Annotated in this window: 48 protein-coding genes and 1 pseudogene; 29 read left to right on the forward strand and 20 right to left on the reverse strand. The window is 75.1% G+C overall.

Translation table 11 applies throughout. From position 1 onward, the window contains the following. Positions 1 to 102 precede the first annotated feature (102 nt). Positions 103 to 690, reverse strand: coding sequence for a sigma-70 family RNA polymerase sigma factor (locus ACFWOG_RS08285; protein WP_380356002.1), 588 nt, complete (start codon positions 688 to 690; stop codon positions 103 to 105). A gap of 55 nt (positions 691 to 745) precedes the next feature. Here ACFWOG_RS08285 and ACFWOG_RS08290 point away from each other — a divergent pair, with 55 nt between their 5' ends. Continuing rightward, positions 746 to 1,051, forward strand: a complete 306-nt coding sequence (locus tag ACFWOG_RS08290; RefSeq protein ID WP_380356005.1) for a zf-HC2 domain-containing protein — start codon at positions 746 to 748, stop codon at positions 1,049 to 1,051. Between the two features lie 303 nt (positions 1,052 to 1,354). Here the strand turns inward: ACFWOG_RS08290 and ACFWOG_RS08295 are convergent, their stop codons facing one another. Next, on the reverse strand, positions 1,355 to 2,188 hold the full coding sequence (locus tag ACFWOG_RS08295) for a hypothetical protein (protein WP_380356008.1): 834 nt from the start codon (positions 2,186 to 2,188) through the stop codon (positions 1,355 to 1,357). A 335-nt stretch (positions 2,189 to 2,523) separates the two neighbouring features. Here ACFWOG_RS08295 and ACFWOG_RS08300 point away from each other — a divergent pair, with 335 nt between their 5' ends. Further along, entirely contained in the window at positions 2,524 to 3,840 is a 1,317-nt protein-coding gene (locus ACFWOG_RS08300; protein WP_380356011.1) for a cytochrome P450, read from the forward strand. A gap of 103 nt (positions 3,841 to 3,943) precedes the next feature. Here ACFWOG_RS08300 and ACFWOG_RS08305 read toward each other — a convergent pair whose 3' ends face one another. Beyond that, positions 3,944 to 4,402 (reverse strand): Lrp/AsnC family transcriptional regulator, encoded by a 459-nt coding sequence (locus ACFWOG_RS08305; RefSeq protein ID WP_380356014.1) that lies wholly within the window; start codon positions 4,400 to 4,402, stop codon positions 3,944 to 3,946. Positions 4,403 to 4,521: 119 nt separating this feature from the next. On the opposite strand from ACFWOG_RS08305, the gene ACFWOG_RS08310 reads away from it, so the two are divergent. Beyond that, positions 4,522 to 5,151 (forward strand): LysE family translocator, encoded by a 630-nt coding sequence (locus tag ACFWOG_RS08310; RefSeq protein WP_329950845.1) that lies wholly within the window; start codon positions 4,522 to 4,524, stop codon positions 5,149 to 5,151. A gap of 21 nt (positions 5,152 to 5,172) precedes the next feature. After that, positions 5,173 to 6,576 carry a CoA transferase gene (locus ACFWOG_RS08315; RefSeq protein ID WP_380356017.1) on the forward strand — a complete coding sequence of 468 codons (1,404 nt, stop codon included), beginning with the start codon at positions 5,173 to 5,175 and terminating at the stop codon, positions 6,574 to 6,576. A gap of 58 nt (positions 6,577 to 6,634) precedes the next feature. Here the strand turns inward: ACFWOG_RS08315 and ACFWOG_RS08320 are convergent, their stop codons facing one another. Beyond that, the gene (locus ACFWOG_RS08320) at positions 6,635 to 7,234 is read right to left on the reverse strand and encodes a DUF308 domain-containing protein (RefSeq protein WP_329950843.1); all 600 of its coding nucleotides are present in this window, start codon (positions 7,232 to 7,234) and stop codon (positions 6,635 to 6,637) included. Between the two features lie 211 nt (positions 7,235 to 7,445). Between ACFWOG_RS08320 and ACFWOG_RS08325 the strand changes: the two genes are divergently transcribed. Next, positions 7,446 to 9,554: an NAD-binding protein gene (locus ACFWOG_RS08325; protein WP_380356021.1), complete on the forward strand. Its 2,109-nt coding sequence runs from the start codon at positions 7,446 to 7,448 to the stop codon at positions 9,552 to 9,554. Positions 9,555 to 9,648: 94 nt separating this feature from the next. Here ACFWOG_RS08325 and ACFWOG_RS08330 read toward each other — a convergent pair whose 3' ends face one another. The 7 genes from ACFWOG_RS08330 to ACFWOG_RS08360 all read right to left on the reverse strand — a co-directional run bounded on the left by ACFWOG_RS08330 (position 9,649) and on the right by ACFWOG_RS08360 (position 18,440). Continuing rightward, positions 9,649 to 10,428 carry an enoyl-CoA hydratase gene (locus tag ACFWOG_RS08330; RefSeq protein WP_380356024.1) on the reverse strand — a complete coding sequence of 260 codons (780 nt, stop codon included), beginning with the start codon at positions 10,426 to 10,428 and terminating at the stop codon, positions 9,649 to 9,651. A 166-nt stretch (positions 10,429 to 10,594) separates the two neighbouring features. Then, the gene (locus ACFWOG_RS08335) at positions 10,595 to 11,650 is read right to left on the reverse strand and encodes an enoyl-CoA hydratase/isomerase family protein (protein ID WP_380356027.1); all 1,056 of its coding nucleotides are present in this window, start codon (positions 11,648 to 11,650) and stop codon (positions 10,595 to 10,597) included. A gap of 247 nt (positions 11,651 to 11,897) precedes the next feature. Further along, positions 11,898 to 13,118 carry a fumarylacetoacetase gene (gene fahA, locus ACFWOG_RS08340; protein ID WP_380356030.1) on the reverse strand — a complete coding sequence of 407 codons (1,221 nt, stop codon included), beginning with the start codon at positions 13,116 to 13,118 and terminating at the stop codon, positions 11,898 to 11,900. Then, positions 13,115 to 14,017 carry a hypothetical protein gene (locus tag ACFWOG_RS08345; protein WP_380356033.1) on the reverse strand — a complete coding sequence of 301 codons (903 nt, stop codon included), beginning with the start codon at positions 14,015 to 14,017 and terminating at the stop codon, positions 13,115 to 13,117. Before ACFWOG_RS08345 ends, fahA begins: the two co-directional genes overlap by 4 nt. Next, entirely contained in the window at positions 14,014 to 15,222 is a 1,209-nt protein-coding gene (locus ACFWOG_RS08350) for a homogentisate 1,2-dioxygenase (RefSeq protein WP_380356035.1), read from the reverse strand. Before ACFWOG_RS08350 ends, ACFWOG_RS08345 begins: the two co-directional genes overlap by 4 nt. A 154-nt stretch (positions 15,223 to 15,376) precedes the next feature. Continuing rightward, positions 15,377 to 16,591, reverse strand: coding sequence for a 4-hydroxyphenylpyruvate dioxygenase (hppD, locus tag ACFWOG_RS08355; RefSeq protein ID WP_329879449.1), 1,215 nt, complete (start codon positions 16,589 to 16,591; stop codon positions 15,377 to 15,379). Positions 16,592 to 16,988: 397 nt separating this feature from the next. Continuing rightward, complete coding sequence (locus ACFWOG_RS08360; protein WP_380356039.1) at positions 16,989 to 18,440, reverse strand: phosphoribosyltransferase family protein; 1,452 nt, start codon at positions 18,438 to 18,440, stop codon at positions 16,989 to 16,991. A 455-nt stretch (positions 18,441 to 18,895) separates the two neighbouring features. On the opposite strand from ACFWOG_RS08360, the gene ACFWOG_RS08365 reads away from it, so the two are divergent. The 12 genes from ACFWOG_RS08365 (at position 18,896) to ACFWOG_RS08420 (ending at position 29,236) form a co-directional block, all read left to right on the forward strand. Then, entirely contained in the window at positions 18,896 to 20,107 is a 1,212-nt protein-coding gene (locus ACFWOG_RS08365) for a sedoheptulose 7-phosphate cyclase (protein WP_380356098.1), read from the forward strand. Then, positions 20,100 to 20,825, forward strand: coding sequence for a cupin domain-containing protein (locus tag ACFWOG_RS08370; protein ID WP_329949139.1), 726 nt, complete (start codon positions 20,100 to 20,102; stop codon positions 20,823 to 20,825). The genes ACFWOG_RS08365 and ACFWOG_RS08370 overlap by 8 nt, the downstream gene beginning before the upstream one ends. Then, positions 20,822 to 21,253 carry a hypothetical protein gene (locus ACFWOG_RS08375; protein ID WP_380356042.1) on the forward strand — a complete coding sequence of 144 codons (432 nt, stop codon included), beginning with the start codon at positions 20,822 to 20,824 and terminating at the stop codon, positions 21,251 to 21,253. Before ACFWOG_RS08370 ends, ACFWOG_RS08375 begins: the two co-directional genes overlap by 4 nt. A 320-nt stretch (positions 21,254 to 21,573) precedes the next feature. Further along, positions 21,574 to 22,815: a hypothetical protein gene (locus ACFWOG_RS08380; protein ID WP_380356045.1), complete on the forward strand. Its 1,242-nt coding sequence runs from the start codon at positions 21,574 to 21,576 to the stop codon at positions 22,813 to 22,815. Positions 22,816 to 23,056: 241 nt separating this feature from the next. Beyond that, positions 23,057 to 23,602, forward strand: coding sequence for a hypothetical protein (locus tag ACFWOG_RS08385; RefSeq protein ID WP_329949142.1), 546 nt, complete (start codon positions 23,057 to 23,059; stop codon positions 23,600 to 23,602). Next, a complete protein-coding gene (locus tag ACFWOG_RS08390; RefSeq protein ID WP_329879456.1) occupies positions 23,599 to 24,009 on the forward strand; it encodes a hypothetical protein in 411 nt (136 codons plus the stop codon). Before ACFWOG_RS08385 ends, ACFWOG_RS08390 begins: the two co-directional genes overlap by 4 nt. 20 nt (positions 24,010 to 24,029) lie before the next feature. Continuing rightward, positions 24,030 to 25,337, forward strand: a complete 1,308-nt coding sequence (locus ACFWOG_RS08395) for a zinc-binding dehydrogenase (protein WP_380356050.1) — start codon at positions 24,030 to 24,032, stop codon at positions 25,335 to 25,337. Beyond that, on the forward strand, positions 25,334 to 26,203 hold the full coding sequence (locus ACFWOG_RS08400) for a cupin domain-containing protein (protein ID WP_380356053.1): 870 nt from the start codon (positions 25,334 to 25,336) through the stop codon (positions 26,201 to 26,203). The genes ACFWOG_RS08395 and ACFWOG_RS08400 overlap by 4 nt, the downstream gene beginning before the upstream one ends. Continuing rightward, positions 26,203 to 27,132, forward strand: a complete 930-nt coding sequence (locus tag ACFWOG_RS08405) for an SDR family oxidoreductase (protein WP_329949145.1) — start codon at positions 26,203 to 26,205, stop codon at positions 27,130 to 27,132. Before ACFWOG_RS08400 ends, ACFWOG_RS08405 begins: the two co-directional genes overlap by 1 nt. A 79-nt stretch (positions 27,133 to 27,211) precedes the next feature. Continuing rightward, positions 27,212 to 27,784, forward strand: coding sequence for a VOC family protein (locus ACFWOG_RS08410; RefSeq protein ID WP_329949146.1), 573 nt, complete (start codon positions 27,212 to 27,214; stop codon positions 27,782 to 27,784). Next, the gene (locus tag ACFWOG_RS08415; RefSeq protein WP_380356059.1) at positions 27,777 to 28,901 is read left to right on the forward strand and encodes an NAD(P)-dependent alcohol dehydrogenase; all 1,125 of its coding nucleotides are present in this window, start codon (positions 27,777 to 27,779) and stop codon (positions 28,899 to 28,901) included. Before ACFWOG_RS08410 ends, ACFWOG_RS08415 begins: the two co-directional genes overlap by 8 nt. A gap of 155 nt (positions 28,902 to 29,056) precedes the next feature. After that, positions 29,057 to 29,236: a hypothetical protein gene (locus ACFWOG_RS08420; protein ID WP_329879462.1), complete on the forward strand. Its 180-nt coding sequence runs from the start codon at positions 29,057 to 29,059 to the stop codon at positions 29,234 to 29,236. Between the two features lie 159 nt (positions 29,237 to 29,395). On the opposite strand, the gene ACFWOG_RS08425 is transcribed toward ACFWOG_RS08420, so the two are convergent. Beyond that, positions 29,396 to 29,605 (reverse strand): hypothetical protein, encoded by a 210-nt coding sequence (locus tag ACFWOG_RS08425; RefSeq protein WP_380356062.1) that lies wholly within the window; start codon positions 29,603 to 29,605, stop codon positions 29,396 to 29,398. A 201-nt stretch (positions 29,606 to 29,806) separates the two neighbouring features. Next, positions 29,807 to 32,047 carry an ATP-binding protein gene (locus ACFWOG_RS08430; RefSeq protein ID WP_380356065.1) on the reverse strand — a complete coding sequence of 747 codons (2,241 nt, stop codon included), beginning with the start codon at positions 32,045 to 32,047 and terminating at the stop codon, positions 29,807 to 29,809. Between the two features lie 396 nt (positions 32,048 to 32,443). On the opposite strand from ACFWOG_RS08430, the gene ACFWOG_RS08435 reads away from it, so the two are divergent. The 3 genes from ACFWOG_RS08435 to ACFWOG_RS08445 all read left to right on the forward strand — a co-directional run bounded on the left by ACFWOG_RS08435 (position 32,444) and on the right by ACFWOG_RS08445 (position 37,080). Continuing rightward, a complete protein-coding gene (locus ACFWOG_RS08435) occupies positions 32,444 to 33,076 on the forward strand; it encodes a response regulator transcription factor (RefSeq protein WP_329879481.1) in 633 nt (210 codons plus the stop codon). 154 nt (positions 33,077 to 33,230) lie between these two features. Continuing rightward, positions 33,231 to 35,411 carry a histidine kinase gene (locus ACFWOG_RS08440; RefSeq protein WP_380356068.1) on the forward strand — a complete coding sequence of 727 codons (2,181 nt, stop codon included), beginning with the start codon at positions 33,231 to 33,233 and terminating at the stop codon, positions 35,409 to 35,411. Between the two features lie 334 nt (positions 35,412 to 35,745). Next, a complete protein-coding gene (locus ACFWOG_RS08445) occupies positions 35,746 to 37,080 on the forward strand; it encodes a M28 family metallopeptidase (RefSeq protein WP_380356103.1) in 1,335 nt (444 codons plus the stop codon). A gap of 55 nt (positions 37,081 to 37,135) precedes the next feature. Here ACFWOG_RS08445 and ACFWOG_RS08450 read toward each other — a convergent pair whose 3' ends face one another. Both ACFWOG_RS08450 and ACFWOG_RS08455 read right to left on the reverse strand, forming a co-directional pair. Further along, positions 37,136 to 38,836, reverse strand: coding sequence for an acyl-CoA dehydrogenase family protein (locus ACFWOG_RS08450; RefSeq protein ID WP_329879466.1), 1,701 nt, complete (start codon positions 38,834 to 38,836; stop codon positions 37,136 to 37,138). A gap of 145 nt (positions 38,837 to 38,981) precedes the next feature. Continuing rightward, positions 38,982 to 39,515, reverse strand: a pseudogene (locus ACFWOG_RS08455) (PadR family transcriptional regulator); the annotation flags it as partial. Positions 39,516 to 39,719: 204 nt separating this feature from the next. On the opposite strand from ACFWOG_RS08455, the gene ACFWOG_RS08460 reads away from it, so the two are divergent. Further along, positions 39,720 to 40,190: an SPW repeat protein gene (locus ACFWOG_RS08460; RefSeq protein WP_329879467.1), complete on the forward strand. Its 471-nt coding sequence runs from the start codon at positions 39,720 to 39,722 to the stop codon at positions 40,188 to 40,190. 66 nt (positions 40,191 to 40,256) lie between these two features. On the opposite strand, the gene ACFWOG_RS08465 is transcribed toward ACFWOG_RS08460, so the two are convergent. Together ACFWOG_RS08465 and ACFWOG_RS08470 are read right to left on the reverse strand one after the other, a co-directional pair. Beyond that, positions 40,257 to 41,651: a class II fumarate hydratase gene (locus ACFWOG_RS08465; protein ID WP_329879468.1), complete on the reverse strand. Its 1,395-nt coding sequence runs from the start codon at positions 41,649 to 41,651 to the stop codon at positions 40,257 to 40,259. 227 nt (positions 41,652 to 41,878) lie between these two features. Continuing rightward, positions 41,879 to 42,664 (reverse strand): carbon-nitrogen hydrolase family protein, encoded by a 786-nt coding sequence (locus ACFWOG_RS08470; protein ID WP_380356074.1) that lies wholly within the window; start codon positions 42,662 to 42,664, stop codon positions 41,879 to 41,881. A gap of 229 nt (positions 42,665 to 42,893) precedes the next feature. Between ACFWOG_RS08470 and ACFWOG_RS08475 the strand changes: the two genes are divergently transcribed. Then, positions 42,894 to 44,816 (forward strand): cholesterol oxidase substrate-binding domain-containing protein, encoded by a 1,923-nt coding sequence (locus ACFWOG_RS08475; RefSeq protein ID WP_380356077.1) that lies wholly within the window; start codon positions 42,894 to 42,896, stop codon positions 44,814 to 44,816. Between the two features lie 92 nt (positions 44,817 to 44,908). Here ACFWOG_RS08475 and ACFWOG_RS08480 read toward each other — a convergent pair whose 3' ends face one another. Further along, a complete protein-coding gene (locus ACFWOG_RS08480) occupies positions 44,909 to 45,559 on the reverse strand; it encodes an XRE family transcriptional regulator (RefSeq protein WP_329949155.1) in 651 nt (216 codons plus the stop codon). Positions 45,560 to 45,628: 69 nt separating this feature from the next. Between ACFWOG_RS08480 and ACFWOG_RS08485 the strand changes: the two genes are divergently transcribed. Both ACFWOG_RS08485 and ACFWOG_RS08490 read left to right on the forward strand, forming a co-directional pair. Further along, positions 45,629 to 46,513 (forward strand): AzlC family ABC transporter permease, encoded by an 885-nt coding sequence (locus ACFWOG_RS08485; RefSeq protein WP_380356080.1) that lies wholly within the window; start codon positions 45,629 to 45,631, stop codon positions 46,511 to 46,513. Beyond that, positions 46,513 to 46,821, forward strand: coding sequence for an AzlD domain-containing protein (locus tag ACFWOG_RS08490; protein ID WP_380356083.1), 309 nt, complete (start codon positions 46,513 to 46,515; stop codon positions 46,819 to 46,821). The genes ACFWOG_RS08485 and ACFWOG_RS08490 overlap by 1 nt, the downstream gene beginning before the upstream one ends. A gap of 8 nt (positions 46,822 to 46,829) precedes the next feature. Here ACFWOG_RS08490 and ACFWOG_RS08495 read toward each other — a convergent pair whose 3' ends face one another. Continuing rightward, a complete protein-coding gene (locus tag ACFWOG_RS08495) occupies positions 46,830 to 47,147 on the reverse strand; it encodes a hypothetical protein (RefSeq protein ID WP_329879474.1) in 318 nt (105 codons plus the stop codon). A gap of 61 nt (positions 47,148 to 47,208) precedes the next feature. Then, positions 47,209 to 47,781: a GNAT family N-acetyltransferase gene (locus tag ACFWOG_RS08500; RefSeq protein WP_329949157.1), complete on the reverse strand. Its 573-nt coding sequence runs from the start codon at positions 47,779 to 47,781 to the stop codon at positions 47,209 to 47,211. A gap of 104 nt (positions 47,782 to 47,885) precedes the next feature. On the opposite strand from ACFWOG_RS08500, the gene ACFWOG_RS08505 reads away from it, so the two are divergent. The 5 genes from ACFWOG_RS08505 (at position 47,886) to ACFWOG_RS08525 (ending at position 53,070) form a co-directional block, all read left to right on the forward strand. Beyond that, the gene (locus ACFWOG_RS08505) at positions 47,886 to 49,076 is read left to right on the forward strand and encodes an acyl-CoA dehydrogenase family protein (RefSeq protein ID WP_355399718.1); all 1,191 of its coding nucleotides are present in this window, start codon (positions 47,886 to 47,888) and stop codon (positions 49,074 to 49,076) included. Positions 49,077 to 49,203: 127 nt separating this feature from the next. After that, positions 49,204 to 49,590 carry an ADP-ribosylation/crystallin J1 gene (locus ACFWOG_RS08510; protein ID WP_329949159.1) on the forward strand — a complete coding sequence of 129 codons (387 nt, stop codon included), beginning with the start codon at positions 49,204 to 49,206 and terminating at the stop codon, positions 49,588 to 49,590. A gap of 187 nt (positions 49,591 to 49,777) precedes the next feature. Further along, the gene (locus ACFWOG_RS08515; protein WP_380356088.1) at positions 49,778 to 50,662 is read left to right on the forward strand and encodes an alkaline phosphatase family protein; all 885 of its coding nucleotides are present in this window, start codon (positions 49,778 to 49,780) and stop codon (positions 50,660 to 50,662) included. Positions 50,663 to 51,129: 467 nt separating this feature from the next. After that, the gene (locus tag ACFWOG_RS08520; RefSeq protein WP_329949160.1) at positions 51,130 to 51,609 is read left to right on the forward strand and encodes a hypothetical protein; all 480 of its coding nucleotides are present in this window, start codon (positions 51,130 to 51,132) and stop codon (positions 51,607 to 51,609) included. Positions 51,610 to 51,774: 165 nt separating this feature from the next. Then, positions 51,775 to 53,070, forward strand: a complete 1,296-nt coding sequence (locus ACFWOG_RS08525; protein WP_380356091.1) for a multidrug effflux MFS transporter — start codon at positions 51,775 to 51,777, stop codon at positions 53,068 to 53,070. Positions 53,071 to 53,308: the final 238 nt, after the last annotated feature.

Consider the following 53,308-nt stretch of genomic DNA (forward strand, 5'->3'; position numbering starts at 1 on the left):
CAGGAGTCCCGCCGTGCGCCGCCCTCCGGAGGCGCGGTACTGGCGTCGGTGCGGTGCCGGCGGTCGGCCGACGTGGTCGGTGCCGGTGGCGTGCCGACCGCTTCAGCAGGCGGCGGCCAGCTCGGCGGGCGCTCCCGGAGGCGCGTCGCCGGTCTCGGCCGCCCGCAGACGGGCTATCAGCTCCTCCCGGGCCCGTGCCACCCGGGAGCGGACGGTGCCGACCGGGCAGCCGGCCACCTCGGCGGCCTCCGCGTAGCTCAGCCCGACCACCTGGGTGAGCACGAAGGCCTCGCGCCGCTGGGCGGGCACCCGGTCCAGGAGGTCGCCGAGCGCCACGCCGTCCTCGAAGCCGGCGGTGGGCGCGGTGCCCTGTCGCTCGGCTGCCTCCTGCCAGTCCGGCAGCGCGGCGCAGCGGGGCCGGGCGGCGGCGGTGCGGTAGCGGTCGATGACGGTCCGGCGGGCGATCGACAGCAGCCAGGTGCGGGCGGAGGACCGTCCGGCGAACCCCGGCAGGCTGCGCAGGGCCCGCAGGAACGTCTCCTGGGCCAGGTCGTCGGCGGACTGGACGTCGGTGAGGTGGGCGACGAACCGCCAGACGTCCCGCTGGGTGGCCCGGACGAAGGCCTCGACGTCGGCGGGCCGGCCCTCCCGGGCGGCCAGGGCGAGCGTGGTCAGCTGTTCGTCATCCACGGCGGCCTCCCACCCGGGCGGTCGCACGTCGGGGCGGGTGCGGGACGATGGTCACATGAGATGCGCGCAACTCCGTACCGCTCTGTCCGCACGCCTCGACGGCGAACCCGCCGGTGTGCCGGACCGTCGGCTGGACAAGCACGTCGCGCGCTGCGCGGCGTGCCGGGACTGGCTGGAGCAGGCGGAGCGACTGCGCGGCCCACTGCTCGCGGACCGGACCGGCGGACCCTCCGACGACTGGTCCGCGGGGCTCCTCGCCCGCCTCGCGGCGGAGCGCGGCGACGCGGACCGGGGAGACGCGGGCCGGGGCAGTGCTGGATCGGGCCGTCCCGGGCAGGGGGACGACGGGCGGACGCGGTAGGACGGTGGCGCCGGACGAGGCCGGTGCGCCGTCGTAGTCAGGCATGGAAGGTCCTGAGGGGAAGACAGGGGCGGTGCCGCTGCGGGCGGCACCCTCGGCGTCGGTGGGCCGGTCGTGCCACGTCGCCCCGCATGACTGCGGGGGCGGCGGCACGTGCCGGGCCCGGGCCCTGGCGGCGCGGCGGCGCCGGACGCACTCCGGAGTAGCGGTACTCGGGAGTGCGCGGTGTCCGGCGGAACGGCGCAGGGCGACCGGCCCGTCGCGCCCCGGACACCGGTGGTGTCGGGGGAGGCGACGGGCGCGTCAGCGGGCGAGCGCGAGGACCGGCGGACCGCGTCGGACCAGGGCGTGCGAGAGCAGCACCAACCGGGGCGGCCGGGTTCGGTGGCCGGCGGTTCTCGGTGCGGTCGGCGGCCGGAGGCCGACCGGACAGCCGAGCAGGGCCAGCAGCGGCACCAGCAGTGCGCCTGCCAGCACCGAGCCCAGCGAACCGAGCAGTTCGAACAACCGGGCCAGGGCCGCCTCACCGCGCCAGAGCAGCAGCGCACAGGCCAGCGCGGCGAGCACGTGGGCGGTGATCATGCCGGGCGTCATGCCGTGCGCGGCCATGTCGTGCGCCGCCGTCCCGTGGGCCGCCAGACCGTCCCCGGACGTCGCGGCGCCGGACAGCGCGGACGGGTCCGCGGTGGTCGCCGCGCCGTGCGCGTGGTGCTGGACGGCTGCCGTCGTGACGGCCGGTGGCACCGCCGGGTCGAGTCCGGCCATCCGGGCCAGGTCGTCCGGCGAGAGGCCGGTGGGAGAGGCTTCCGGATTGCAGAGCAGCAGCGAGGCCCAGTCGGTCCCGGCCAGCCGGCCGAGCCCGCCGCCCCCGGCGAGCGTTCCGGCCTGTTCGAACGTCAGGTGGAGCGCGGTCTGCGCGGCCACCATCCAGACGCTGATCAGGCCGAGCCCCCGCTGTCGCCCGGCCAGCAGCCAGGTGAGGCCGAGGGTCAGACCGAAGGCGCCCGCCAGTACCGGGGGGGAGATCCCGGCGCCGGCCATGGCGACGTGAGCCGCGGCGGCCAGCGCTACGCAGAGCGCAGCGAAGACCACGGCGCGCAGCGAGCGGATCCGGTCGGTCATCACGATGACACTCATCGTCGCACCCGCCTCCGTCGGCCAGTACCGCACCCTCGGGTATTGGCCGGTTCCGCCCCCGTCCCGCCACGTCCGACCACCACGGGCACCGCTGTCCCGGGCAAGCCGTTCGGGCACTACCGCCCTGTGCGGGCGGCGGGAACGGGTGGGGTGGCCGGGGGCCGTGCGGTGGCTGGTTCATGACGGTACGGACGTCCCGCTTGCGACGTCTGTGCCTGAATACCCGTTAGTCGTACCAGCAGCACGGTTTGACAGCTTCCTTTCCGGTACGTACTAGATGTGACCCCGCGATGTGACCCCGCGCACACGGGGTGTGAGGGGGCAGGAGGACAGGCATGAGCACCGCCGCCACACCCGACGCCGAGGCCGCACCCGAGGCCGTACCCGAGGCCGACGCCGGGGTGCCCGACGCCGGCGTTCCCGCCGTGGACCTCGCCGACCCCGCGTTCTGGCGGCTGCCCGCCGCCGTCCGCGCCGCCGCCTTCGCCGAACTGCGCCGCCTCCCCGCCCCGGCCCGGTTCGGCGGACCCGGCTCCGGGCACCCCGGCCACGGCTTCCACGCCCTCGTCCGGCACGCCGACGTCGTCGAGGCCGGCCGCACCCCCGCCGTCTTCCTCAGCGGACCGGGCGTCACCACCCCCGAACCGGCGCGCTGGGTCCGGCTGCTGTTCGGGGACTCCATGGTCAACCTGGACGACCCCCGCCACGCCCAGCTGCGCCGCATCGTCTCCCGGGCCTTCACCCCGCGGCTGATCTCCAAGGTCGAGGACGACATCCGGCGGGTCGCCGCCGACCTCGTCGACCGGGTGGAGCGCGAGCGCCCCGAGGACTTCGTCACCTCGGTCGCCGCCGAGCTCCCGTTCCAGGTGATCTGCAACATGATGGGCATCCCCGAGGAGCCCCGTCGCGTGATCCTCGACCAGGTCAACCACGCGTCCGAGCACACCGGCGTCGCCCGCCCGCTGCGCGCCCGGCTCCGGATGCCCGGCCGCGGCCTGCTGGCACTGGCCCGGATGCAGGGCATGGTCGCCGACCTCGGCCGCGAGCGCCGCCGCCGCCCCGCCGACGACCTCGTCACCGCCCTCGTCACCGCCGACGTCGACGGCCGCCGCCTGACCGGCCGTGAGCTCGGGGCCTTCTTCTCCCTGCTGCTCGTCGCCGGCGTCGAGACGACGCGCAACGCGCTCGCCCACGGCCTCCACCTGCTCACCGCCCACCCGGAACAACGGGCCCTGCTCGTCGGCGACCTCGACCGGCACCTCGGCGGGGCGGTCGACGAGATCGTCCGCCACGCCACCCCGATCATCCAGTTCCGCCGGACCCTGGCCGTCGACCACCGGCTCGGCGGCCCCGACGGCCCGTTGCTGAGGGCCGGGGACAAGGCGGTGCTCTACTTCGGCTCCGCCAACCGCGACGAGACGGTCTTCGCCGACCCGGACGCCTTCGACATCACCCGCAGCCCCAACCCCCACCTCGGGTTCGGCGGCGGCGGACCGCACTACTGCCTCGGCGCGCACCTCGCCCGGCAGGAGATGAAGGTGCTCTACCGGGAGCTGTTCACCCGCCTGCCCGGGATCCGCTCGGTCGGCGAGCCGGAGCTGGTCCCGTCCAGCTTCGACCACCGGGTCCGGTCGCTGCGGTTCACCTTCTGAGTGCCCTCCGGGCGCGCTCGGAGGGCGCTCCGGACGGCCCCCGAGCGCCGCCTGAGCGCAGGCCATGCAGGCTATGCAGGCCACGCCGGCCACGGCGCGCGGGTCAGCCGCCGGTCGGGATGCCCCGGTCGGTCTTGACCTGCTTCATCGTCAGGTGGGAGTTGACCTGGGCGATCCCCGGCAGCCCGGAGAGCACGCCGGTGATGAACCTCTCGTACGCCGCGATGTCCGCCACCGCGATCCGCAGCAGGTAGTCCGGCTCCCCGAACAGCCGGTGCGCCTCCACCACCTCCGGCAGCTCGGCCACCCGCCGTTCGAACTCCGCCACCGTGACCTGGTCCTCGTGCCGCATGGTGATCGTCACGAAGGGCTGGAAGCCGCGGCCGACCGCCGCGCCGTCCAGCAGGGCCCGGTAGCCGCGGATCACGCCGTCCTGTTCCAGCTGCCGGACCCGGCGCAGGCAGGGCGAGGGGGTGAGGTCGACCCGGGCGGCCAGTTCGGCGTTGCTGAGACGGCCGTCCTGCTGGAGCTCGTGGAGGATTCTGCGGTCAATTCGGTCCATGGCGCAATATTCTGCCAAAAGGTGGTGAAGGCGGGCACGAAGTAGCCATCGCATGCCAGGCCGATCCGGCTACCGTCAGTGACCGCAACCCGCCCGGCCGAGCACGACAGGTCACCGCCATGGACACCCACGCCCTCCTCCTCTTCCTGGGGGTCGACCTGCTACTGGTCTGTACGCCCGGCCCCGACTGGCTCTACATCGCCGCCCGCGGCCTCGGCCAGGGCCGGCGCGCCGCACTGACCGCCGTCGCCGGGGTCTGCGCCGGCTACACGGTCCACACCCTGCTCTCCAGCGCCGGACTCGCCGCGGCCCTGCGGGCCGTCCCCGCGGCCCTGCCCGTCCTCCGCGTCACCGGCGCCGTCTACCTGCTGGTCCTCGCCGTCACCATGCTGCTCGCGCTCCGCCGCGGACGGGGCGGCACCGCCCTCGCCGCACCCCGGCCGCAGCCCACGGCCACGGTGCTGCGCCAGTCCGCTCTCACCGCGCTGCTCAACCCCAAGGGCCTGCTGCTCTACCTCTCCCTGGTGCCGCAGTTCGTCGACCCCGCCGCAGGGCTGCCGGTCGGCGGCCAGGTGCTCGTGCTCGGCACGCTCAACGTGCTGGCCTGCGCCGTCGTCTACGGGCTGGTCGCGCACGCCAGCGGACGGCTCGGCGGCCGCTTCGGCGCCGACCCGGCCGCCGCCCGCCGGATGACCGTCGTCTCGGCGGTCCTGCTGATGCTTGTGGCGGGTGTCACGGCGACCGCCTGAGGACGGGAGCAGAATGCGCTCATGACAGACCGTTCGACGTCCTCACCGTCCGGCCCCGGTCCCGTGCCCGTCGGGGACCTGCCCACCGCCGATGCCTGGGCCGCCCTCGGGGGGCCGGCGGACCTGCTGGAGCGGGTCGCCTTCCACGGCCCCGACGCGGTGCTGCCCTCCCGGCTCCCCGTCCTGCGCCTCGCCCGGGCCACCGTCGCCGCCTGCTCGCTGGCCGCCGCCGAACTCGCCGCGCTGCGGTCCGGCGGACCGGTACCGGAGGTCGGGATCGACCACGGCGCCGTCGCCACCGCCTTCGTCAGCGAACGCCACCTGCGGATCGACGGCCGGACCCCGGTCTCCTTCGCGCCCCTCTCCGGCTTCTGGCAGACCGCCGACGGCTGGCTCCGGACCCACGCGAACTACCCCCACCACCGCGAGCGGCTGCTCACCGTCCTCGGCCTGCCCGCCGACACCGGGCCCGAGCGGCTCGCCGCGGAGCTGCGGCAGCGGCCGGCCGCGTCGGTCCAGGAGCGCGCGTACGCGGCGGGGGCGCTCGCTGTCGCCGTCGCGCCGGTCCGCGAGACCGCGCTGCCGCTGGTCGAGTCCCGGGTCGTCGACGAGGCCGCCCCCCGGCCCCTGGGCCCCGCCCCGCTCCCCGCCGCCGGGATCCGCGTCCTCGACCTCACCCGGGTCATCGCCGGACCGGTCGCCACCCGCACCCTCGCCCTGCTCGGCGCCGACGTGCTCCGGGTCGACTCACCCCGGCTCCCCGAGGCCGAGGACGCCCACGTCGACACGGGCCTCGGCAAGCGCTCCACCCGCCTCGACCTCGCCGACCCCGCCGACCGGGCCGTCCTGGAGACCCTGCTCGCCACCGCCGACGTCGTCGTCACCGGCTACCGCCCCGGCTCCCTCGACGCCCACGGCCTGGCCCCCGAGGCGCTGCTCGCACGCCGCCCCGGGCTGGTCGTCGCACAGCTCAACGCCTGGGGCTGGACCGGACCCTGGTCCGGCCGGCGCGGCTTCGACAGCCTGGTCCAGGCAGGCGTCGGCATCGCCGGGATCGAGGCCGGCGCCGACGGCCGCCCCGGTGTGCTGCCCGCCCAGGCCCTTGACCACGGCACCGGCTACCTGATCGCGGCCGGGGTCCTGCGGGCCCTCACCGACCAGCGCACGACCCGCCCGGGCGGCCGCCGGCTGCGCTACTCCCTGGCCGGCACCGCCTCCTGGCTGCTGGAGGGCATCGCGCCCACCGCCGACCCGCGCGTCCTTCCGAACGACGAGCCGTACGACCCGGCGCGCTGGATCACCGAGACCGACTCGCCGTACGGGCGGCTGCGCCACGCCCTGTCGCCCGTCGCGTACGCGGGCGCCCCGGCGGGGTGGTCGCGCCCGCCGGGGCGTTGGGGGACGGACGCCCCCGCCTGGCACTGACCCCCCGATCGGTGGATCGGCCCCGGCCCCGGCCCCGGGTGGGGTCGGGGCCGGGGCGTCAGACGCCGGAGGGGATCCGGCCGGCCGTGCTCCGGACCTGGAACGCCGTCACGATCTCGACCAACCCGAGGATCACCAGCCAGCACCCGGACAGGATGGTCAGCGCGGTGATCGAACCGACCGGCCAGACCATCAGCAGCACGCCCGCCAGGGTGTTCGCGACCCCGGCGACGGCCTGCCAGCCGCGGGCGGGCATGGACGCGTCCGAGATCACGGCCGCGAGCTGGGTGATGCCCCGGAACAGCCAGCCGATGCCGATCCAGATCGCCAGCAGGAGCAACGACCGGGCCGCGCTGCGGAAGCAGAGCAGGCCCAGCAGCACGCAGATCGCCCCGCTGATGAAGGCCAGCACCCGCAGCGCCGTCGTGGCGTGCGTGCCGAACGCCGCGACCAGCTGGACGATGCCGATGACCAGCAGGTAGAGGCCGAACAGGACGCCCACCACCAGCAGCGTCTGCTCCGGCCAGACGAACACGATGATCCCGAGGCCGAGCGAGACGAGCCCGGCGACCAGCAGGACCTGCCAGGCGGCCTTGGCGAGCAGTCCGAGCGGGCCCCGGACCGGGGAGCCGTCGGGAGTGATGATCGGGGAGACCACGGTGGCGTCCTCCTGGGGGAGCGGAGCGGGTCGGCGTTCCTCACGATCTCCGCGTGTGCCGCGCACCGCCCGCCGGATGCACCCGTTCGGGGGACCGGCCCGGCTCAGGGCGCGGCCGTTCCGCACCGCCGCCGTTTCCCCCCGCGGCTGTTTCCCCTAGGCCACCGGACGTCCATCTCCGCCTCGCCTCGCGTCGATATCGTCCGGCGATATGACTTCTGAAGGGTGGGGGACCCCTCCGGTCGAACCGATCAGCCAGCACTACATCGTCTGCGGCGGAAACGCGCTCGCCCACCGCCTCACGCTCGAACTCGTCGAACACTACGAAGTGCCCGTGGTGGTCCTCGTCCCGGACCGGACCCGCGACCACGCACCGCAGATCGAGCAACTGGACGGGGTCGCCGCCGTCGTCGAGTACGCCGGCGTCACCGAGGAGGCGCTGCGCGCCGTCCGGGTCGAGACCGCGCGGGGCATCGCCCTGGTCGAGGGCCGCGACCAGGAGAACATCCACGCCGCGCTCTCCGCCCAGGGCCACAACCCCGACATCCGCATCGTGCTGCGGATGTTCAACCAGCGGCTCGGCGAGAACATCGAACGGCTGCTCAGGAACGGCACCGCGCTCTCCGGCTCCGCGACCGCCGCGCCCGCCTTCGCCGCCGCCGCGCTCTCCCGCCCCAACTCCGTCCAGGTCGGCGACCGCTTCCTGCACATCGCCTACGACGACGACATCGACTCCCACCGGATCTGCGTCGTCGCCGACCGGATCGACCGCCAGGACCTCGGCCGCACCCGGCTGCTCCCCGAGCAGGAGGGCGACTCGGCGTCCTTCGTGCGGCTGGCCAGGGAGTTCGGCGACGACGGGCCGATCCGCTCCGGCGCCGCCGCCCGCCGGGCCGCCGGGGCGGAGGGGGCCGCCGGGACGCCCGGGAGCGGGGACGGGGCGGGAGATCGGGCCGGGGACGGGGACACCGGCCGCGAGGCCGCCCGGGAACCTGCCGCCGAGGCCGCCGAGGCCGCCGAGTCCTCCGAGGTCGCCGAGGTCGCCGAGTCTGCGGAATCTGCGGAGTCCGCAGAGGCCGCGGAGTCCGCCGAGGTCGCCGCCGACCGGGCCGCCGAAGCCGAAGCCGACACCGCCGCCCGCGAGGTCGCCGGGGCCGCCGGGGCCGCCGTCGAGGGGCGCGGCGGGGTCGCGGCGCTGCAGACCCTGCCGAGCGAGCCCCCGGTCCGGATCGCCTGGTGGCGCCGGCTGCGCTGGCGGCTGCTCGACACCCTCCGCTTCTTCACCAGCGCCCGGCTCCGGCTGGTGCTGATCACCGCCCTGGCCGCGGTGCTGCTCGCCTTCGGCCTGCTCTGGTACCTCAACCGCGACTTCGGCTGGTCGCTGTACGTCTCGCTGCTCGACCTGGCCGGCGCGGCTCAGCCGGACCAGCCCGCCGACGCCGCCGCCGGGACGGGCACCGGCGGCACCTGGCAGCGGATCGCCCAGGTGGTGATCACCTTCTGCGGGATCACCTTCGCACCGGTCGCCACGGCCATCATGGTCGAGGTCCTCGCCTCCGGACGGCGCGGCCAGCCCCGCAACCCCGGCGCCGGCACCCGCGACCACGTCATCGTGATCGGCCTCGGCAACGTCGGCACCCGGGTGGTCGCCCAACTGCACGGCCTCGGCGTCCCGGTGGTCGGGCTCGAACGCGACCCGCAGGCCCGCGGCATCTCCGCGGTCCGCGCGCTGGGGGTCCCGGTGGTGGTCGACGACGGTCCGCTCGCCGAGCAGCTGCGCCGGGCCCGGCTGAAGCGCAGCCGGGCCGTGGTCGCGGTCAGCGGCGACGACGCGACCAACCTGGAGGCGGCCCTGGAGGCGCGCGCCGTCCGGCCCGATGTCCGGGTCGTCGTGCGGCTCTTCGACGACAACTTCGCCCATCACGTGTACGCCACGCTGGACAACGCGGCGTCCCGCTCGACGTCCTACCTCTCGGCGCCCGCCTTCGCCGCGGCCCTGATGGGGCGTGAGGTGCTCGGCACCCTGTCGGTGTTCCGGCACGTCCTGCTGATCGCCGAACTGCGGGCCGAGGTCGGCAGCGGCCTGATCGGCCTGAACCGGCACGACCTGGAGGACCCGGGGGGTGTCCGGGTCCTCGCCGTCCGGCTGGCCCGCAGCCCGCAGGTGTACCACTGGAACTACGCGGACCGTACCCGGGGCCTGGAGCCGGGCGACCGGGTCGTGGTCGCCGCGACACGCAGCGGACTCGCCCGGCTCAACACGGTGCCGGGGAACGCGGGCGGCGGTCGGGCGACGGCCGAGCAGCAGTCGGACCGGTGACCGGCGACCGCTGACCGGTCGGCCGCCGGGCAGCGGCCGGCGGCGCCCGTGAACCGCCGGCCGCCGTACGCCGGTTGTCAGCGGTCGTCAGTTGTCAGCGGTGGGTGAACGACGCCGGCCGCTTCTCGGCGAACGCCGCCATGCCCTCCTTCTGGTCGGCGGTCGCGAAGACGGCGTGGAAGAGCCGCCGCTCGAAGCGGACGCCCTCGGCGAGGGTGGTCTCGAAGGCGCGGTTGACCGCCTCCTTCAGCATGATGCTCGCCGGCGCGGACATCTCCGCGACCTTCTCGGCCGTCGCCAGCGCCTCGGCCAGCAGCCGGTCGGCCGGGACGATCCGGGAGACCAGGCCGGCCCGCTCGGCCTCCTCGGCGCCCATCATCCGGCCGGTCAGGCACAGCTCCATCGCCTTCGCCTTGCCGACCGCCCGGGTGAGCCGCTGCGAACCGCCGATCCCGGGGATCACCCCCAGCTTGATCTCCGGCTGGCCGAACTTCGCGGTGTCCGCCGCGAGCAGGATGTCGCAGAGCATCGCCAGCTCACAGCCCCCGCCCAGGGCGAAGCCGGCCACCGCGGCCACCACCGGCTTGCGGAGCTCGCCGAGCCGGTCCCACGGGCCCAGCCAGTCGTCCAGGTAGACGTCGGGGAACCGGTTGCCCTGCATCTCCTTGATGTCGGCGCCGGCCGCGAACGCCTTCTCGGAGCCGGTGATCACCAGACAGCCGATCTCCGGGTCCCGGTCGAACGCGGTCGCGGCGGTCACGACCTCGTTCATGAGCTGCGTGTTGAGCGCGTTCAGGGCCTCCGGCCGGTTGAGCGTGATCAGCCCGACCCGGCCCTTGCGCTCGACCAGGATCGTCTCGTAGGTGTCGGTCATCGCCGTTGACTCCCTTTTCCACTGCTCGGCGCCGCCGGGGCGCGCTCTGACCACCCCACGATCTCCGAACCGGACCGCCTCGCGCCAGTCTCGCTCCGCGAGACGGTCGTCACGGGCCGCGCCCCGGGGGTTCGGGCCGGCGGCTCGGGCGGGTCGGTCCGGCTGTTCAGTCCAGGGCCGGCCCGTCACCCTCACGCGGGGCCAGGAAACGCGCCACGTCCTCCTCGGTGACGGCGGCCAGCGACGCCGGGGACCAGTGCGGGTCACGGTCCTTGTCCACGACCTGCGCGCGGATGCCCTCGACCAGGTCGTGGCCGTCCAGCGCCGCGCAGGAGATCCGGTACTCCTGCTCCAGCACCGCCTCCAGCGACGGCAGCGTGCGGGCCCGGCGCAGCGCCGCGAGCGTGACCTTGACGGCGGTCGGGGAGTTGGCGAGCACCTGCTGGGCCGCCTCCTTCGCCTCCGGGACCCCGCTGCCGAGCAGCCGATCGACGATCTCCTCGACGCTGTCGGCGGCGTAGCACTCGTCGATCCACGCCCGCTGCCGGGCGAGTGCGGCGGGCGGCGCCGGTTCGGCGTGCGCGGCCACGGCGGCGGTGACCGCGGCCACGGTGTCGAGGCCGTCGGCGGCGACGAGCCCGGCGAGCAGGGCCGGCACCTGCGCCGACGGGACGAAGTGGTCGGCGAACCCGCAGAGCAGCGCGTCGCCCGGCCCCATCGAGGCCGAGGTGAGCCCCAGGTGGGTGCCCAACTCGCCCGGGGCGTGGGCCAGCAGGCGGCTGCCGCCGACGTCCGGCACCAGGCCGATCCGGGTCTCCGGCATCGCCACCACCGAACGCTCGGTGACGATCCGCACCGCGCCGTGGGCGGACAGCCCGACACCGCCGCCCATGGTGATGCCGTCCATCACCGCGAGGTACGGCTTCGGGTAGCGGGCGATCAGCGCGTTGAGCCGGTACTCGTCGCGGAAGAAGGCGCGCGAACCGGCTCCGCCCGCCTTGGCGTCGTCGTGCATCGCCCGGATGTCCGCTCCCGCGCAGAGCCCGCGGTCGCCGGCGCCGGTCAGGACCACGGCACGGACGGCGTCGTCGGAGGCCCAGCCGTCCAGTGCGGCCCGGACGGTCGTGATCATGCCGTGGGTGAGGGAGTTGAGGGCTCTCGGGCGGTCGAGCACGATCCGCCCCACGCCGCCGTCCCGGTAGACCTGTACCTCGTCACTCATCGGGCTCGCTCCCGTCCGTCATCGGTCCCGCGCTGCAAGGTCGGATGGTTCCTCCGGACACGGTACTGGCAGCGGTGACCCCTGAGAACCGACGCGATCATGGACGTCCATCGGTGCCGGTGGACGTCGCCGTCCGGCCGAGCGGTACGTGGTGGGCGGGGAGTCGCCGACCGGCGCGAAGGGCGGCACCGGTTGCGTACGGTGCCGCCCTTCGCGGTGGGACGGCCGGTGCGGCCCGCGAGGCCCCCTACGGCGCCACGCGGCCGGTGACCTCGCCGAAGCTGATCCGCGTGCCGTCCGGGCCGGGGGCGGTGGCGGTGATGGTCACCTCGTCGCCGTCCTCCAGGAACGTCCGGGTGGACCCGTCGGGGAGCTTGAGCGGCTCCTCGCCGTTCCAGGTCAGCTCGATCAGCGCGCCTCGGGTGTCCCGCTCCGGTCCGCTGACCGTGCCCGACGCGAACAGGTCGCCGGTGCGCAGCGAGGCGCCGTTGGCCGTCATGTGGGTGAGCTGCTGGGCGGCCGTCCAGTACATCGCGGCGAACGGCGGCCGGGAGACGGTGTGTCCGTTGAGCCGCACCTCCAGCGCGAGGTCCAGCGCCCACGGCTCGCCGCCGCGGTCGTCCAGGTAGGGGAGCGGCTCGACGTCCCGGGCCGGCGGGGCGACCCGCGCGTGCTCCAGGGCGTCCAGCGGCACGATCCACGGCGAGAGGGAGGTGGCGAAGGACTTGCCGAGGAACGGGCCGAGCGGCACGTACTCCCAGGCCTGGATGTCGCGCGCGGACCAGTCGTTGACCAGGCAGACGCCGAAGACGTGCTCGCGGAACCGGTCCAGCGGGACCGGCGTGCCGAGCGCGGACGGGGCGCCGACCACGAAGCCGACCTCGGCCTCGATGTCCAGCCGCCGGGTCGGGCCGAAGGACGGGGCGGCGTCGGCGGGCGCCTTGCGCTGGCCGTGCGGGCGGACCACCGGCGTGCCGGAGACCACGACGGTGCCGGAGCGCCCGTGGTAGCCGATCGGCAGGTGCTTCCAGTTGGGTGTCAGCGGCTCCGTGCCGGGGCGGAACATCCGGCCCAGGTTGGTGGCGTGGTGCTCGGAGGCGTAGAAGTCGACGTAGTCGGCGACCTCGAACGGCAGGTGGAGCTCCACCTCCGCGAGCGGCAGCAGCGCCGGGGAGACGGCCTCCCGGAAGGACTCCTCGGTGAGCCAGCGGGTCAGGTCGGCCCGGACCTGCGTCCAGACCGGACGGCCCGCTCCCAGCAGCGGGTTGAGCGATTCCGCGTCGAGCAGCACGGACGGCGCCCCGACGGCGCGGGCGGCCGCTCCGGCGTCGAGGACGAAGTCCCCGATCCGGACGCCGACGCGCCGCCGGCCCGGCCGGTCGGCCGCGGTGAAGACGCCGTAGGGCAGGTTGTGCACGCCGAACGGGGAGTCCTGGGCGCTCACCGGCCGGCTGAGGGGGGTGGTCAACGGTCCTCCTGGGACGGGGAGTCGGGCGAGGTGGGTGGCGAGGTCGACCCGGCCGGCGCGGCGCCGGGCCCGGACAGCAGGCCGAGCGCGGCCAGGTCGTCCAGCGGCTCGACGATGCTGCACGTGCCGAACGCCGTGAACGAGTTGCGGATCGCGGTGATCTGACGATCCGTCAGGTCGCGTACCGACGCTGCCAGGACCTCGCCGGACCGCTCCGCCAGCACCTCGGCGGCGGCCTTCCGGTCGGTCTCCAGGGCCGCGAGCAGGACGTTCAGGAAGCCGTGGTGCTCGAAGCCGGTCGCTTGGTCGGTGTGCCGGGCGGCGTGGTGCAGCCCGGCGGTGCACTTGTACGGCAGGCCGCGCTGCGCGCAGCCGGTGAGGAAGCCGGCCAGCTCCTCCTCGTCCGGGAAGGCCCCGGCCACCACTCCGCCGGTGCGGAACTTGGCCCGGTACGGGCTGTCGACCAGGGCGTCCAGCACCTCGTCCAGGCCGTCGCCGCGCAGCAGTTCGCGCGGCAGTTCGACGGCAGCCGGGACGGAGGGCGGCAGCAGCAGGTCGAGCGCGGCGATCGCCTCCCGGGCGTCCCGGGTCGACAGCTCGACCCCGGCGACCTCGAACGGCGCGGCGGCGGTGAGTGCCGGGCCGAGCTCGGAGCTGCCCCCCGGCAGCACCAGGCCGACCCGGAGGGCGGGCCCGGAGCCGACCGTCCCGCCCAGTTCGGCCAGCCGGCCCGCTCCGCAGAGGAACGGGCCGACCGCGTCGGCGTACCAGGCGGTCCGGTGCGCGCGGTGGGCGGGCGCCGCCTCGGCGACCGGCAGGTTCCCCGGCGGGAACACCGCCGCGTCGTCGAAGAGCCCCCGGAACAGCTCGGGGACGACGGACTCCCGGGTGTCGTTCACCGCTGCGGCCCCCGGCCGGCCCAGGTCCAGGCGTAACCCGGGTCCTCGCTCGCCCGGCCGCCCTCGCCCAGCTCCAGCGGGCGGAACGTGTCCACCATGACCGCGAGCTCGTCGAAGAACTCCGCGCCGATGGACCGCTCGTACGCGCCCGGCTGCGGGCCGTGGGTGTGGCCGCCGGGGTGCAGCGAGATCGAGCCCTGGGCGATGCCAGAGCCCTTGCGGGCCGCGTAGTCGCCGCCGCAGTAGAACATGACCTCGTCGCTGTCCACGTTGGAGTGGTAGTAGGGCACGGGGATCGACAGCGGGTGGTAGTCGACCTTGCGGGGCACGAAGTTGCAGATCACGAACCCGTTGCCCTCGAACACCTGGTGGGCCGGCGGCGGTTGGTGGATCCGCCCGGTGATCGGCTCGTAGTCCCGGATGTTGAACGCGTACGGGTACAGGCAGCCGTCCCAGCCGACCACGTCGAACGGGTGGTGCGGCACGGTGTAGCGGGTGCCGGAGATCCCGTTCGGGCCGCGGTGCTTGACCAGCACGTCGACGTCGCCCTCGGGCGCGGCGTCGGCCGGCAGCAGGTCGGCCGGGCCGCGCAGGTCCCGCTCGCAGTACGGCGCGTGCTCCAGCAGCTGGCCGTACTTGGAGAGGAAGCGCTTGACCGGGGTGATGTGGCTGTTCGCCTCGATGCAGTAGGCGCGCAGCGGCTCGTCGCCGGTCGGCAGCCACCGGTGGGTGGTCGCCCGCGGGATGATCACATAGTCGCCCTGGCCGACCTCCAACGTGCCGAACACCGTCTCCAGGGTGCCGGTGCCGGACTCCACGTACACGCACTCGTCACCGAGCGCGTTGCGGTACAGCTCGCTGGGCGCCCCGGCGGCGACGTAGGAGATCCGCACGTCGCCGTTGCCGAGGACCAGCCGGCGACCGGCCACGACGTCCGCGGACTTCCAGTCCTGGCCCGCGAACAGCTCGTGCAGCTTGAGGTGGCGGGGGAGCAGCGGGTGGTTGGGCACCGTCGACTGGTCCGGCAACTCCCACGGCACCGCGTTCACGACGGCCGAGGGGATGCCCCGGTGGTAGAGCAGCGAGGAGTCCGAGGAGAACCCCTCCTCGCCCATCAGCTCCTCGTAGTACAGACCGCCTTCGGGTGTGCGGTGCTGCGTGTGCCGCTTGGGCGGGATGCTGCCCAGCTGCCGGTAGTGCGCCATCGTCCTGCTCCTCCCAGACCTTCCTACGGCTCAGCGGTGGCCGGTTCCAGCGGTGCCGGTCCCGCGGTGCCGGTTCCGCGATGGCCGGCCCGGCGGGGTGGCGCCGGGCCGGCGGTTTCCGGCCCGGCGCGTGACGCCGGGCCGGGGCGGCGCCTCAGAGGTTGCCGCGGCGGTCCTGCTCGCGCTCGATGGCCTCGAAGAGCGCCTTGAAGTTGCCCTTCCCGAAGCCCAGCGAACCATGCCGCTCGATGAACTCGTAGAAGACGGTCGGACGGTCGCCGATCGGCTTGGTGAAGATCTGGAGCAGGTAGCCGTCCTCGTCCCGGTCGACCAGGATGCCGCGCTTCTTGAGCTCCTCGATCGGCACCCGGACCTTGCCGATCCGCTCGCGCAGCTCGGCGTCGTCGTAGTACGAGTCGGGGGTGTTCAGGAACTCCACGCCGCGGGCACGCAGCACGTCCACCGTGGTGAGGATGTCGTTGGTGGCCAGCGCCATGTGCTGGCAGCCCGCGCCGGTGTAGAACTCCAGGTACTCGTCGATCTGGGACTTCTTCTTGGCGACGGCCGGCTCGTTGAGCGGGAACTTCACCCGGTGGTTGCCGCTGGCGACGACCTTGGACATCAGGGCGGAGTAGTCGGTGGCGATGTCGTCACCGACGAACTCGGCCATGTTCACGAAGCCCAGGACCTTGTTGTAGAAGGCGACCCACTGGTCCATCTTGCCGATCTCGACGTTGCCGACCGCGTGGTCGAGCGCCTGGAACAGCCGCCGCGGCGAGCCCTCGGGGTGCTTCACCCTGCTCTGCGCGGCGACGAACCCCGGCAGGTACGGGCCGTGGTAGCGGGAGCGGTCGATCAGGGTGTGCCGGGTCTCGCCGTACGTGGCGATCGCGGCGCGGCGCACGGTGCCGTTCTCGTCGGACTCGTCGTTCGGCTCCTCCAGGACCGTCGCGCCCTGGGCCCGGGCGTGCGCGATGCACTTGTCGACGTCCGGGACCTCCAGCGCCAGGTCCACGACGCCGTCGCCGTGCCGGCGGTGGTGGTCCAGCAGCGGGCTGTCCGGGGCGACGCCGCCCGTGATCACGAACCGGCAGGAGCCGGAGCGCAGGACGAAGGCCTTGCGGTCGCGGACGCCCGTCTCCGGACCGGAGTAGGCGACCAGCTCCATGCCGAAGACGACCTGGTAGAACTGGGCCGTCTGGGTGGCGTTGCCGACGACGAACACGACGGCGTCCTGCGCGGTGACCGGGAACGGGTCGGTCGCGGGGTCGTGCTCGACGAGGCCGACGAGGCGGCGGAGCTGCTCGGCGTCGAGACCGGCCTCGCGTTCCTCGGGGGTGAGCTCAAGGGCGTGGGACTGCGGGGTCATCGGTCGTTCCTCCACATTGAGGCCTCGGCATTGAGGCATCCGCTTGAGGCGGCCGCGCCGCGGGGTGGGTGCGAGTGCGGCTGAGCGGAGAGCTTGCTCCAGTCGGGGTGGTTGGGCAACAGGTCGGATTTCCACTGTTCAATGTGTACAAGGTGATCAGGAAATCCCTGGTCCTGCTGTGCAGAATGCCTGGTCTTGGGGGCGGTTTCACGAGTTCTGAGGAACGCCCCCGAGGGACCGGGGGCGTCGGTCGGGTGCCCCGGGAGCGGCCGGCCACGGTGGGGCCGGGGCGTGCTCGGAGCCCGGTCAGGGCCCGGTCAGGGCCTGGTCAGGGGTGGTGCGGGTCGGTGTGTGCAGGCGGGTCGGCGGGTCGTGGCGGGGGTCGCGGCGGAGTTCGTCAGGCCGGTGCGAAGTGGTCGACGAACCAGACGCGGGCCAGCTCGGCGACCCGGTCGAGGGTGCCCGGCTCCTCGAAGAGGTGACCGGCGTTCGGCACCACCGCGAGCTCACTCTCGCAGCGCAGCAGCTCGCGCGCCCGCCGGTTCAGATCGATCACCGGGCCGTCCCGGGAGCCGACGATCAACAGGGTCGGCGCGGTGACGCGGCCCAGGTTCCCGGCGCCGGCGAGGTCCGGCCGCCCGCCCCGGGAGACCACCGCCCGCACGCCGTCGCCGAGCCGGGCGGCGGTCCACAGCGCGGCGGCGGCGCCGGTGCTGGCGCCGAACAGGCCGAGCGGGATCCCGTCCGCGGGGCCGTCCCGGCCGGGCGGCCCCGCGGACGGGGCGGCGGAGAGCCGGGCGGGCAGGACCGCGGGGAGGTGGCCGGCGACGTCCGTCAGCCGGGCGCCGAGCAGGTCGACGTCGAAGACGTTCCGCCGGTCGGGCTCCTCGTCCTCGGTGAGCAGGTCGAAGAGGAAGGTCGCCAGCCCCGACCGGTTGAGGTAGTCGGCCACGTACCGGTTGCGCGGGCTGCGCCGGCTGCTGCCGCTGCCGTGCGCGAACACCACGATCCCGCGTGCCCCGGCGGGCACGGTCAGCCGGCCGGTCAGCCGGACCCCACCGGCCGCGACGGTCAGCTCGCGGTCGGTGGGGTCTGTGGCGTCGGTGGAGTCCGGCTCGACGCCTCGGTCGGGCCCGGCGGCGGCCCGGGGCCCGGCGCCGACCGGCGTGCCGGCTCCTGCCTCCGCCCGTGTCTCCTCCCGTGCGCCGGCCTCGGCGAGACGGCGGAGGACCTCGGTGTCCTCGGTCTGCCGGAAGTCGGCGTAGAACTCGCCGATCGCGAAGAACGGCGACGGCGTACCCACGCAGACCAGCTCGTCGGCGACGTCGTCGAGCCGGTCCGTCCAGTCGTCGGGGGCCACCGGGACGGCCAGCACCACCCGGGCGGCGCCGCGGGCCCGGACGATCAGGCAGGCGGCCCGGGCGGTCGAACCGGTCGCGATGCCGTCGTCGACGACGACCACCGTCCGCCCCCGCAGGTCCGCGGGTGGCCGGTCGCCCCGGTAGCGGCGGGCCCGGCGCTCCAGCTCGACGCGTTCCCGGGACTCCACGTCGGCGAGCTGCCGCGCCGTGACCCCGGCCGGCCGCAGCACCTGGTCGTTGAGCACCCGTACGCCGTCCTCGCCGATCGCCCCCATACCCAGCTCCGGCTGGTACGGGACACCGAGCTTGCGGATCACGCAGATGTCGAGCGGGGCGCCGAGGGCGGCCGCCACCTCGGCGGCCACCGGGACCCCGCCGCGCGGCAGGGCGACCACCACGGTGCCGGGGCCGCGCAGATGGCCCAGGAGCGCGGCCAGTCGGCGTCCCGCGTCGGTGCGGTCGGTGAAGTGGGTTCCGGTGACGTGCATGGTGCGGCCTCCGGCTTCCACCGTACGTCGGCTGGGCGGCTGGGCGGCTGGGCGGTGGGGCGGTCGGTGTGCCGGGGCGGCGGGCCGCGGGGGCGGCCGTGTCCCGGGTGGGGCCGGGACACGGATGGGCCCGGCCGCCCGTGTGGCCGGGACGGCGGGCGGGACAGCGTGGAGAGCGGCCCGGTCGCCCGTCCTGCGTCCGCCGTGCCACCCGATCCGCGCGAAGGAGTCGACCCGTGTCCATTCCCCACCCCCAGCACCCCGCCGCCGAACCCGCAGAAACCGCCGATGGCGCCGAGAACGCCGCGTCCGCCCTGACCGCCCGCGAGGCCCGGGGCCGCGACCGCCGTGCCGTGCCGGGACCGCACTCCGCCGGTCTCCACGCCGCCGGGCCCGACTCCGCCGGCCACGCCCCCGCGGGCCGGCACGGCACGGCAGCCGGGCACGTCGCCGGCCTGCACGCCACCGGTGACCCGGTGAGCGGCGCCCCGGCCGCCGGCTGGACGGTCGCCACCGCGCTGCCCGTCAGCTACCGGGTCCGCTTCACCCCCGGCGTCCTGAACCCCGGGAACCCCGCGCTCGCCCTGGCCGGCGGACCGCCCGGACGCCGGCTCGTCGTGGTCGACGCCCGGGTGCACGAACTGCACGGACACCGGCTCCACCGCTACCTGACCGCCCAGGGCGTCGAGTACGAGGCACTGGTCCTGCCCGCACACGAGCAGGTGAAGACCATGGACTCGGTGTTCCAGGTCGCCGACCGGATGGACTCCTTCGGCATCTCCCGACGCGGCGAACCGGTCATCGCCGTCGGCGGCGGCGTGCTGACCGACGTCGTCGGCCTCGCCTGCAGCCTGTACCGCCGCTCCACCCCGTTCGTCCGGGTGCCGACCACGCTGATCGGTCTGGTCGACGCCGGTGTCGGCGCCAAGACCGGCGTCAACCACGGCCGGCACAAGAACCGGCTCGGCACCTACCACCCGGCCGTGGACACCCTGCTCGACCCGGCGTTCCTCGACACCCTGGACCGGCGGCACCTCGGGAACGGGCTCGCGGAGATCCTCAAGGTCGCCCTGATCAAGGACCGTGACCTCTTCGAACTCCTGGACCGCCACGGCCGGAGCCTCCTCGACGAACGCTTCCAGGGCCGGCGCGTCGCCGCTGCGGTGCTCGGCCGTGCCGTCCACGGCATGCTGGAGGAGCTCCAGCCCAACCTCTGGGAGCACCGGCTGGAACGCCTCATGGACTACGGCCACTCGTTCAGCCCGACCGTGGAGATGCGCGCACTGCCCGAACTCCTGCACGGCGAGGCGGTCTGCGTCGACATGGCGCTCACCACCGTGGTCGCCCAGCGGCGCGGACTGCTCGACGCCGCGCAGGGCGAACGGATCCTGCGGCTGATGCGGCGGCTCGAACTGCCCGTCTGGCACCCGCTGGTCGAGCCGCTGACGCTCGGTGAGGCACTCGCCGACACCGTTCGCCACCGCGACGGGCGGCAACGGCTGCCACTGCCGTCCGGGATCGGGTCAGGCATCTTCGTCGACGACCTCGACGCCCGTGAACTCGCCGAGGCGGCCGGCCGGTTGCGTGCCTGGTCGGCGGCGGAGCGAGCGTGGCCGGGGATCGGACAGGCGTTCCGGACGTGGGAGGGGAGTGAGACGCGTGCGTAGCGCGATCGTGGTCGCGGACACCGGCGCGCCGGCCGCCGTCCACGGCGTGCACGGCGCGGCCGGGGTGACCGAGTGGACGTGCCTGGCCCGCCGGGTGGGGCTGACCGGGGCCTGGGAGGCCGTGGAGTGGGCCCGCGTGCCGGTCGGCGGGGTCAGCGGCGAACACCTGCACACCCGGACCCGCGAGATCTACGTGCTGCTGGCGGGGGAGGGCGAGGTCACCCTCGACGGCCGCCCGTACCCGGTCCGGTCCGGTGACGCCGTGCTGACGGCGGTCGGCACCCGGCACGGGTTGCGCAACACGGGCGCGGAGCCGCTGGAGTGGCTGGTGATCGAACTGCCGGCCGACCCGACGGAGGAGGATCCGGACCGGGCGGGTGACGACGGCGGCCGACGGGTCGGCAGCACGGTGATCACCGACCTGCGGCGGACCGGGCCGCTGGACCCGTCCGCCGTCATCGGCGGACCGCTGCGCCTGCTCCACCACGCCGAACTGGCGCCCGGCGAAAGCACCGGGCTCGTGGCGGACGGCGCGGAACACACGGTGTTCGTCACCGGCGGGGGCGGGCGGACGGACGCCGGGAGTGTCCGGGCGCCGCTGCGGCCCGGGACCGCGCTCACCCTGCCGCACGGCACGGCGGCCGGCCTCGCCGCCGGACCGTCCGGACTGGCGTACGTGCACGCGGAGCTGCTCCTTCCGGGCGGTGAGCGGCGATGATCGTCACCGGAACCGGCGGGCCCCGACTGCTGCTGGGCCCCGGCACCCAGCGGGTCCGCACCCGCTGCCTGGCCCGGCGGGGCATGCTGCACAGCGAATGCGAGGCCTTCGAACACGTCCGGCTCGGCCCCGGCGCCTGCTTCGACCTCGCCGGGCGCGAATCCACGGAAGCCGCCTGGTACGTGCTGCGCGGTCCGGTCGCGCTGGTCGACTGCCCCGACCTGCCGCTGCGCCTGCTCGACCGCGGCGCCCTGGTCCTCGCCCCGCACGGGGAGTCCGTCCACCTGCACGGCGGGCCGCTCGGTGCGGAGCTGCTCTGTCTGACCGTCCTGCCGGCGCGGGTCAGCGGCGCGCTGCCGGAGCGGCGGCCGGAGCTCGACGGTCACGGCACAGCAGCCGGCGGACCGCCGTCGGCAGGGAGCGGCTGACCGGGAACGGCTGACCGGGAACGGCAGACCGGAGCGGTCGGCCGGGAGTGCGGGCAGGCCCGGGCTGCCGTCGCCCGTTGTGCGCCCGTTGCCCGGCCCGTTGCCCGTTGCCCGTTGCCCGTCGCCCGTTGCCCGGCCCGTTGCCCGCGCCGTCGGGACCGGTCCCGGTGTCCTCCTCCCGGGCACCGGGACGGGCCGGGACGCTGCACCCGGGCCGGACCCGGGCCCGGCCGGGGCGCGGACAGGCCCGGCGGCTCAGGCGTCCGGGGCGACGGGCGCCGCACGGTGGGTGTGCGATCCCGAACGGGAGGAGGCCCGCCATGCGTAGCAGCGTTCGACTCGACCGGCGGATCCAGGCCGGTGCCGCGAGCATCTCCCTGGCGGTCCGCAGCGGCGAGCAGTCCTGGGACGAACTCGGCGAACGGATCGGCGAGTTCGCCGGTTCCGCCGGTTCGGCCGGTTTCGTAGGGTCCGCCGGGTCCGCCGAAGCCTCCGGTCCTGCCGGGTCGGCCGCCTTCCGGTTCGTCCTCGTGACGGACGGTACGGCGCCCGCCGACCTCGTGGCCCGGGTGCACGCGCTCGCCGCCTCCCGGGCCCCGTGCGCGGTCCACGACCTGCGGAGCGGTCCGCTCCCCGACCGGCCCGCTCCGGCCGGCCGGACCGTCGTCATCGCCGTCGGCGGTGAGCGGGCCTGCGCCGTCGCGGCCGACGTCCGGGTACCGACCGACCTCGCCACGGCCTGCGGACCGGCGCTCGCCCTGCACCGTCCCGCTCCGACGGGCCCGTCCTCCGCGGACCCCGGCCGCGGCGGCGCCGCCGGTCCCGCGCCCGCCCTGGTCTGGGTCCGCGCCGACCGGCTGGCCGACCGCCCGGCCCGGGAGACCGTAGCCGGGACGGTCGCCGTCGTCCGGCACGTCCTCGCCGTCTGCCCGGCGCAGTACGCGCCGCTGGCCGAGGCCCTCGCCCCCGGGGCCCGGTACGGCGAGCGGACCCTCACGGCGCTGCTCGCGCTCTGCGCGGACGCCCGCGCCGCCCTGGTCTGCTTCGACCCGTACGAGACCGGCCCGGCCCTCGCCCTCGGCTACGGCCGGAGTCTCGGCCGGGCCCTGCGGACCGCCGTCGGCCCGGCGCTCGCACCCGGCGACGCCGACGCCCTGGGCCTGCTCCTCGTCGGCCGGATCGCCTTCCGGCTCGGCCTGCTGAACGGTCCCGCCGCCCGGGCCCACGGCGATCTGCTGGCCCGGACCGGCGCGCCGACCGCCCTGCCCGGCGGCGTGGACACGGACCGCCTCGCGGCAGCCGTCGGCGCCGCAGCCGCCCCGGGCCTGCTGCTCCTCGCCGACCTCGGTCACCCGCACTGCGTCGACGGCCGGTTGCTCGGCCCGGTGGACGGCAGGGTGCTGCGGGCCGCCGTCGGGAGCCTGGGCGGTCCGGCCGGCCTCCCGCACAGCCGGGCCGCCGCACCGGACGCGCCGCCCGTCCGGGACCGGCTGCCCGGCCCGGCCGCGGTGCCCGGCCAGGGCCTGCTGCCCCTCCCGGACGCGCTGTGCGCCGCCCGCTGAGCGGCAGACGGGTCCGGCCCGCGGTGCCCGGCCCCGCTCGGCCCGTGCCCGTCGTCCCGGGCCTCGTCCCGGCCGCTGTTCCCGGTCCCGTGACCCCCGGGACCGGCGCCGTTCCCGGGCCCGGCCGGGGGCGGGAGCAGGACGGGACCGGGCTCCCGTGCGACCGGGACGGCGGGCGCCACATCGTGGAGATCAGAAGCGGCCCAGCACGGACCGCCGGACAGCAGAAGGAGTCCCCGTCATGACGGGCACCGTCATCACCGACCTCCGCCGACGTGGCGCGGTCGACCCCAGCCGGGTGCTGACCGGACCGCTCCGCGCCGTCGGCCTGCAGTGGCTCGACCCGGGCCGCAGCGCCGAGGTCGTCGCCGAGGGTGTCGAACGCGCCCTCTACATCACGGCCGGTTCGGGCACCGCCACCGCTCCCGGGTCGGAGGCGTCGACGGCCCCCGACTCCGGAATCCCGCTGGTCGAGGGCACCGCCGTGACGCTGCCGCTGGGCACGGGCACCGTGCTCACCGCAGGAACGGCCGGTCTGGAGTTCTTCCACGCCGTCCTCGCCGTCGCCGGGCATCCGGGCCGGGCCGCCGCCCACCCGGCCGCCGGCCGCCCCACCACCGAACACCGCCCGGTGCACCCGGACCGGCCCGCGCAGGCGGAACACCGGGCGGACCCGGAACCGCCGGAGAACCCCGAGCGCGGTAGCCGTTCCGGCGGCGCCGACCGCCCCGGACATCCGGACCGCCCCGAGAACCCCCCGAGCCCGAAGGGAGGCGAGTCCCGGTGATCGTCACCACCGCGACGGCCTCGGCCGCCGTCATCCTCGGCCCGAACGGCGAACGCGTCCGACTGCGCTGCCTGGCGCGCCGTTCCATGCTCGCCAGCGCGTGCGAGTCCTTCGACCACCTGCGCCTCAGCCCCGGCGCCCACCACACGCTGGCGGGGCAGCCCGAGGCCGAGACCGTCCTCTACGTGCTGCGCGGATCCCTGCTCGTCGGCGGGACCGCCGACGGGCCCGACCACCTGGCCGTCGACGGCGACCTGCTCCTGGCGACCCGGGGCCGCACGCTCGTGCTGGAGGCCGGCCCGGTCGGTGCGGAGGTGCTCTGCCTCAGCCTCGCGGCGGCCCGCCGCACCACCGCGACCAGGGAATCCCTGGCCCGGCGCCGCAGCGAACGACGGACCCGACCGTGAGCGGCCGCCCCGTAGGTCCGGTGACCGGACCCGTCACCGGGCCGATCCCGGTGCCGATCCTGGTGCCGAACGCGGTGCCGGCCCCCGGACCGGCACCGTCCCGGGGCCCGGCGGGTGCGTCCGGCCGGGCCATGACCGCCCTGCGGTTCGAGGCGCCGCACCGGATCGCCCTCGCCCGGGTGCCCCGACCGGGGGCACCCGGGCCGGACGCGGTCACGGTGCGCACCTCCCTGGTCGGCCTCTGCGGCACCGACCTGGAGCTTCTCCACGGCACCGCCGCCTACCTGCGGGACGGACGGGCCGGCTACCCGATCGTCCCCGGGCACGAGTGGTGCGGGACGGTCGTCGAGGTGGGCCGCGACGTCGCCGGGCTCACGCCCGGCGACCGGGTGGTCGGTCACACGATGGTGCACTGCGGCCTCTGCCGGATGTGCCGGCAGGGCCGCCGTCCGCTCTGCGAACGCCTCACCGAGGTCGGCCTCTACGGTCGCCAGGGCGCCGCCGCCCAGTACGTGCAAATGCCCGAGCGTTCGCTCTCCCGAGTCCCGGACGAGGTACCGGACCGGACGGCGGTGCTGACCGAGCCGGCGGTCACCGTGGTGGCGGGCCTGGAGCAGGCCCGCTGCCGGCTCGGCGACCGGGTGGCGGTGATCGGCACCGGCACGATGGGACTGCTCGCCGTCCAACTCGCCGCCCGGCTAGGCGAATCCGTCGACGCCGTCGGCATCGACCCGGCCGGACGGGACCTCGCCCTGCGCTGCGGGGCGCGCCGCGCCCTGACCCCCGGACAGGCGCGCACCGCCGGCGCCCGCTACGCCCTCGCCGTCGAGGCGTCCGGTGCGGTCGAGGCGTTCGGGTTGGGCCTGGAACTGCTGGAACCGGGCGGACGCCTCGCCGTGATCGGCGTGGCCGGGCAGCCGTACCCGGACTTCGCCCCCGGTCGGCTCGCCCTGCGTGGACTGGAGGTGATCGGGGTCCGGCACGGTCTCGACCACTACGACCGCACGCTCGGGCTGTTCCGTGACGGCGTGCTGGTGGCGGAACCGCTCATCGCGGCCGTCCTGCCGCCGGCCGCGGGGCCGGCGGCCTTCCGGTTGCTCGCCGAGGGGCGCAGCGGCCCGCCCAAGATCCTGCTCGACTTCGGCCGCGTCGGCGGCCCGACCCCGTTCGTCCCCGGTCCGGCCGGCCCCGGGCGCCGGTCCGCCCCGACCGGACGGCCCCGCCGGGAGCCCCGGTCCGGTCCGGCCACCACGACCCCCACGGTTCCCCCGACTTCCACGGTTCCCCCGACTCCCACGACTCCCTTTGTGCAAGGAGACCTCGCGTGATCCTCGTACCCGCCGCCGTGCCCCGCACGGCCCCCGCGTTCCGCCGACTCATCGACCCCTTCCACCTGCCCTCGGTCCACGGCGGGCTGACCGTCGAGACCCTGCCGCCGGGGGTCCGGGTCGAGCAACACCCCTCCAGGGTGGCCGAGTCGGTGACGGTGGTCCTCTCCGGCCGGATCCGGTCGGCCGGGCGTGTGCTCGGCCCCGGCGAGGGCCTGTACCACCCGCCCGGCAGCTCCTGCGGCATCACGGCACTGCCCGGTGCGCCCGCGGCCGTCCTGACCGTCCGGCCGCGGGCGGTGGCCGACGACCGGCCCGCGCCGCTCCCGTACCCCGTCCCGCTGGGCCCGCCGAGGCCCACCGCTTCTGACGCTCCCACCGCCCCCGCCACTCCTGCCGCCCGGACCGTTCCTGCCGCCGGGACCGTTCCCGCCGCCGGGACCGTTCCCGCCGCGCGCCGGGCGGGCGAGGCTGGCCCGGTCCTGCGGGAGCCGGGCGCCGCGGGCCGGATCGCCGGTTCGGCGGGGATGGAGGTGCGCTGGCTCGCCACCGCCGACACGGTCGGCGCCCGCCGGCTCACCGTCGCGGCCTCGACCTTCGCGGTCGGGGGCGGCCACGACCTCCACCGCCACCCGCACGCCGACGAGTTCTTCCTGGTGATGTCCGGAGGCGGCGGCCATCTCACCGAGACCGCCGAAGTCCCGCTCCGGGCCGGTGACCTGGTGTTCGTCCCGGCGGGGGAGTGGCACGGGTTCCGGACCGGCCCGGCCGGCCCGACCGCCACGCTGTACGGCTACCTGGGTGCGTCGAGCCTGACCGGCGCCGGCTACCAGGTCCGTCCGGCCGACGTGCCGGAGGTGGCCTGATGGACACCGGGCACCCCGACCGCCGGGAAGGGCCCGCCGGCGGACGCGGGCGAGCCGCTGCGGCGCCGTCGGTGGCGATCGTCACCGGCGCCAGCTCCGGTATCGGCCGGGCCACCGCCGTCGCGCTGGCCCGGGCCGGCCACACCGTGGCCATCGGCTACCGGACCGACCGCGCCGCCGCCGGCCGGACCGCCGCCCTGGCCGGCGGGCGGACCGTGCTGCTGCCGCTTGACCTGGCCGACCCGGCCGCCGCCGCCCGGGCCGTGCACGGCGCGGCGGACCGGCTCGGCGGGCTCGACATCCTGGTCAACTGCGCGGGTGTCAACCGGCGTTCACCCGTGCTCGACGAGACGCTGGACGACTGGCAGCGGATCCTCACGGTGGATCTCAGCGGCCCGTTCGCCTGTGCCCAGGCGGCTGCCCGCCGGATGGTCCGGCAGGGGCGCGGGGGGCGGATCGTCAACGTCACCTCCGTCCACGAGTTCACCCCGATCGTCGGCGGCGCCGCCTACTGCGCGGCCAAGGGCGGGCTGGGCGAGCTGACCAAGGTGCTCGCCCTGGAACTGGCCCCGTACGGGATCACCGTCAACGCCGTCAGCCCCGGCGAGACCGCCACCCGGATGAACGGCGCGACCGACGAGTACGACACACCCGACGGAGCCGACGGAGCCGACCCCGGCACGCCCGCCGACGCCGCCCGGCCGGCCCGGTTCGCTCCTCGTCCCGCCATTCCGGTGGGCCGCCCGGGCCGGGCCGCCGAGGTCGCCGCGGCCATCGTCCACCTGACCGGGCCGGACGCCGCCTACACCACCGGCATCTCGCTCACGGTCGACGGCGGCCTCAGCCTGATGAGCGCCGTCGCGAACCAGCGCGACGCCGCGCACGAGCGGCCCGGCGACGCCCGGCACCCGGCGGGGCGACCGGCCTGACGATCTGACGGCCCGACCACCGGACGAATCGACCGACCTGACGACCGACCTGACGACCGACTTCGCAGAGGAGTGCGCCATGACCGGAATCCCCGGTGCCCGCGCCGTCCATCACGTCGCCTACACCGTGCCCGACCTCGACGCGGCCGTGGCGTTCTTCACCGGCGTGCTCGGTGCGCGGCTGCTCTACCGCGTCGGGCCGGTCGCCGCACCGCAGGGTGACCGCGACTGGATGGCCCGCCAACTCGGCGTCCACCGCGAGGCGGTGGCGCACATCGCGATGCTGAGGCTCGGCCCGGTCAGCAACCTGGAGCTGTTCCAGTACACCGCCCCGGGCCAGCGGCACGAGCTGCCCGCCAACAGTGACTGGGGCGGTCACCACCTGGCGATCGCGGTGGACGACGTCGACCGCGCCGTCGCCTACCTGCGGGGCTGCCCGGGGGTCGAGGTCCTCGGCGAACCGCAGACCGTCGCCGACGGCGGCCCGATCGACGGCGACCGCTGGGTGTACTTCCGCACCCCCTGGGGCCTCCAGCTGGAAGTGCTGGCGATGCCCCCCGGGATGCCCTACGAACGCGCCACGCGCGACCGGCTGTTCACGCCCGACACCCCGTGGGCGTCCGCCGACGCGCCCGGGAGCGGCGATGATTGAGGCCACCGCCGCCGTGGTGGACACCAGGGGCGGACCGTTCGAGCCGGAGACCGTCCTGCTGGACGACCCGCGCCCCGACGAGGTGCTGGTCCGGATCCGCGCCGTCGGGATCTGCCACACCGACCTCAGCGTCCGGGCCGGCCGCACGCCCGCCCCGCTGCCCGCGGTCCTCGGCCACGAGGGCGCGGGCACGGTGGTCGCGGTCGGCGCCGCCGTCACCAGGGTGCGGCCCGGTGACACCGTGATCCTGACGTTCGACTCCTGCGGCGCCTGTCCGCCCTGCCTGGGCGGCCGCCCGGTGCGCTGCGAGCACTGGGCCGCGCTCAACCTCTTCGGCGGCCACCGGCTGGACGGCAGCGCCACCCTGCGCGGCACCGGCCGCCGCGGCGGGGCCGTCCTGCACGGCCACTTCTTCGGTCAGTCCTCCTTCGCGACCCACGCGCTGGCGGACGAACGCAACGCCGTCGCCGTCCCGGGACCGGCCCTGCCCTTCGAACTGCTGGCCCCCTTCGGCTGCGGGGTGCAGACCGGTGCGGGCGCGGTGTTCCACGTGCTGCGCCCCCGACCGGGCGACACGGTGGTGGTGTTCGGCGCGGGCGCCGTCGGGCTGGCCGCCGTCCTCGCGGCCCGGCTGACCCCGGCGGCGCGGATCGTGGCGGTGGACCTCCGCCCGGCCCGGTTGGCCCTGGCCCGGGAGCTCGGTGCGACCGACGTCGTCGACGCGGGCGCCGACGACCCGGTGGCGGCGGTCCTGGACCTCACCGGCGGACGCGGCGCCGACCACACGCTGGAGACCAGTGGGAGCGTCCGCGCGCTGCGGCAGGCCGTGGACGCGCTGGCCGTCGGCGGGACGTGCGGCGTGGTCGGCGCGCCGCCGGCCGGCAGCGAGGTGGGCCTGGACGTTCCCGCGCTGCTGGCCCGGGCGCCCCGGATCGTCGGCGTCAACCAGGGGGCGAGCGTGCCCGGGCGGTTCCTGCCGGCCCTGGTCGACCTGTTCCGTGCGGGCCGCCTGCCGGTGGACCGGCTGGTGCGGGCCTTCCCGTTCGCGGCGATCGAGGAGGCGGCTGAGGCGGCGGAGGCGGGGGAGGTGGTGAAGCCGGTGCTGACCCTGCCCTGACCTGCGACGACGACCGCCGTCCCGGCTGCCGGGCCCGTTCTGGGACCGGAACGGGACGGCGGGCCCATGCGCCCGGGGCGCGGGTCCGCCCAGAGTGGAGGAAGAGCGGCCGATCGGCTCGACCCCTCGGAAGCGAAGAATCTGGAGCATCATCCATGGCAACGAACACGGCAACGAAGACGCTCGGCGTCGCGTCCGTAATCGTCGGCTTCGCCGCAGCCACCGCCGTCATCCGGAGCGCCGTCGTCGGCGCGGCGGCCAAGGCGGGCCCCGCGGTCCAGGCCGCGGACTCCGCGCGACGCTGCAAGCCGGGCGAGAAGGACTGCAAGGGCTGATCACCCCTCGGTTCTCCTCCGTCCCCCGATCACTCGTCCCCTGCCTCCGCCCCCGGCGCCGCCAGCGCCGGGGGCGGCAGCCTGTGCGGAGACCGCCCGCCCGGCGGGAACGCCGTCGAGGCGGCGCCGCGGATCACGAGCTGCGCGCCTCCGGGGCGGTCACGCCTCGACACGGATCCAGGTGTTGCCGGCGCGAAGCCACAACACGCCGTCCCGACCCTGCCCGCCGTGCCTGACCACCCGGCCGGGCACGTGCAGGATGCTCCGGTCGATCACCCGCCAGGTGTCGCCGACCAGTTCGGCCCGCACGACCTCGGTCGACCGCTGGTCGTGGGTGCGACGGGTCAGGACTGCTCGACGGTCGCGCACGGCGAATCCGTCCGGGTCGCGCACGGGGCTCGGCCGGCTGGTCACCTCACCCGTCGAGGGGGTGATCCGCGTCAGGAACGTCTCGTCGGACCGGGTGCCGGAGTACCAGACCAGCCAGACCCGGTCGCCCTCGGTGGCGGCGGCGCAGCCTTCCAGAAGGCGCCCGCCCGGGGCCCAGACCGCCGGGTCATCCGCCCGACGTCATCCGCCCGGGGTCGGATCGCCGCTCCGGGACGGGTAGCGGGGCAGTACGGCCAGCACGCGCGTCCCGCTGTCCCGGGACAGCGCGTCGACGGTGCAGCTGCCGCCGATCTCCGCGGCCCGGTCCGCCATCGACCGCAGGCCGACTCCGCCGGACGGTTCCTCCTCGGGCCGCGGCGCCTCGCCGATCCCGACCCCGTCGTCCTGGACGGTCAGCGTCAGGCTCGCGCCGTCCACCCGGAGGGCCACCTGGGCGCGGCGGGCCCGGGCGTGGCGCAGCACGTTGTTCAGCGCCTCGGCGGTGATCCGGTACGCGGCCACCTCGACGGCGGCGGGCAGTTCGGGCAGCGGCTCGGGTTCCACCACGGCGGTGACGGCGAGGCCGTCGCCGCTGAACGTGGCCGCCAGCTGCTGTACGGCCCGGGCCAGCCCGAACTCGCCGAGCGGGGCCGGTCCGAGCCGGTCGGTGATCCGCCGGACCTCCTTGATCGCCATCGCGAGCTCCTCCGAGATCCCCTGCAGGCTCTCCGTGAGCCGGTGACCACTGCCACTGTCACTGCTACTGCCGCTGCCGCTGCCGCCGACCCCGGTCCCCGCCCCGGCGTCGCTCCCGGTCCCCGTCATCGAGGCCGAGGCCGCGTCGTCCACCCGCAACCGCAGCCCGGCGAGCGCGGGCCCGAGCCCGTCGTGGATGTCCCGGCGCAGGCAGCGCCGTTCCTCCTCCCGGGCCGCGACGATCAGCTCCCGGCTGGCCTGGAGGTCCTCCAGGAGTCGCAGCGAGGCGACGGCGGGCGAGGCCTGGTCGGCCAGTGAGCGCAGGATGTCGACGTCGCTCGGGTCGAGCTCCTCCTCGCCCGCCCGCAGGCCGACCGTCAACTCGCCGATCACCGTGCCCTGGTGGATCAGCGGGAAGCCCTGGCGGCTCCCGCCGGTCCGGCCGACCGAGGCCAGCGGCCGGCTCCCGGCCCGGGTGGTGACGGTCAGCGCGACGCCCGGCAGCCGCAGCTCCGCCGCGACGGCCGTGCACAGTGCGGACGGCAGTCGCTCGGGCTCGACGACCTGCCGGACCTGGCCGGCCAGTGTGCGCAGCACCTGGTACGGCTGGGCGCGTTCGCCGTAGTAGAGCCGGTCGACCAGGCCGACGGCCCGGCGGGTGGCCCACGGCAGTCCGGCGCCGAGTCCGTAGACCAGGGCGATCAGCAGCAGTGCGGCCGCGCCCCGGCCCGGCACCAGCCAGCCGGAGAGCACGGCCGCGCAGACCACGAACAGCACCGTGAGCCCGGTGGCGAGCAGCAGTCCGGTCAGGACCGAGCGTGCCGCCCGGTCCAGCCGCCACCCGCCGTCGCGGACCACCAGGTACGCGACGGCGACGGCCCAGACCGCGCCCGCCGCGGTGAACAGCGAGTAGCTCAGCCAGTACTCGTACGGGTACCGGCGGGTGTAGTAGTCCTGCATGCCCGCCCAGAGCAGGTACGCGCCCAGCATCCCCGCCACGTGCGCCCGGTGCCGCGGCAGCGCGGTGGCGGTCCCGCCGTCGCGGCCCGGCACGGGCCGGACCAGCCGGGCCAGCAGGACGGCGGCCGCGATGCCGACCAGCAGGTAGTTGACCGGGTCGTAGAGGCCGTCCAGGTGGTCCGCGACGGACCCGAGGAAGCTCGCCGGCTCGGAGCCGGCGAGCGGACCGGGGCGGCCGAAGACGGTCGTCCGGTCGAGGAAGGACAGGCCGTCGGGGATCACCCAGAGCGCCACCGCGCCGATGTAGAGCCACCACCGGCGGGTGGTGAGGCGTCCGGCCGGCAACCAGAGCGGCAGCACGTAGAACAGCGTCTGGCTGACCGTGTCGCAGACCCCGCGTACGACCGCCGTCGCGCCCACGATCGCGGGATCGGAGATCTCGACCCAGACCGGTGCGGCGGCGGCGCTCGGCAGCATCGACGTCAGCGCGTAGACGAGCATCACCCAGCCGAGCGGACTTCCCGGCCGGTGGGCGTGCAGCAGCATTCCGGCGCCGGCGGTCGGCAGGGCGTAGAGCAGGATGGCGAGTTGGTCGCGGGGCCGGTCCACGCCGGGTTCGCCGAGGTGGACCAGCACGTAGCAGACCCAGGCGGCGGCGATCGCCAGGCAGAGCGCGGTGAGGACCGCGGCGCCGGTCAGCCGGCGCTGTGCGGGCGTCCGGTGCGGGGTGGCCCGGGCGGGCCCGCGGGGCCTGGACCGGGGCCGGAGGGAGATCACCGTGGTCATGGCACCGCCTCGAAACGGACTGGGGATGGGTCCACCGGCGGCCGGGCGCCGGGCCGAGCGCTGGGATCCAGTCTCGGCCGCCCGTCGTCCCGGGCGCATGGGGCAGCGGTCTCGTCCTTCCCGGGGGTGCCCGCGGGCGGGGCCCCGCGGAGCCGGCCGGCCCGGCGGCGGGCCGCGCATGTCACGGAAAGTCACTCTCCTATCGCTGGTAGTGTCGGCCGGGTGGACGAAGAGCACCCCTCCGCAGAGCCCCCGCACCCGGACCCCGCACCGCACCCGGACCCCGCACCGCACCCGGACCCCTCCCCGCACCCCGACCGCGCCCCGGTCCGGGCCCAGGACCGGCGTCCGGACCGCACCCCCGGCGCGGAACCGGACGTCCCGCCGGTCCGGGTCCTGATCGTCGACGACCACCCGCTCTTCCGGGAAGGGCTCAAGGCCGCCCTGGAGAGCGCCGAGGGCATCGCCGTGGTGGGCGAGGCTGAACGCGTCGCCGACGTGCCGGACGCCGTCGCGCGGCACCGTCCGGACCTCGTCGTGATGGACCTGTCCCTGCCGGACGGGTCCGGGCTGGAGGCCACCCGTCGGCTCTCCGTCGAGCAGCCGGCCCCGCCGGTGCTGATGCTCACCATGGCGGACGACGACGGCAGCCTGCTGGCCGCGCTCCAGGCGGGCGCGCGCGGCTACCTGGTCAAGGGCGCGGGTCGGGAGGAGGTGCTGCACGCGGTGCGGACCGTCGCGGCCGGAGGCGCCGTGTTCGGCGCGGACGTGGCCGAACGGATCACCACCCTGCTCGCCGGCGCCCGGGTGCGGGAGGCCGGCCAGCTCTTCCCGGCGCTCACCGCCCGCGAGGCGGAGGTCCTGGACCTGGTGGCCCGGGGGCTGGACAACCGGCGGATCGCCCGCGAGCTGGTGGTCGCCGAGAAGACCGTGCGCAACCACGTCACCCACATCTTCGAGAAGCTGCACGTCGCGACCCGGGCCGAGGCGGTCGCCCGGGCCCGCGACATGGGCCTCGGCGACGCCTGACCCGCGGTGCCCCGGACCGGCCGGACCCGGGACCGGCGGGGGCGCGCCCGGACGCGGGCCCGCCGCCGGACCGCAGACCCGGGGCCGGGAGCGGACCGCGGACCCGCGCCCCCGGGACGGCAGGACGCCGAGGATGCGGGGGAGGAGGCCACCCATGAGTGAACCGGCTGTCACCCCGGACAGGGCGGACCGGGCGTCGGCCCGGGCCGACGGTCCGGCCCCGGCGCCGCCGGGCCCGACCGCGACCCGGCGGGCAGGCCCGCCCCCGGCGGCCTGGGCCTGCGCGCTGACGCTGGCCGGCGGCCTGGGCTGGGTCCTGCTGGCCGTCACCCACCAGGACACCCGCTGGGCCACGCCCTTCTACCTCCACGACGGCGAGACCGTCCTGCTCGGCTTCGCCTTCGCGCTCTCCGGGCTGCTCATCCTCGCCCACCGCTCCGGCCCCGAGGAACACCCGCGGCCGGGGAGCGTCGCACCCGCCCCGCCCGTCGGCCGCAGCCTCGGCCGCTGCCTGCTCGCCGCCGGCCTCGGAGGCTGCCTCTCCCGGTTCGTCCTCTTCGCCGGCGCGGCGGCCGACGCCGGTCCGGTCGTGGAGGTGCTCGGCGCGGCCCTGCTGCTCGCGTCCGTCACCCTGTTCATCTTCATCTCCCTCGCCCTCCCCCTCTGGCTGCCCGAAGGGCGGCTGCCCGGTGGGCCCGGCCGCCTCTACGTCGCCGCGATCGCGGCGTGGAGCGCCCTGCACGCGTGCGTGGTCCGCCTCGGAAGCCCGCTCCCGTACTTCGACGACGTCCTGGTCCCGGACGGCCGGGGGCTGCCGCTCGGCGAGTGGCGGGCGACGCTGGTCGCCTGGGGCATCGTCGTCACCAGCCTCGCGGTGGCGGCCGTCCGCTGGCGGCGCTCGGCGAGCCCGCACCGCTCCGTGACCGCCGTCCTCGTGCCGTACCTGATCTGGCTGATCACCACCAACATCGCGCTCCGGATGGGGAGTTCCGAGAGCGTCGCGGCGGTCGCGTACTTCGCCGGATCGGCGCTCTGGATGCTCGGCGCGGTCGGCTACGCCTTCACCCGCGACCGCTCCCACTACCTCGACCGGGCGACCCGCCGGATGTTCAGCGTCCTCGCCCTCACCGCGCTGCTCATCGCCGGCTACCTCGGCATCGCCCTGCTGCTGCGCCGTCTGCTGCCGCAGGCCAGTACCGCGGACGCCCAGCTGCTGGCCGCCGGGGCGCTCGCCATCGGCGGACTGCTCGGCCCCACCACCCGCTGGGTGGTGCGCGCCGTCGACCGGTTCTACTACGGGGACCGGGCCCGGCCCTACCAGGTGGTGCGGGCGCTCGCCGAACGCCTGAGCCGCGCCGTCAGCCCGTCCGACGCCCCGCCGCTGCTCTGCGACACCGTGGTCAACGCCCTCGGCCTGCCCGGTGCCCGGGTGGTCCTGCACACCCGCACCGGACCGCTCGAACTCGCCTCGGTCGGCGTGCTGGGACCCAACAGCCAGGTCTTCCCGCTCAGTTACGAGGGCGCGGTGATCGGCGACCTGTACGCGCCGCCGCGCGCCGGACAGCCCGAGCTGGACGCCCAGGACCACGAGGTGCTGCGCTTCCTCGCCGACCAGGCCGCGCCCGCGATCGCCTCGCTGCGCCTCTACGAGGAGCTCCAGAGCGGGCGGCGACAGATCGTGCTGGCCCGGGAGGAGGAGCGCCGACGGCTCCGGCACGACCTGCACGACGGGCTCGGACCCACGCTGTCCGGCCTGCGGCTCGGCGTCGACACCGCGCGGGCCGCCGTGCCGCAGGACTCCGCGGCGGCCCGGTCGCTGGGCGCCGTCTCGGCCGGGATCGGCCAGGCGATCGTCGAACTCCGCCGGATCACGGAGGGGTTGGCGCCCGCCGCGCTGGCGGGGGAGGGGTTGGCGGTCGCGTTGCGGCGGCTGGTCGCGGAGCTGGACGGGCCGCGGGTGCGGATCTCCCTGGTGCTCGATCCCGATCCGCCACCCGCGCTGCCCGCCGCCGTCGAGGTGGCCGTGCTGCGGATCAGCGGGGAGGCGTTGAACAACGTCCTGCGTCATTCGGGTGCCGCCAAGGCCCGGTTGACCCTGCGGGTCCGGCCGGACCTCGTCGTCGTCGAGGCGTGGGACGACGGTTGTGGGTTCCCCGAGGCCCGGGCGGCGGGCGGCGGCGGGGCGGGGTACCGGCCGAACGGGTCCGGCGTCGGGCTGCGTTCGATGGCCGAGCGTGCCGAGGAACTGGGCGGCGGCTTCACGGCGGTCAACCACGACGGCGGGGCGCTCGTCCGGGCGGCGCTGCCCCGCACGCCGGAAGCGGACGACGCGTAGCCGAGGGCGGGTAGGGACCGACGGGTAGCCGACGGCGGTCGGCCGACGGCGAGTGGGGGTCGTCGGGTGGGGGGGCGTCGGGTGGGGGTCGTCGGGGAGCGGCCGACGGCCGGCGGCGGCGCGTGACGGGAGGTGGCCGAACGGCCGCCGTCACCGGCCCGCTCGCTCCCCTCGTCGGGCCTCCCCTCTTGACGGGTCCGCGAGTTGGCCCAATCATCATGGTCGCGTCAACTTCGCGACCCGACCCCGCTTACCCGCGAAGTGCCGCGCTTCCGTTCTGCCCCATCAGAAACCGGAGCCTCCCTTGACCGAGCGCGCCCCGCGGCGATTCCGCCTGCGCCGAACCACCCTGCCGACCGCAGCCGTGGTCACCCTCGCCGCCGCCCTCCTCGCCCCCGCCGCCGTCGCGGCCCCCGAAGCCCCGGCCGTCCGGGTCGCCTCGGCGGGCGTGAGCCCGGCCCTCGCCGCCGCCCCCGACATCCCGGTCGCCAACGTGAAGGCGCACCTCGCCCAGCTGCAGTCGATAGCCACGGCCAACGGCGGCAACCGCGCCCACGGCCGAACCGGCTACAAGGCCTCGATCGACTACGTGAAGGGCAAGTTGGACGCGGCCGGCTACACCACCACACTGAAGACCTTCAGCTACAACGGCGCGACCGGCTACAACCTGATCGCCGACTGGCCGGGTGGCGACACCTCGCACGTCGTGATGGCCGGTGCCCACCTGGACTCCGTCACCGGCGGTCCGGGCATCAACGACAACGGCTCCGGCTCGGCCGGTGTCCTGGAGACCGCGCTCGCCGTCTCCCGGGCCGGGCTCACCCCCTCCAAGCACCTGCGGTTCGGCTGGTGGGGTGCCGAGGAGTACGGCATGATCGGTTCCAAGAACTACGTGAACAGCCTGTCCGCCGCGGACCGTTCGAAGATCGACACGTACCTGAACTTCGACATGATCGGCTCGCCCAACCCGGGCTACTTCACCTACCGCTACGACAGCACGCTCGACGCCCTGTTCCGGAACTACTTCGCCGGTCTCGGCATCAGCACCGAGCAGGACTTCGAGGGTGACGGCCGGTCCGACCACGCGCCGTTCCAGGACGCGGGCATCCGGGTCGGCGGCCTGTTCAGCGGCGCCGACTACACCAAGACCAGCGCGCAGGCCGCGAAGTGGGGCGGAACGGCGGGCCAGCCGTTCGACCGCTGCTACCACTCCTCCTGCGACACCACCGCCAACATCAACGACACCGCGCTGGACCGGATGAGCGACGCCATCGCGTACGCGATCTGGAACCTGGCCGCCGGGAGCACCACGCCGCCCACCGGTACGGTCTTCGAGAACACCGCCGACGTGCAGATCCCGGACTACGGGGCGGCGGTGACCTCCGACGTCGCCGTCACGGGCCGCACCGGCAACGCGCCGGCCGCGCTCCAGGTCGGCGTGGACATCAAGCACACCTGGCGCGGCGACCTGGTCATCGACCTGGTCGCGCCGAACGGCACCACCTTCCGCCTGAAGGACGCCAGCGGCAACGACTCCGCGCCCAACGTGCAGACCACGTACACGGTGAACGCGTCCGCCGTGGCCGCCAACGGCACCTGGAAGCTGAAGGTCCAGGACATCGGCCGGCAGGACACCGGCTACGTCGACAGCTGGAAGCTCACCTTCTGACGGCGCCGGGGGTGCCGGCCGGCGGGGCCGGCACCCCCGGGACCACCCGGTGCGGCTACGGCTGCATCTCGTACGCGCCGGAGAGCGCCTCGACCATGCCCCACACCTTCGCCGCCCGCGCGCCGTCCGCGACCGGGCGGCGGACGTGCGCCAGCGCCCACGCGGCCTGCGCGTCCGTCGTCGACGCCTTGCCGTGCAGCTCGGTGGCGTGCGCGGAGAAGTCCCGCACCAGCGCGTCGAAGACCTGGTCGAGCAGGTCGGCGTCCAGTCCGGTCAGGGCGGCCTGCTCCAGGACCAGCTGGCCGTAGACGATCAGCGCGAAGAGCTGCCCGATCTCCAGCAGGAAGTCGAGGTCGGCCTGCTGCTCGGTGCTCGGCGCGGCGGTCAGCAGCAGCTCGCAGAAGCCGTCGGCCTGCTCGCGGAACCGCGCGACGTTCGGGACGTGCGCGTGCGCGTCGTAGGCGGTCCGCCAGTCGTGGAAGCGGATCGAGCCGAGGCCGCGGGCCGGACCCTGCCGGAACAGGAACGTGTCGTCGGCGGCGTCCCGGCGGCCGGGCACCGGGGCGTACTCGGCCGGGTCGAACAGGTAGTTGGCCATGAACTTGAGGATCAGCGCCAGGTTGACGTGGACGGTGCCCTCCAGCTTCGGCAGGCCGCGGATGTCCTTGGCGGCCTTGTCGAAGTAGGTGTCCGCCTCGAAGCCCTTGGCCGCGATGACGTCCCACATCAGGTCGATGACCTTCTCGCCCTCCGTGGTGACCTTCATCTTGGTCATCGGGTTGAAGAGCAGGTAGCGGCGGTCCTCGGGGGAGGCGGTGCGGAAGTAGTCCACCGCGCGGGCGGAGAACAGCTTCATCGCCACCAGCCGCGCGTAGGCGTCGGTCAGCTCGCGCCGCACGTGCGGGAAGTCGGTGACGTTCCGGCCGTACAGCACCCGGTTCCGGGCGTGCGTGACGGCCTCGTACATCGCGTGCTCGCAGATGCCGACGGAGGCCGTGCAGAGGTTGAACTTCCCGACGTTGACGGTGTTCAGGGCGGCGTCGAAGGCGGCCTTGCCGGTGTGCAGCACGTCGTCGGCGCGGACCGGGTACCCGTCCAGGCGGAACTCGCTGACGTACATCTGGGCGTTCACCACGTTCTTGACGAGGTGGTACGCCTCGTGGCGGCTGTCCGCCGCGAAGAAGACGTAGCCCTCCGGGCCGTCGACGTCGGAGCGGCGGCCGAACACCGAGACCAGGCCCGCGACGTTGCCGTTGCCGATGTAGTACTTGGAGCCGGTGGCGGTGAAGCCGCCGTCGCCGTCCGGGGTGAGGATCATGTCGGTGGAGTAGATGTCGGCGCCGTGGCTGCGCTCGGAGAGCCCGAACGCCATCACGTGCCCCTCCGTCAGGAGCTTCGCCGCGCGGGCCCGGACGGCCTCGTTCTCGCTCTGCCAGACGGGGCCGAGGCCCAGGATGGTGACCTGCCAGGTGTACCAGTAGCCCAAGCCGTAGAAGCCGAGGATCTCGTTGAGCTCGGCGATCCGCGCGGTGTCCCAGCGCTTGGCCGGGTCGGCGGCCGAGGGCGTCAGGAACTCGGCGAACAGGCCCTCCTTCGCCGCGAAGTCGAGGAAGTCGGCGTACCAGGTGCGGTCGACGTAGGTGTCGATCAGCGCCTTCTTGCCGCGCGACTCGAACCAGTCCACGGTCGTGCGCAGCAGCCGGCGGGTCGGCTCGTCGAACTGCGTGGGGTCGTAGGTGCGCGGGTTGAAGAGCATCGCGGGCTCCCGGGAGTGTCGAGGGTGGGGAGGGGTGTCAGGGGGTGTCGGCGGCGGAGCCGCCGGTGCGGTCGGCGGGGTCCGTGCCGCCGGCCGGGCCGGTGCGCGCCGGGCCGGCGGACCGGCCGTCCACGTCGGTACCGGCGAGGTCGTGCAGGGTGGCGAGCACGTCGTCCAGCCAGGCGAGGGTCATGCGTTCGTACTCGATCCCGCCGCGCAGCACCACGTGCTGGAGCCGCTGCCGGGCGTCGAGGGCGTCCGGGGCCGGGAAGTCCCGCTGCTCGCCGTGCAGGTAGCGGGCGAGCAGGGCGGCGTGGCCGTCGCGGTGCCGTTCGACCTCGGGGATCAGCGCGGCCGGGTCGTCGAAGGCCACCGCCCGGATCCGGACGGCCAGCTCGTGCCGGACGGTCTCCGGTTCGACGGGTTCGCGCAGCCAGCCGGCGAGTGCGGCCCGGCCGGGCGGGGCCGCCGAGTACACCTTCTTGTCCGGTCGGCCGTCCTGGGCGACCTCCTCGACGGAGATCCAGCCGTCCGTCTCCATCCGCCGCAGCACCCGGTAGATCTGCTGGTGCGTGGCGGTCCAGAAGCGGCCGATGGACCGGTCGAAGCGCCGGGCCAGTTCGTAGCCGGAGCCGGGCCGCTCCAGCAGCGAGACGAGGATCGCGTGCTCCAGTGCCATGAACGGCATCCTGCTATGCACCGAGTTGCATAGGCAATGGCGGCGCGCGAGGGTGAGACGGAGGTCACCCGGGTCGTCGGGGGTCGTCGGGGAGGGGGGCGGGGCAGGGTAGCTTCCGGGGCGAAAAGGTGCAAAACGGTCGAACGGCGCCAGAATGGTACTGGGCTAGCGCCCTCCATGTGCCGAACCTAGGAGGTGGTATCGGTGTCTACCCAGATTCCGATGGGCATGGAGCACCATCCGGACATCGTCGAACTACGGGAGCACTACGAGCGACTCACCCTCACTCCGCGGGCCCAGGCCGTCGAGGCCCTGGCCGTGCTGGCCGGTCTGTTCCTGGCGGCCTCGCCGTGGATCATCGGCTTCACCGCCTTCAACACGCTGACCGTCACCTGCCTGATCGTCGGACTCGCCTACTGCGTGCTGATGGCCGGCTACGGCTCCGCGTACGAACGCACCCACGCGCGGGCCTGGGCGGCCACCCTGCTCGGCGCGTGGACGATCATCTCTCCGTGGGTCGTCTCCGGTGAGGTGGACCGCGGCAAGAACATCGTCACCTGCATGATCGCGGGCGGCGTGATGTTCCTGCTGGGGCTCGCCGCCATCTCGATGGCCACCATGACGTCGAACGGAGCATCGATGCGGCGCGGCCGGGCCGGTCGGGCCAGGGGCTGACGATCACGGGAAGCCCGACCCGGGGCGCGGAACGGCGAGGCCGCCGTCCGCGCCCCGGGTGCTGTCCTACGGCCGCGTCATCCGCAGCACGTCCAGGGCCTCGTCCAACTGCTCGACGGTGAGCCGGCCCTGCTCCACGTACCCGCGCTCCAGCACCACCTGCCGGATCGTCTTCCGCTCGGCCAGTGCCTGCTTGGCGACCTTCGCCGCCTCCTCGTACCCGATGTACCGGTTCAGCGGGGTGACCACCGAGGGGGACGACTCGGCGTACTCGCGGGCCCGCTCGACGTTGGCGGTGAGGCCGTCCACGGCGCGGTCGGCCAGCAGCCGGGCGCTGTTGGCGAGCAGCCGGACCGACTCCAGGACGTTGCGCGCGATCACCGGGAGCATCACGTTGAGCTCGAAGTTCCCGCTCGCCCCGGCCACCGTGACGGTCGTGTCGTTGCCGATCACCTGGGCGGAGACCATCAGCACCACCTCGGGCAGCACCGGGTTCACCTTGCCCGGCATGATCGACGAGCCGGGTTGCAGGTCCGGCAGGTTGAGCTCGCCGAGGCCGGTGCGCGGGCCGGATCCCATCCACCGGAGGTCGTTCGCGATCTTCGTGAACCCGACTGCGACGGTGCGCAGTTGGCCGCTCAGCTCGACCAGTCCGTCCCGCGCGCCCTGCGCCTCGAAGTGATCCCTCGCCTCGGTCAGCGGCAGGTCGGTGGCGCGCGCCACCTCCTCGATCACGGCCGCCGCGAACCCGGGCGGGGTGTTGATGCCGGTGCCCACGGCCGTGCCGCCGAGAGGGAGTTCGGCCACCCGGGGGAGCGTGGCCAGCAGCCGCTCCCGCCCGTGCCGGACCTGCGCGGCGTACCCGCCGAACTCCTGGCCCAGGGTGACCGGCGTGGCGTCCATCAGGTGGGTCCGGCCGGCCTTGACCACCAGCGCGAACTCCGCGGCCTTGCGCTCCAGCGCCTCCGCGAGGTGCTCCAGCGCCGGGATCAGGTCGTGGGTGACGGCGGCGGTGGCGGCGATGTGGATCGAGGAGGGGAACACGTCGTTGGAGGACTGGCTGGCGTTGACGTGGTCGTTGGGGTGGACCGGTCGGCCCAGCCGCTCGCCGGCCAGGGTGGCGATCACCTCGTTGGCGTTCATGTTGGACGAGGTGCCCGAGCCGGTCTGGAACACGTCCACCGGGAACTCGGCGTCCCACTGCCCGGTGGCGACCTCGTCGGCGGCGGCCGCGACGGCCTCGGCCGTCTCCTCGTCCAGGACCCCGAGCCGGGCGTTGACCCGGGCGGCGGCGGCCTTGATCCGCGCCAGCGCGGCGATGTGCGCCCGCTCCAGGCGCTGGCCGGAGACCGGGAAGTTCTCCACCGCCCGCTGCGTCTGCGCCTGCCATTTCGCTGCGGCGGGCACCCGCACCTCGCCCATCGAGTCGTGCTCGGTCCGGTACTCCTGCTCGTCGGCCATCGCGCGCCGCACCTCCTGGTCGGTCCGGGCGGGCGCCGTTCCCCGGCCGTCCGACGGCCGTACGGCGCCCGTTCCCGGGCCCTCGCTCTCGGGTCTGGGGTCCGGGTCCCGGTTCCGGGTCCCGCTTCCGATCACCACAGCCGCGCGCGGGCCCCGGGTATTTCCGAACCCGGAGCAGGGCTGCGGCATCGGCGGGGCGGCGCCGTCGGAGCCGCCCCGGGAGGGGCCTACCGGAGCTCGACGCGGATGATCTCGCCCGCCCCGTCGCCGGCCTGGACGACCAGCGAACCGTCCGCCGCCCAGACGCCGGAGCCGCCCGAGGTCTCCGCGAAGTCGCCGCTGGCGCCCGCGCCGGTGGACAGCACGCCCCACACCCCGTGGGCGGTGGCCCGCTCGCGCATGTGGCTGTCGCGCCTGGCCAGCTGCGACTCGCTCACCCCGTACAGGGCGGAGCCGACGTAGGCGTCGATCCCGAGCCCGGCGGTCCGCTCGGCGTGCCCGGGCTCGGCGACGTCGGCGCACACGGCGAGGCCGAGGCGGAAGCCGTCCAGCTCCAGGACGGACGGCGTCCCGGCCGGGGCGAACCGCTCGACCTCCTGCCCGTGCAGGTGGGTCTTCCGGCAGGCGACCTCGACGCCCCGGCCGCTGACGGCCAGCGTGCCGATGTACTCGAGCCCGTCCCGGTCCGCCACCGGCGCGCCGACCAGCGCGACGGAGCCGGTCTCGGCGCAGGCCGCGACCAGGGGCGCCAGCCTGGGATCACCGGGAGCGAGGGCGGGTGCGTCCAGGTCGTACCCGGTGAGCGAGAACTCGGGGAACACCACCAGGCGCGTCCCGGCCTCCCGGACGGTGGCGGCGTGCCGTTCGACGTTGAGGACGACCGTGTCGGGCCGGCCGGACTCCGCGCAGACGGGTTGGGCGACGGCGACGGTCAGCGGAGCCGACTCGGATGCGGATGCGGATGCGGATGCGGATGCGGATGCGGGCGCGGACTCGGACTCGGGCGCGGGCACGGTGGGGCCTCCGGGCGTGATCAGGTGGGATCGAGAGTGATCGGGCGTGATCCGGGATGGTGATCACTCTTAACCTACGAGCCTGTCGCAGAACGGGGCAAGGTTCACCTGATCGAGTGAAGATCGCGAGGCGTCGCCCCGTGCCCGAACGGTCCGCTCCGTACGCTCGCCCCGAACCGGGGGAACCATCCGGGCCCCGGTCCGCCGGGGCCGATCGACAGGGGCGGGCATGGCGACACCACAGCACGACGATCGCGGCAGCGGCAGCGGCAGGGACGGTCACGGTAGCGGCGACCCCGGCGGCGTCGGCCACCACGACGGCCGCCCTGACCGGGGCGCCCCGACCGGCCTCAGCCGTCGGCGTCTCCTCGGCGCCACCGCCGCGCTCGGCACCGGCGCCTGGCTGCTGCGCGGCACCGTCGGACCGGACGGCGCCGAGGCCGCCGCCCTCCCCGCCCTCCCGCCCCCGCCCGACCTGCCCGCCGGCACCGAGATCACCCGGAGCGTCTACCAGAACTGGTCGGGCGAGGTCCGCACCGACCAGCTCTGGACCTGTGCCCCGCGCACCCCCGAGGAGATCCCCGCGCTCGCCGACTGGGCGCGCGCCCACGGCTGGCGGCTGCGCCCCCAGGGGTACCGGCACACCTGGGCACCGCTCACCGTCGCCGACGGCACCCCCGGGGCGGCCCGCGTCCTGCTGCTGGACACCACCCGCCACCTCACCGCGATCACCGCCGACTCTCCCACCACCGTCCGGGTCCAGACCGGCGCCACCATGGAGGACCTGCTCGCCCACCTGGCCGGCCGGGGTCTCGGCCTCACCGCCGTGCCGGCCCCGGGCGAACTGACCGTCGGGGGCGTGCTCGCGATCGGCGGCCACGGCACCGCCGTCCCCGCGGCCGGCGAACTCCGGCCCGACGGACACGGCTACGGTTCGGTCAGCAACCAGGTCACCCGGCTCACGGCCGTCGTCCACGACCCGGCCACCGACCGGTACGCCCTGCGCACCTTCGACCGGTCCGAGGCCGACAGCGCCGCCTTCCTGGTCCACCTCGGCCGGGCGTTCCTCACGGAGGTGGTCCTCCGGGCCGGTGCCGACCGGCCGCTGCGCTGCGTCAGCCGGCTGGACATCCCGGCCGCCGAACTCTTCGCCCGGCCCGGTACCGCCGGCCGGCCGCGCACCTTCGCCGACTTCGTCGAACGGGACGGCCGCGCCGAGGCCATCTGGTTCGCCTACACCGACCGCCCCTGGCTCAAGACCTGGAGCGTCGCCCCGACCCGCCCGTTCGGCTCCCGCGCCGTCGACGAGCCCTACAACTACCCCTTCTCCGACTCGATTCCGGAGCCCGTCGCCCGTCTGGCCGGTGAACTCGTCGGCGGTTCCTGGGCCGTGGCCCCGCTCTTCGGGCAACTCCAGTACCTGATCGCCAAGGTGGCGCTCACCGGTGACATCACCGACATCCTGCTCTCGGGCGGTCTGATCCGCGACCTGCTCACCGGCGAGGTGCTCACCCACCTGCTCGCCGGCGGCCTGCGCTCCGACCTCTGGGGTCCGTCCCGCACCCTGCTCCAGTACGTGCGGCCCACCACCCTGCGGGTCACCGCCAACGGCTACGCGATCCTCGCCCGTCGGGCCGATCTCCAGTGGGTGGTGGCCGAGTTCGCCGACCGGTACCGGACGCTGCTCGACGCCTACCGGGCGCGGGGCGAGTTCCCGGTGAACGGCGCGGTGGAGATCCGGGTCACCGGCCTGGACGACCCCGCGTGGTCCGGGGTGCCCGGGGCGCGCCCGCCGCTGCTCTCCGCGCTGCGCCCGCGTCCCGACCGGCCCGAGTGGGACACCGCCGTCTGGCTCGACGTGCTCGGCTTCCCCAACACGCCCGGGTTGCACCGTTTCGGCAGGGACCTCGAACAGGCCCTGCTGCGTTCCTTCGACGGCACCAGGGCCGGTCTGCGCGTCGAGTGGTCGAAGGGCTGGGCCTACACCGAGGACGCGGCCTGGGCGGACCCGGACGTCCTCGACCGGGTCATCCCCGCCAGCCACCGGGACGGCGGCGGGCCCGGGTGGGACGAGGCGATCGCGGTGCTCGACCGGCACGACCCGCACCGGGTCTTCGGCAACCCCTTCCTCGACCGGCTGCTGAGGGCGTGAAGGCGTGAAGGCGTGAAGGCGTGAGGGGCCGAGGACCTGAGGACCTGAGGGTCCTGCGGGTGTGAGCCGGACGGAACCCGTCCGACGTCCGGTCAGATGTGCTCCATCACGATCACCGCGAGGGTGCCGGGTTCCAGCGCCCGGAAGACGTGCGGGACGTCCCCCGGGTAGCTCACGTAGTCGCCCGGCCCCAGTTCGATCGGTGCCTCCGTCGGCCCGGCCAGCGCCCGTCCGGCACCCAGCAGGACGTGCTCCACCGTCCCCGTCATGTGCGGGTCGGAGGCCCGGGTCTCGCCGGGCTGGGCGTCGATCCGGTAGATGTCGCGGCGGGCGTTGGGCGGGCAGGAGGCGAGCAGGGTCGCGGCGTAGTCGGCCCGCTCGGAGTGGGTGATCGGGCCCTCGCCTGCCCGCACCACCCGGACCACCGGGCGCGGCGGGTCGACGAGCCGGCTGAACGGCACGTCCAGGGCGACGCCGAGCGCCCAGAGCGTCTCGACGCTGGGATTGCCGGCGCCCGACTCCAGTTGCGAGAGCGTCGACTTGGCGATCCCCGCGCGCCGGGCCAGCTCGGCCATCGACAGGCCGGTGCGCTCGCGCTCGCGCCGGATGGACGCCGCGATCAGCCCGATCAGCTCCGATCCGGTGGCGGAGCCCGGGTGTGATCCCTGGCCGCTGCCGGCGCCGGCACCGGAGGGCCGGGCAAGGCGGTCGGTCGGGGGGATCCCGTCGCTGGTGTCACTCATCCGCGTTCGCTCCACAGGTCCAAGCGTTCGCCTTGACGAACGGCAGCCATGGGGTTCACTCTACTGGACATGCGTTCGCTCCTCCGAACCCTGGAACGTTCCACGCTCCGTGACATCGCCCTGGTCTGTCTCGCCGACGCCCTGGTCGGCGCCTCGTTCGGGGCGATCACCGTCTCCGGTGGTCTCCCGCTCTGGGTGCCGGTCGTCATGTCCGTCCTCGTCTTCGCCGGCGGTGCCCAGTTCGCGGCCATCGGCGTCGTCCTCTCCGGCGGCGGCGCGCTCGCCGCCGTCGCCACCGGGCTGGTGCTCAACGCGCGCCTGCTGCCCTTCGGCTTCACCGTCGCCGGCGTGCTCGACGGCCCCTGGTGGCGGAGACTGCTGGGCGCGCAGCTCCTGACCGACGAGTCCGTCGCCTTCACCCTGCTCCAGCCCGACCGGCGGCGGCGCCGGGCCGCTTACTGGGTCTGCGGCCTCGCCCTGTTCGCCGTCTGGAACGCCTCCGTGCTGGTCGGCGCCGCGGCCGGCGGAATGATCGGTGACACCGACGCGCTCGGTCTCGACGCGGCCTTCCCGGCCGTGCTGCTCGCCCTGGTCCTGCCGTCGCTCACCGACCCCCGCACCCGGACGGCCGCCCTGGCCGGCGCCGTGGTCGCGGTGGCCGCCACGCCGTTCCTGCCGGCCGGCGTCCCGGTCCTGCTCGCCCTGGCCGGCCTGCTGTTCGCCCGGCGCCCCGCCGGTCCCGCCCGGCCCGCCGATCCCGCCGATCCCGCCCGGCCCGGCGATACCGCCGATCCCGCCGATCCCGCCGTCCCCGCGGACCCGGCCGGCTGCCCTTCGGACTCCGCCGCGAAGGCCGGCCCGTCCGGCGACGCGGCCCCGTCCGCCCCCGCCGACAGTGCCGGAGGCGCGGCCGACCGCAGCCGGCCGACCCCCCTCGCCGAGGAGGTCCACTGATGCCCCTGCTCGCCGTCCTGCTGCTGGCCGTCGGCACCTACGCGTTCCGGATGGCCGGCCCGCTGCTCGGTGACCGGCTCACCGTCTCGGACCGCGTACGCCACCTGCTCGCCGTGGCCGCCGCCGTCCTGCTGGTCGCCCTGGTCGCCACCGGAACCTTCACGCAGGGCCACGACTTCGCGGGCTGGGCACGCCCGGCCGGCGTCCTGGTGGCCGGGGTCCTCGTACTTCGCCGCGCGCCGTTCCCGCTCGTGGTGGTGGCGGCCGCCGCGACCACGGCGCTGCTCCGGCTCGCCGGGGTCTCCTGAGCCGATGCTCAGCGGGTTCCGTCGGTGAGCCGCTCCTGCTGGACCTCCGGGCGCTTGCTGTCCCACAACAGCTCCCACACCTTGAAGACGCAGTGGTAGTCCCGCATGCTCCCCCGGGAGATCAGCATGTAGGTGTCGCCGTCCCGCAGCAGCGTGCGCCGGCGGCTGTTGAACGGGTGCTGCGGCGTGTACGACGGGACCAGCTTCCGCAGTTCGGCGAGGGCGTCCTCGCGGCTGCCCTCGATCTCGGCGAGCACCTTGGTGCCCCAGATCCGGTCGTCGCCTATTCCGTCGGTCTCCTGGACGACCAATGCCCAACGCGCCACGGTCCACCCCTCACGTCTCGTCACGTCCCCCGCATCCCGCCCGTGTGCGAGAGCGGTCATCCTAGAGCTTGTCCCGGCCGGGGCGGACGTCCGGCCCGGCGGCCGGTTCCGCGGGCAGTGCCTTGTAGAAGACGGTCGTCGCGTGCGGCGTCCCGGACGGGTCGGTCGCGTAGTCCGGCACGGTGCCGACCCGGGTCCAGCCCGCCGCCGCGTACAGCCGCTCGGCGGGGCTTCCCGTCTCGGTGTCCAGGACCAGGGTCCGGATCCCGTGTTCCACGGCCGCCGACTCCAGTGCCGTCAGCAGCCGGCCGGCCAGCCCCCGGCCCCGGTCCGCCCGGTGCACCATCAGCTTGGCCACCTCCGCCCGGTGCCGGCCGTTGGCGGGGGTCGCCGGGCGCAGCTGCACCGTCCCCGCGATCCGGTGGTCCGCGTCGTGGTGCGCGGCCCAGACCAGCAGCCGGCCGGCCGCGACGTCCGGGGCCAGGGCCCGCCACCAGCCGGCGGCCTCGGCGGCGTCGAGCGGGGCGAGGAACCCGAGGGAGGAGCCGCTGCCGACGGTGTCGACCAGGAGTTCGGCCAGCGGCCCCGCCGAGTCCCGCAGTTCGCCCGCCGCCAGCCGCCGGACTGTGTACATGCTCACTCCCTCGCCGCCGGTCCTCCGAAGGCAGGGCCCGTGCGGAATACTCGCCGGTACCCAGCGCTGCGACCGGCACCCGCCGAGACTAACAAGGAGCTCCCATGGCGAAGCCGACCAGGATCGACCCCGCCGACCTGCTCGCCGTCGGTGACCTGCTCACCGACGAGGAGCGGCTCGTCCGCGACACCGTGCGGAGGTTCGCCGACGAGCGGATCCGCCCGCACGTCGGAGACTGGTTCGAGCGGGGCGTCTTCCCGGCCCGCGAACTCGCCCCGGAGCTCGGCGCCCTCGGTGTCCTCGGCATGCACCTCGACGGTTACGGCTGTACCGGCTCCACCGCCACCGCCTACGGCGTCGCCTGCATGGAGCTGGAAGCCGCCGACTCCGGGCTGCGCAGCTTCGTCTCCGTCCAGGGCTCGCTGGCCATGCGCTCGATCCACGCCTTCGGGTCCGAGGAGCAGAAGCAGCGCTGGCTGCCCGGTCTCGCGGCCGGTGAACTCATCGGCTGCTTCGCCCTCACCGAACCGGACTTCGGCTCCGACCCCGCGAACATGCGGACCCGGGCCCGCCGCAAGGGCGCCGGCGAGGACGCCGACTGGGTGCTCTCCGGCTCCAAGATGTGGATCACCAACGGCAGCGTCTCCGACGTCGCCGTCGTCTGGGCGCAGACCGAGGACGGCGTCCGGGGCTTCCTGGTCGAACCCGGCACGACCGGCTTCACCGCGACCGACGTGCACGGCAAGCTCTCGCTCCGGGCGTCCGTCACCAGCGAACTGGCCTTCGACGAGGTCGTGCTGCCCGCCGACGCGGTCCTGCCCGGCGTCAGCGGCCTGCGCGGACCGCTCTCCTCCCTCAACGAGGCCCGCTACGGCATCCTCTGGGGTACCGTCGGCGCCGCCCGCGACTGCTACACCACCGCGCTCGACTACGCGAAGAGCCGGATCCAGTTCGACCGGCCGATCGCCGGGTTCCAGCTCACCCAGCAGAAGCTCGTGGAGATGATGCTGGAGGTCGAGAAGGCGTACCTGGTCGCGCTGCGGATCGGCCGGCTCAAGGACGAGGGGGCGGCCCGCCCGGCGCACATCAGCTTCGGCAAGCTGAACAACGTCCGTGCCGCGCTCGAGATCGCCCGCAGTGCCCGCACCGTGCTCGGCGCCAACGGGATCACCACCGAGTACCCCGTTCTGCGGCACGCCAACAACCTCGAATCGGTGCTCACGTACGAGGGCACCGGTGAGATCCACACCCTCGTCCTCGGGGAGACCATCACCGGAGAGTCGGCCTACCGCTGACAGCCGGTCCCGGCTGCGGACCGTCGCCACCGGCCGGGTCCGGGCCGGTCCCGCGCGGCGTCCGCGGCGGCACCGCACGGGAAAAACGGTTCGTCCGTCGGGCCGTTCATGGATACCTTCGGTGACCATGAACGGCCCGACGGCGCAGCCCGTCACCCCAGTCACGCCCACCACGACCCTCTGGCGCCCGACCGGTCCCGCGGAGCTGGCCCTGGTCGAGGCCGCGGACCGGCGCGCCTGGCCGCCCCGCCTCCCCGACCAGCCGATCTTCTACCCGGTGCTGAACGAGGACTACGCGGTCCGCATCGCGCGCGACTGGAACGTCCCCGCGTCCGGGGTCGGCTACGTCACGCGGTTCGAGGTGGAGACCGCGTTCCTCGCCCGCTATCCCGTGCGGCGGGCGGGCGGCCGGACGATCCTCGAACTCTGGGTGCCCGCAGAGGAGTTGCCCGAGTTCAACCGGCACATCGTCGGCCGCATCGAGGTCGTTCACGAGTTCCGGCCCGCGTCGTGACCGGGCCGTTCGGGCTCCCGGCCGCCCGATCCGACGACCCGCGCGCGGTGACACCGGACGCCGCACGGTCACCCGGCGTTGTGCCGGAGGACACCTGGTGGTCCGGCAAGGCGTGAAGCATGACGCGGTCGGTGACGCCCTCGCGGGCGGGTCCGGCACCCGCACCGCGAAAGGAACCACCGTCCTCATGTCCGTACCACCGCTGCCCCGCCCCCGGCCCCGGGTCCTCGTCGTCGGAATCGACGGCGTCCGGTACGACCTGCTGGAGCAGGTCCCGATGCCGAGGCTGGCGGAGGTCGCGGGGGCCGGCTTCCTGGCGCCCGTCACGGTGGCGGAGTCCACGCCCACCATGTCGGGGCCCTGCTGGGCCACCGTCGTCACCGGCGTCGAACCCGCCAAGCACGGCGTCTGGGGCAACCACCTGGGCGGCAACCGGCTCGACGTCTTCCCCGACTTCACCACCAGGCTGGCCCGGCAGGACCGCCGCCGCACCTACGTCGCGGCCGGCTGGGACCCGCTGGTGATCGGCGAGTCCGGCGGACCGTTGTTCCGCGCACCCGGCCGGCTCAGCTACGTCGCCCCCGCCGAGGACACCCCCGAAGCCTGGGAGGCCGTCGACGAGGAGGTCACCCGGGAGGCCGTCGACGTCCTGCGCGCCGCCGACCCGGAGGTCTCCTTCGTCTACCTCGGCGCCGTCGACGAGACGGCCCACTTCCTCGGCTGCGGGGACGAGTACCGCGCCTCGATGCGCACCGCCGACGAACGGCTCGGCCGCCTGCTCGACGCGGTCCGGGCCAGGCCCGGCTACGCCGACGAGGCGTGGACGATCATCGTCGTCACGGACCACGGCCACGTCGACGCCGGGGGCCACGGCGGACGCACCCCCGAGGAGCGCACCGCCTGGGTCGCCTGCGCGGGGCCGGACATCCCCGCCGCGCCGCCCACCGGCGAGATCCGCCACCCGGACGTCGCCGCCCAGGTGTACGCGGCCCTCGGCCGGCCGATCGACCCGCACTGGACCCTGGACGGCCGTCCGTTCCCCGTCGCCCGGCCCGTCCCGGCCGGGGCCTGACGGGGCCTGACGGTCGGACGGCCCCGGCACGAGGGCCCGGTACGCCGGGCCCGGTGCGGTGTCCGGCAAGCGGGTGGCCCGCGCACCCGGGCGGCCCCGGCCGGGTGCGCCCCGGCCCCGTCCGGGCCAGGCTCGACCGGGGTGAACCCCTAGACCGGACGGCCTCGCGTACGCCTGAAGGTGGAGGGCGTACCCCCCAAGGACGGCGGACGGTCGCGACTTGCTGGTGACGTCCCGACAGGGGCGGACGGGCCAGGATGGGAGACGACCGGAGCGCCGGCCCCCGGACCGGGTCGGCGACGGCCGCGGGGGACAGCGGTTCCGGCAGAGGTACGGAAGTGGTCCGGGCAGTGGTCCGGACAACGGCTCGGGCAACGGCTCGGGCGGGCGGTGCCGCACGGCGCGCCGCACAGCAGTGGTGGCGGTGCCGCACGGGGCGGCACCACAGGAGGAGAGGGCAGGCGGGCATGAACGGCATCGTGGGCAAGGTCGTACTCGGAGTGGCCGGCACCGGCATGGCCGTCGCCGCCGCGGCCGTGGCGGTCGGACCTCGGGTCGTCGACTGGTACGACGGCCGGCACCAGGAGCAGTCCAGCTACGCCAGCGGCAGCGAGGCCAAGGCCGGCCGCCACTCGGTGCCGACCTGGCTGCCGGACAACGCCTCCTCCGTCCGGTACCTGGCCTCGACCACCGGCGACGACCGCCTGCTGATCGCCACCCTGCCGGAGGGCAGGCTGCCCGCCGGGTGCACCGCCACCGCATCCGGCCGCGGTGGCCACCCGGCACCGGCCACCCTCAAGGCGGGCTGGTTCCCGGAGGGCGTCGTCTCGAAGGTCACCGGCTCCTGCGGCCACTACAACGTGACCCTGACAGGCAACCGGCTCTACGCGTGGCAGGACGGCGCCGCCGTCCAGGCCGCCCTGCGGGCCGAGCGCGTCGCGCGCTGACGGGCCCGCCCGACGGCCCCGCACCGACGGGCCCGCCCCCCGGTCGGCAGGGGGCGGCGGAGGGAGGGCCGTGGGCCACGCGGCGGACCCCGACTGTCGGGGCGCCGGGCCGCTGGGGTAGGACGGAGCGAGCACGACTCCCGCGTTCGTTCCGAGAGGAGCCCCATGCCTGGTTCGACCGCCGGCCCCGCCGGTGACACGTCGACCGCTCCCGCCGCCCCCACCGACCCCGGAACCGCAGACGCCCCCGGCCGCGCCACCATCGCCGTCCTCGGCGGCCTGGTCGCCCTCGGCCCCCTCACCACCGATCTCTACCTGCCGGGCCTCCCCGCGATCGCCGAGGACCTCGTCGCCGAACCGGCAGCCGTGCAGCTCACCCTCACCTTCTCGATGTTCGGCGTCGCCGCCGGCCAGCTGATCTTCGGACCGCTCAGTGACCGCCTCGGCCGCCGCCCGCCCCTGCTCGCGGGCCTCGTCGTCTACACCGTCGCCAGCATCGTCTGCGTGATCGCGCCCAACCTGCCCGTCCTGATCGCCAGCCGCTTCGTCCAGGGCGCCGCCGGCGCCGCCGGGCTCGTCATCGGCCGCGCCGTGGCCCGCGACCGCTTCGAGGGCGTCGCGATGATCCGCTTCCTCGCCTCGATCACCCTGATATCCGGACTGGCCCCGATCCTCGCGCCCCTCGTCGGCGCCCAGCTCCTCCGCGTCACCTCCTGGCGCGGCACCTTCGGGGCCCTGGCCGTCCTCGGCCTGCTGCTCACCCTGATCGCCTTCGTCGCCCTCCGGGAGACCCTCCCGGCCTCCGCCCGGCACGGCGGGGGTCTGGGGACGACGCTGCACACCATGGGCGGACTCCTGCGCCGGCTGCCATTCCTCGGCCTCGCGCTGACCAGCACCTTCGCCTTCGGCTCGCTGTTCGGCTACATCAGCGGCTCCTCGGTGGTGCTCCAGCAGGTCTACCACGTGTCCCCGCAGACCTACAGCCTGCTGTTCGGGCTCAACTCGCTGGCGATCGTCGGTGTCACCCAGTTGAACGGCCGCGTCCTCGCCCACCGCTTCACCGCCGGGACGCTGATGACGGTGGGCCTCGGCACGTCCATCGCGGCGGGCGTGTCCCTGTTCCTCGTCACCGCCGTCTGGGACCTCGGGCTGGTCGCCTTCTGCGCCTCGCTCTTCGTGATGATGGGCAGCCTCGGCATCGTCCTCCCGAACTCCGCTGCCCGCGCCCTGAGCCTGGTCGCCCCGAAGGCCGCCGGTTCCGCCTCCGCCCTCATCGGCACAGGAACGTTTCTCTGCGGCGCGATCGTCGCCCCGCTCAGCAGCCTGGGCGGCAAGCCGTCGGCGGTCCTGCTCGCGATCGTCGTGCTCTGCTGCTCGGTGCTGGCCGCCACGTCCTACGCCGTCCTCTGCCGCCCCGGGAGGTCGACCCCGGCCGACGCCCCGAAGCCGGCCGTCGCGTAGCGGGGCGGGGAACGCGCCCGGCCGGCCCGCCCGTCCCCCGTGGGGCGGCCGGGCCGCTGCCTTCGCGGCAGCGCGCCGCGCCGTCCTGCGGCCCTGGTCCCGCCGGTGCCGCGGTACTCCGGCAGGAACCGCGTCAGGGGTGGCGCGAGGACAGGTGGGGGGACCCCTGCGCGGCCCCCCTGTCGGGGGGGGCGGGGGCGAGCGTCCACCCCAGGAAGATGGGCTGCGGCGGGAGCCC

The sequence above is a fragment of the Kitasatospora sp. NPDC058406 genome, assembly GCF_042722765.1.
GTDB lineage: Bacteria > Actinomycetota > Actinomycetes > Streptomycetales > Streptomycetaceae > Kitasatospora.

Excerpts from the sequence above, each read along its gene's own strand:
- ACFWOG_RS08490 (WP_380356083.1), top strand. The coding sequence starts at position 46,513 with ATGCCCCTGCTCGCCGTCCTGCTGCTGGCCGTCGGCACCTACGCGTTC.
- ACFWOG_RS08295 (WP_380356008.1), bottom strand. The coding sequence starts at position 2,188 with ATGAGTGTCATCGTGATGACCGACCGGATCCGCTCGCTGCGCGCCGTG.
- ACFWOG_RS08465 (WP_329879468.1), bottom strand. The coding sequence starts at position 41,651 with ATGGCCGACGAGCAGGAGTACCGGACCGAGCACGACTCGATGGGCGAG.
- ACFWOG_RS08520 (WP_329949160.1), top strand. The coding sequence starts at position 51,130 with ATGAACGGCATCGTGGGCAAGGTCGTACTCGGAGTGGCCGGCACCGGC.
- ACFWOG_RS08330 (WP_380356024.1), bottom strand. The coding sequence starts at position 10,428 with ATGACCGACACCTACGAGACGATCCTGGTCGAGCGCAAGGGCCGGGTC.
- ACFWOG_RS08290 (WP_380356005.1), top strand. The coding sequence starts at position 746 with ATGAGATGCGCGCAACTCCGTACCGCTCTGTCCGCACGCCTCGACGGC.
- ACFWOG_RS08305 (WP_380356014.1), bottom strand. The coding sequence starts at position 4,402 with ATGGACCGAATTGACCGCAGAATCCTCCACGAGCTCCAGCAGGACGGC.
- ACFWOG_RS08360 (WP_380356039.1), bottom strand. The coding sequence starts at position 18,440 with ATGCACGTCACCGGAACCCACTTCACCGACCGCACCGACGCGGGACGC.
- ACFWOG_RS08485 (WP_380356080.1), top strand. The coding sequence starts at position 45,629 with ATGCGTTCGCTCCTCCGAACCCTGGAACGTTCCACGCTCCGTGACATC.
- ACFWOG_RS08380 (WP_380356045.1), top strand. The coding sequence starts at position 21,574 with ATGCGTAGCAGCGTTCGACTCGACCGGCGGATCCAGGCCGGTGCCGCG.
- ACFWOG_RS08450 (WP_329879466.1), bottom strand. The coding sequence starts at position 38,836 with ATGCTCTTCAACCCGCGCACCTACGACCCCACGCAGTTCGACGAGCCG.
- ACFWOG_RS08420 (WP_329879462.1), top strand. The coding sequence starts at position 29,057 with ATGGCAACGAACACGGCAACGAAGACGCTCGGCGTCGCGTCCGTAATC.
- ACFWOG_RS08500 (WP_329949157.1), bottom strand. The coding sequence starts at position 47,781 with ATGTACACAGTCCGGCGGCTGGCGGCGGGCGAACTGCGGGACTCGGCG.
- ACFWOG_RS08375 (WP_380356042.1), top strand. The coding sequence starts at position 20,822 with ATGATCGTCACCGGAACCGGCGGGCCCCGACTGCTGCTGGGCCCCGGC.
- ACFWOG_RS08300 (WP_380356011.1), top strand. The coding sequence starts at position 2,524 with ATGAGCACCGCCGCCACACCCGACGCCGAGGCCGCACCCGAGGCCGTA.
- ACFWOG_RS08515 (WP_380356088.1), top strand. The coding sequence starts at position 49,778 with ATGTCCGTACCACCGCTGCCCCGCCCCCGGCCCCGGGTCCTCGTCGTC.
- ACFWOG_RS08480 (WP_329949155.1), bottom strand. The coding sequence starts at position 45,559 with ATGAGTGACACCAGCGACGGGATCCCCCCGACCGACCGCCTTGCCCGG.
- ACFWOG_RS08525 (WP_380356091.1), top strand. The coding sequence starts at position 51,775 with ATGCCTGGTTCGACCGCCGGCCCCGCCGGTGACACGTCGACCGCTCCC.
- ACFWOG_RS08505 (WP_355399718.1), top strand. The coding sequence starts at position 47,886 with ATGGCGAAGCCGACCAGGATCGACCCCGCCGACCTGCTCGCCGTCGGT.
- ACFWOG_RS08335 (WP_380356027.1), bottom strand. The coding sequence starts at position 11,650 with ATGAGTGACGAGGTACAGGTCTACCGGGACGGCGGCGTGGGGCGGATC.
- ACFWOG_RS08415 (WP_380356059.1), top strand. The coding sequence starts at position 27,777 with ATGATTGAGGCCACCGCCGCCGTGGTGGACACCAGGGGCGGACCGTTC.
- ACFWOG_RS08475 (WP_380356077.1), top strand. The coding sequence starts at position 42,894 with ATGGCGACACCACAGCACGACGATCGCGGCAGCGGCAGCGGCAGGGAC.
- ACFWOG_RS08315 (WP_380356017.1), top strand. The coding sequence starts at position 5,173 with ATGACAGACCGTTCGACGTCCTCACCGTCCGGCCCCGGTCCCGTGCCC.
- ACFWOG_RS08440 (WP_380356068.1), top strand. The coding sequence starts at position 33,231 with ATGAGTGAACCGGCTGTCACCCCGGACAGGGCGGACCGGGCGTCGGCC.
- ACFWOG_RS08405 (WP_329949145.1), top strand. The coding sequence starts at position 26,203 with ATGGACACCGGGCACCCCGACCGCCGGGAAGGGCCCGCCGGCGGACGC.
- ACFWOG_RS08325 (WP_380356021.1), top strand. The coding sequence starts at position 7,446 with ATGACTTCTGAAGGGTGGGGGACCCCTCCGGTCGAACCGATCAGCCAG.
- ACFWOG_RS08410 (WP_329949146.1), top strand. The coding sequence starts at position 27,212 with ATGACCGGAATCCCCGGTGCCCGCGCCGTCCATCACGTCGCCTACACC.
- ACFWOG_RS08430 (WP_380356065.1), bottom strand. The coding sequence starts at position 32,047 with ATGACCACGGTGATCTCCCTCCGGCCCCGGTCCAGGCCCCGCGGGCCC.
- ACFWOG_RS08510 (WP_329949159.1), top strand. The coding sequence starts at position 49,204 with ATGAACGGCCCGACGGCGCAGCCCGTCACCCCAGTCACGCCCACCACG.
- hppD (WP_329879449.1), bottom strand. The coding sequence starts at position 16,591 with ATGACCCCGCAGTCCCACGCCCTTGAGCTCACCCCCGAGGAACGCGAG.
- ACFWOG_RS08385 (WP_329949142.1), top strand. The coding sequence starts at position 23,057 with ATGACGGGCACCGTCATCACCGACCTCCGCCGACGTGGCGCGGTCGAC.
- ACFWOG_RS08310 (WP_329950845.1), top strand. The coding sequence starts at position 4,522 with ATGGACACCCACGCCCTCCTCCTCTTCCTGGGGGTCGACCTGCTACTG.
- ACFWOG_RS08350 (WP_380356035.1), bottom strand. The coding sequence starts at position 15,222 with ATGGCGCACTACCGGCAGCTGGGCAGCATCCCGCCCAAGCGGCACACG.